Origin of the sequence: Nonomuraea sp. CA-143628 (genome assembly GCF_050942315.1) — a bacterium.
Taxonomy (GTDB): domain Bacteria; phylum Actinomycetota; class Actinomycetes; order Streptosporangiales; family Streptosporangiaceae; genus Nonomuraea.
Map to the genome: position 1 here is coordinate 2,369,541 of NZ_CP192072.1, position 54,119 is coordinate 2,423,659.

General features: G+C 69.1%; 55 protein-coding genes and 3 tRNA genes (2 of these 58 cut by a window edge). 28 read left to right on the plus strand and 30 right to left on the minus strand.

What is annotated here, in order from left to right:
- A protein-coding gene (locus ACQP2T_RS11065; protein WP_433516059.1) for an FHA domain-containing protein crosses the window boundary here: on the minus strand, nt 1-62 show its beginning. The gene continues 487 nt to the left of window position 1, outside the view; only the first 62 of its 549 coding nucleotides appear in the window; it begins with the start codon at nt 60-62; its stop codon lies off the left edge, out of view.
- An 88-nt stretch (nt 63-150) separates the two neighbouring features.
- Here ACQP2T_RS11065 and ACQP2T_RS11070 point away from each other — a divergent pair, with 88 nt between their 5' ends.
- From ACQP2T_RS11070 to ACQP2T_RS11080, 3 genes are read left to right on the plus strand one after another with little or no spacing between them, the layout of a single operon-like run.
- On the plus strand, nt 151-663 hold the full coding sequence (locus ACQP2T_RS11070) for a PadR family transcriptional regulator (protein WP_433516060.1): 513 nt from the start codon (nt 151-153) through the stop codon (nt 661-663).
- Complete coding sequence (locus ACQP2T_RS11075) at nt 660-1,340, plus strand: ABC transporter ATP-binding protein (RefSeq protein WP_433516061.1); 681 nt, start codon at nt 660-662, stop codon at nt 1,338-1,340. Before ACQP2T_RS11070 ends, ACQP2T_RS11075 begins: the two co-directional genes overlap by 4 nt.
- Nucleotides 1,337-3,895: an ABC transporter permease gene (locus ACQP2T_RS11080; RefSeq protein WP_433516062.1), complete on the plus strand. Its 2,559-nt coding sequence runs from the start codon at nt 1,337-1,339 to the stop codon at nt 3,893-3,895. The genes ACQP2T_RS11075 and ACQP2T_RS11080 overlap by 4 nt, the downstream gene beginning before the upstream one ends.
- 195 nt (nt 3,896-4,090) lie before the next feature.
- Here the strand turns inward: ACQP2T_RS11080 and ACQP2T_RS11085 are convergent, their stop codons facing one another.
- On the minus strand, nt 4,091-4,945 hold the full coding sequence (locus ACQP2T_RS11085) for a hypothetical protein (RefSeq protein WP_433516063.1): 855 nt from the start codon (nt 4,943-4,945) through the stop codon (nt 4,091-4,093).
- Nucleotides 4,946-5,183: 238 nt separating this feature from the next.
- Here ACQP2T_RS11085 and serA point away from each other — a divergent pair, with 238 nt between their 5' ends.
- Complete coding sequence (serA, locus tag ACQP2T_RS11090) at nt 5,184-6,773, plus strand: phosphoglycerate dehydrogenase (RefSeq protein ID WP_433516064.1); 1,590 nt, start codon at nt 5,184-5,186, stop codon at nt 6,771-6,773.
- 501 nt (nt 6,774-7,274) lie between these two features.
- Here serA and ACQP2T_RS11095 read toward each other — a convergent pair.
- From ACQP2T_RS11095 to ACQP2T_RS11115, 5 genes are read right to left on the minus strand one after another with little or no spacing between them, the layout of a single operon-like run.
- A complete protein-coding gene (locus ACQP2T_RS11095) occupies nt 7,275-8,084 on the minus strand; it encodes a class I SAM-dependent methyltransferase (protein ID WP_433516065.1) in 810 nt (269 codons plus the stop codon).
- A 29-nt stretch (nt 8,085-8,113) separates the two neighbouring features.
- Nucleotides 8,114-8,989 (minus strand): ROK family protein, encoded by an 876-nt coding sequence (locus ACQP2T_RS11100; protein WP_433516066.1) that lies wholly within the window; start codon nt 8,987-8,989, stop codon nt 8,114-8,116.
- Entirely contained in the window at nt 8,986-10,170 is a 1,185-nt protein-coding gene (locus tag ACQP2T_RS11105; RefSeq protein ID WP_363995534.1) for a sugar ABC transporter permease, read from the minus strand. Before ACQP2T_RS11105 ends, ACQP2T_RS11100 begins: the two co-directional genes overlap by 4 nt.
- The gene (locus ACQP2T_RS11110; RefSeq protein WP_433516067.1) at nt 10,167-10,886 is read right to left on the minus strand and encodes an ATP-binding cassette domain-containing protein; all 720 of its coding nucleotides are present in this window, start codon (nt 10,884-10,886) and stop codon (nt 10,167-10,169) included. The genes ACQP2T_RS11105 and ACQP2T_RS11110 overlap by 4 nt, the downstream gene beginning before the upstream one ends.
- The gene (locus ACQP2T_RS11115) at nt 10,886-11,980 is read right to left on the minus strand and encodes a sugar ABC transporter substrate-binding protein (RefSeq protein WP_433516068.1); all 1,095 of its coding nucleotides are present in this window, start codon (nt 11,978-11,980) and stop codon (nt 10,886-10,888) included. The genes ACQP2T_RS11110 and ACQP2T_RS11115 overlap by 1 nt, the downstream gene beginning before the upstream one ends.
- A gap of 107 nt (nt 11,981-12,087) precedes the next feature.
- Between ACQP2T_RS11115 and ACQP2T_RS11120 the strand changes: the two genes are divergently transcribed.
- From ACQP2T_RS11120 to ACQP2T_RS11135, 4 genes are all read left to right on the plus strand, one after another.
- Complete coding sequence (locus ACQP2T_RS11120) at nt 12,088-13,248, plus strand: ROK family transcriptional regulator (RefSeq protein WP_433516069.1); 1,161 nt, start codon at nt 12,088-12,090, stop codon at nt 13,246-13,248.
- A gap of 64 nt (nt 13,249-13,312) precedes the next feature.
- A complete protein-coding gene (locus tag ACQP2T_RS11125) occupies nt 13,313-14,359 on the plus strand; it encodes a 3-isopropylmalate dehydrogenase (protein WP_433516070.1) in 1,047 nt (348 codons plus the stop codon).
- Between the two features lie 242 nt (nt 14,360-14,601).
- Nucleotides 14,602-15,699 (plus strand): branched-chain amino acid aminotransferase, encoded by a 1,098-nt coding sequence (locus ACQP2T_RS11130; RefSeq protein WP_433516071.1) that lies wholly within the window; start codon nt 14,602-14,604, stop codon nt 15,697-15,699.
- Between the two features lie 521 nt (nt 15,700-16,220).
- Nucleotides 16,221-16,553, plus strand: a complete 333-nt coding sequence (locus tag ACQP2T_RS11135) for a hypothetical protein (protein ID WP_433516072.1) — start codon at nt 16,221-16,223, stop codon at nt 16,551-16,553.
- A 76-nt stretch (nt 16,554-16,629) separates the two neighbouring features.
- Here the strand turns inward: ACQP2T_RS11135 and ACQP2T_RS11140 are convergent, their stop codons facing one another.
- Nucleotides 16,630-16,749 carry a helix-turn-helix domain-containing protein gene (locus ACQP2T_RS11140; RefSeq protein WP_433516073.1) on the minus strand — a complete coding sequence of 40 codons (120 nt, stop codon included), beginning with the start codon at nt 16,747-16,749 and terminating at the stop codon, nt 16,630-16,632.
- Between the two features lie 282 nt (nt 16,750-17,031).
- On the opposite strand from ACQP2T_RS11140, the gene ACQP2T_RS11145 reads away from it, so the two are divergent.
- Nucleotides 17,032-17,934, plus strand: coding sequence for a GNAT family N-acetyltransferase (locus ACQP2T_RS11145; protein WP_433516074.1), 903 nt, complete (start codon nt 17,032-17,034; stop codon nt 17,932-17,934).
- A gap of 61 nt (nt 17,935-17,995) precedes the next feature.
- On the opposite strand, the gene ACQP2T_RS11150 is transcribed toward ACQP2T_RS11145, so the two are convergent.
- Complete coding sequence (locus tag ACQP2T_RS11150; protein WP_433516075.1) at nt 17,996-18,406, minus strand: hypothetical protein; 411 nt, start codon at nt 18,404-18,406, stop codon at nt 17,996-17,998.
- A 335-nt stretch (nt 18,407-18,741) separates the two neighbouring features.
- Between ACQP2T_RS11150 and ACQP2T_RS11155 the strand changes: the two genes are divergently transcribed.
- Nucleotides 18,742-19,377, plus strand: a complete 636-nt coding sequence (locus ACQP2T_RS11155) for a LysE family translocator (RefSeq protein ID WP_433516076.1) — start codon at nt 18,742-18,744, stop codon at nt 19,375-19,377.
- A gap of 28 nt (nt 19,378-19,405) precedes the next feature.
- Here the strand turns inward: ACQP2T_RS11155 and ACQP2T_RS11160 are convergent, their stop codons facing one another.
- Nucleotides 19,406-20,404 (minus strand): hypothetical protein, encoded by a 999-nt coding sequence (locus tag ACQP2T_RS11160; protein WP_433516077.1) that lies wholly within the window; start codon nt 20,402-20,404, stop codon nt 19,406-19,408.
- 54 nt (nt 20,405-20,458) lie between these two features.
- Between ACQP2T_RS11160 and ACQP2T_RS11165 the strand changes: the two genes are divergently transcribed.
- The 3 genes from ACQP2T_RS11165 to ACQP2T_RS11175 all read left to right on the plus strand — a co-directional run bounded on the left by ACQP2T_RS11165 (nt 20,459) and on the right by ACQP2T_RS11175 (nt 23,023).
- Nucleotides 20,459-21,106 (plus strand): TetR/AcrR family transcriptional regulator, encoded by a 648-nt coding sequence (locus tag ACQP2T_RS11165; RefSeq protein ID WP_433516078.1) that lies wholly within the window; start codon nt 20,459-20,461, stop codon nt 21,104-21,106.
- Between the two features lie 52 nt (nt 21,107-21,158).
- The gene (locus ACQP2T_RS11170; RefSeq protein ID WP_433516079.1) at nt 21,159-21,392 is read left to right on the plus strand and encodes a nucleotidyl transferase AbiEii/AbiGii toxin family protein; all 234 of its coding nucleotides are present in this window, start codon (nt 21,159-21,161) and stop codon (nt 21,390-21,392) included.
- 377 nt (nt 21,393-21,769) lie between these two features.
- Nucleotides 21,770-23,023: an ATP-binding protein gene (locus ACQP2T_RS11175; protein WP_433516080.1), complete on the plus strand. Its 1,254-nt coding sequence runs from the start codon at nt 21,770-21,772 to the stop codon at nt 23,021-23,023.
- Between the two features lie 84 nt (nt 23,024-23,107).
- Here the strand turns inward: ACQP2T_RS11175 and ACQP2T_RS11180 are convergent, their stop codons facing one another.
- Complete coding sequence (locus ACQP2T_RS11180) at nt 23,108-23,575, minus strand: cupin domain-containing protein (protein ID WP_433516081.1); 468 nt, start codon at nt 23,573-23,575, stop codon at nt 23,108-23,110.
- 106 nt (nt 23,576-23,681) lie between these two features.
- Between ACQP2T_RS11180 and ACQP2T_RS11185 the strand changes: the two genes are divergently transcribed.
- The gene (locus ACQP2T_RS11185; protein ID WP_433516082.1) at nt 23,682-24,047 is read left to right on the plus strand and encodes a VOC family protein; all 366 of its coding nucleotides are present in this window, start codon (nt 23,682-23,684) and stop codon (nt 24,045-24,047) included.
- Here the strand turns inward: ACQP2T_RS11185 and ACQP2T_RS11190 are convergent.
- A complete protein-coding gene (locus ACQP2T_RS11190; protein WP_433516083.1) occupies nt 24,028-25,242 on the minus strand; it encodes an FAD-dependent monooxygenase in 1,215 nt (404 codons plus the stop codon). The genes ACQP2T_RS11185 and ACQP2T_RS11190 overlap by 20 nt on opposite strands.
- A gap of 198 nt (nt 25,243-25,440) precedes the next feature.
- Here ACQP2T_RS11190 and ACQP2T_RS11195 point away from each other — a divergent pair, with 198 nt between their 5' ends.
- Complete coding sequence (locus ACQP2T_RS11195; RefSeq protein WP_433516084.1) at nt 25,441-26,664, plus strand: helix-turn-helix domain-containing protein; 1,224 nt, start codon at nt 25,441-25,443, stop codon at nt 26,662-26,664.
- A 377-nt stretch (nt 26,665-27,041) separates the two neighbouring features.
- Here ACQP2T_RS11195 and ACQP2T_RS11200 read toward each other — a convergent pair whose 3' ends face one another.
- Both ACQP2T_RS11200 and soxR read right to left on the minus strand, forming a co-directional pair.
- A complete protein-coding gene (locus tag ACQP2T_RS11200; RefSeq protein WP_433516085.1) occupies nt 27,042-27,362 on the minus strand; it encodes a hypothetical protein in 321 nt (106 codons plus the stop codon).
- 284 nt (nt 27,363-27,646) lie between these two features.
- The gene (gene soxR, locus ACQP2T_RS11205) at nt 27,647-28,096 is read right to left on the minus strand and encodes a redox-sensitive transcriptional activator SoxR (protein ID WP_433516086.1); all 450 of its coding nucleotides are present in this window, start codon (nt 28,094-28,096) and stop codon (nt 27,647-27,649) included.
- A gap of 75 nt (nt 28,097-28,171) precedes the next feature.
- On the opposite strand from soxR, the gene ACQP2T_RS11210 reads away from it, so the two are divergent.
- Nucleotides 28,172-29,041 (plus strand): erythromycin esterase family protein, encoded by an 870-nt coding sequence (locus ACQP2T_RS11210; RefSeq protein WP_433516087.1) that lies wholly within the window; start codon nt 28,172-28,174, stop codon nt 29,039-29,041.
- A 98-nt stretch (nt 29,042-29,139) separates the two neighbouring features.
- Here the strand turns inward: ACQP2T_RS11210 and ACQP2T_RS11215 are convergent, their stop codons facing one another.
- Complete coding sequence (locus ACQP2T_RS11215) at nt 29,140-29,784, minus strand: O-methyltransferase (RefSeq protein WP_433516088.1); 645 nt, start codon at nt 29,782-29,784, stop codon at nt 29,140-29,142.
- 211 nt (nt 29,785-29,995) lie between these two features.
- Between ACQP2T_RS11215 and ACQP2T_RS11220 the strand changes: the two genes are divergently transcribed.
- The 3 genes from ACQP2T_RS11220 (at nt 29,996) to cimA (ending at nt 33,122) form a co-directional block, all read left to right on the plus strand.
- Nucleotides 29,996-30,649: a TetR/AcrR family transcriptional regulator gene (locus ACQP2T_RS11220; protein ID WP_433516089.1), complete on the plus strand. Its 654-nt coding sequence runs from the start codon at nt 29,996-29,998 to the stop codon at nt 30,647-30,649.
- 62 nt (nt 30,650-30,711) lie between these two features.
- Nucleotides 30,712-31,362 (plus strand): DsbA family protein, encoded by a 651-nt coding sequence (locus ACQP2T_RS11225; RefSeq protein WP_433516090.1) that lies wholly within the window; start codon nt 30,712-30,714, stop codon nt 31,360-31,362.
- A gap of 179 nt (nt 31,363-31,541) precedes the next feature.
- Entirely contained in the window at nt 31,542-33,122 is a 1,581-nt protein-coding gene (gene cimA / locus ACQP2T_RS11230) for a citramalate synthase (RefSeq protein ID WP_433516091.1), read from the plus strand.
- Between the two features lie 4 nt (nt 33,123-33,126).
- Here the strand turns inward: cimA and ACQP2T_RS11235 are convergent, their stop codons facing one another.
- From ACQP2T_RS11235 to ACQP2T_RS11250, 4 genes are read right to left on the minus strand one after another with little or no spacing between them, the layout of a single operon-like run.
- Nucleotides 33,127-34,149: an ABC transporter permease gene (locus ACQP2T_RS11235; protein WP_433516092.1), complete on the minus strand. Its 1,023-nt coding sequence runs from the start codon at nt 34,147-34,149 to the stop codon at nt 33,127-33,129.
- A complete protein-coding gene (locus ACQP2T_RS11240) occupies nt 34,142-35,647 on the minus strand; it encodes a sugar ABC transporter ATP-binding protein (protein WP_433516093.1) in 1,506 nt (501 codons plus the stop codon). The genes ACQP2T_RS11235 and ACQP2T_RS11240 overlap by 8 nt, the downstream gene beginning before the upstream one ends.
- A complete protein-coding gene (locus ACQP2T_RS11245) occupies nt 35,637-36,704 on the minus strand; it encodes a sugar ABC transporter substrate-binding protein (protein ID WP_433516094.1) in 1,068 nt (355 codons plus the stop codon). Before ACQP2T_RS11245 ends, ACQP2T_RS11240 begins: the two co-directional genes overlap by 11 nt.
- A gap of 42 nt (nt 36,705-36,746) precedes the next feature.
- Nucleotides 36,747-38,054: an enolase C-terminal domain-like protein gene (locus tag ACQP2T_RS11250; protein ID WP_433516095.1), complete on the minus strand. Its 1,308-nt coding sequence runs from the start codon at nt 38,052-38,054 to the stop codon at nt 36,747-36,749.
- A gap of 235 nt (nt 38,055-38,289) precedes the next feature.
- Here ACQP2T_RS11250 and ACQP2T_RS11255 point away from each other — a divergent pair, with 235 nt between their 5' ends.
- Nucleotides 38,290-39,033, plus strand: coding sequence for a FadR/GntR family transcriptional regulator (locus ACQP2T_RS11255; protein ID WP_433516096.1), 744 nt, complete (start codon nt 38,290-38,292; stop codon nt 39,031-39,033).
- Nucleotides 39,034-39,050: 17 nt separating this feature from the next.
- On the opposite strand, the gene ACQP2T_RS11260 is transcribed toward ACQP2T_RS11255, so the two are convergent.
- Nucleotides 39,051-40,682, minus strand: a complete 1,632-nt coding sequence (locus tag ACQP2T_RS11260) for a heparinase II/III family protein (RefSeq protein WP_433516097.1) — start codon at nt 40,680-40,682, stop codon at nt 39,051-39,053.
- 139 nt (nt 40,683-40,821) lie between these two features.
- On the opposite strand from ACQP2T_RS11260, the gene ACQP2T_RS11265 reads away from it, so the two are divergent.
- Nucleotides 40,822-41,421, plus strand: coding sequence for an HD domain-containing protein (locus ACQP2T_RS11265; protein ID WP_433516098.1), 600 nt, complete (start codon nt 40,822-40,824; stop codon nt 41,419-41,421).
- Between the two features lie 31 nt (nt 41,422-41,452).
- Here ACQP2T_RS11265 and ACQP2T_RS11270 read toward each other — a convergent pair whose 3' ends face one another.
- From ACQP2T_RS11270 to ACQP2T_RS11295, 6 genes are read right to left on the minus strand one after another with little or no spacing between them, the layout of a single operon-like run.
- Nucleotides 41,453-42,034 (minus strand): alkaline shock response membrane anchor protein AmaP, encoded by a 582-nt coding sequence (locus ACQP2T_RS11270; RefSeq protein WP_433516099.1) that lies wholly within the window; start codon nt 42,032-42,034, stop codon nt 41,453-41,455.
- Nucleotides 42,031-42,708, minus strand: coding sequence for a DUF6286 domain-containing protein (locus tag ACQP2T_RS11275; RefSeq protein WP_433516100.1), 678 nt, complete (start codon nt 42,706-42,708; stop codon nt 42,031-42,033). Before ACQP2T_RS11275 ends, ACQP2T_RS11270 begins: the two co-directional genes overlap by 4 nt.
- Nucleotides 42,705-43,280 (minus strand): Asp23/Gls24 family envelope stress response protein, encoded by a 576-nt coding sequence (locus tag ACQP2T_RS11280; RefSeq protein ID WP_433516101.1) that lies wholly within the window; start codon nt 43,278-43,280, stop codon nt 42,705-42,707. The genes ACQP2T_RS11275 and ACQP2T_RS11280 overlap by 4 nt, the downstream gene beginning before the upstream one ends.
- Nucleotides 43,277-43,462 carry a hypothetical protein gene (locus ACQP2T_RS11285; protein WP_363996973.1) on the minus strand — a complete coding sequence of 62 codons (186 nt, stop codon included), beginning with the start codon at nt 43,460-43,462 and terminating at the stop codon, nt 43,277-43,279. The genes ACQP2T_RS11280 and ACQP2T_RS11285 overlap by 4 nt, the downstream gene beginning before the upstream one ends.
- Nucleotides 43,459-43,917, minus strand: coding sequence for an Asp23/Gls24 family envelope stress response protein (locus ACQP2T_RS11290; RefSeq protein ID WP_433516102.1), 459 nt, complete (start codon nt 43,915-43,917; stop codon nt 43,459-43,461). Before ACQP2T_RS11290 ends, ACQP2T_RS11285 begins: the two co-directional genes overlap by 4 nt.
- On the minus strand, nt 43,914-44,381 hold the full coding sequence (locus tag ACQP2T_RS11295) for an Asp23/Gls24 family envelope stress response protein (protein ID WP_433519754.1): 468 nt from the start codon (nt 44,379-44,381) through the stop codon (nt 43,914-43,916). The genes ACQP2T_RS11290 and ACQP2T_RS11295 overlap by 4 nt, the downstream gene beginning before the upstream one ends.
- 198 nt (nt 44,382-44,579) lie before the next feature.
- Here ACQP2T_RS11295 and ACQP2T_RS11300 point away from each other — a divergent pair, with 198 nt between their 5' ends.
- Nucleotides 44,580-45,356, plus strand: a complete 777-nt coding sequence (locus ACQP2T_RS11300; protein WP_225291995.1) for a fumarylacetoacetate hydrolase family protein — start codon at nt 44,580-44,582, stop codon at nt 45,354-45,356.
- A 34-nt stretch (nt 45,357-45,390) separates the two neighbouring features.
- A complete protein-coding gene (gene gltX, locus ACQP2T_RS11305) occupies nt 45,391-46,722 on the plus strand; it encodes a glutamate--tRNA ligase (protein ID WP_433519755.1) in 1,332 nt (443 codons plus the stop codon).
- Here the strand turns inward: gltX and ACQP2T_RS11310 are convergent.
- Nucleotides 46,616-48,106, minus strand: coding sequence for an MATE family efflux transporter (locus ACQP2T_RS11310; RefSeq protein WP_433516103.1), 1,491 nt, complete (start codon nt 48,104-48,106; stop codon nt 46,616-46,618). The genes gltX and ACQP2T_RS11310 overlap by 107 nt on opposite strands.
- Nucleotides 48,107-48,162: 56 nt before the next feature.
- Here ACQP2T_RS11310 and ACQP2T_RS11315 point away from each other — a divergent pair, with 56 nt between their 5' ends.
- Complete coding sequence (locus tag ACQP2T_RS11315) at nt 48,163-48,717, plus strand: PadR family transcriptional regulator (RefSeq protein WP_433516104.1); 555 nt, start codon at nt 48,163-48,165, stop codon at nt 48,715-48,717.
- A 146-nt stretch (nt 48,718-48,863) separates the two neighbouring features.
- Here ACQP2T_RS11315 and ACQP2T_RS11320 read toward each other — a convergent pair whose 3' ends face one another.
- Nucleotides 48,864-50,831, minus strand: a complete 1,968-nt coding sequence (locus ACQP2T_RS11320) for a M3 family metallopeptidase (RefSeq protein WP_433516105.1) — start codon at nt 50,829-50,831, stop codon at nt 48,864-48,866.
- Nucleotides 50,832-50,995: 164 nt separating this feature from the next.
- Between ACQP2T_RS11320 and ACQP2T_RS11325 the strand changes: the two genes are divergently transcribed.
- The 4 genes from ACQP2T_RS11325 (at nt 50,996) to ACQP2T_RS11340 (ending at nt 51,932) form a co-directional block, all read left to right on the plus strand.
- Nucleotides 50,996-51,067: transfer RNA gene (locus ACQP2T_RS11325), tRNA-Gln, on the plus strand.
- A 40-nt stretch (nt 51,068-51,107) separates the two neighbouring features.
- Nucleotides 51,108-51,686 carry a hypothetical protein gene (locus ACQP2T_RS11330; RefSeq protein ID WP_433516106.1) on the plus strand — a complete coding sequence of 193 codons (579 nt, stop codon included), beginning with the start codon at nt 51,108-51,110 and terminating at the stop codon, nt 51,684-51,686.
- 79 nt (nt 51,687-51,765) lie between these two features.
- Nucleotides 51,766-51,841, plus strand: a tRNA-Glu gene (locus ACQP2T_RS11335).
- A gap of 18 nt (nt 51,842-51,859) precedes the next feature.
- Nucleotides 51,860-51,932: transfer RNA gene (locus ACQP2T_RS11340), tRNA-Glu, on the plus strand.
- A 176-nt stretch (nt 51,933-52,108) separates the two neighbouring features.
- Here ACQP2T_RS11340 and ACQP2T_RS11345 read toward each other — a convergent pair.
- Entirely contained in the window at nt 52,109-53,827 is a 1,719-nt protein-coding gene (locus tag ACQP2T_RS11345; RefSeq protein WP_433516107.1) for a hypothetical protein, read from the minus strand.
- 58 nt (nt 53,828-53,885) lie between these two features.
- Nucleotides 53,886-54,119 carry the 3' portion of an IclR family transcriptional regulator gene (locus ACQP2T_RS11350; RefSeq protein ID WP_225291990.1) on the minus strand. Its footprint extends 483 nt past the window's final position, so only the last 234 of its 717 coding nucleotides appear in the window; its start codon lies beyond the right edge, outside the window; its stop codon occupies nt 53,886-53,888.

Consider the following 54,119-nt stretch of genomic DNA (forward strand, 5'->3'; position numbering starts at 1 on the left):
TCGTCGATCGCGCGATCGCGTTCCCCGTCGGACGCGCGGAACGGTGGATGCGTCGAGCTCATGCCCTGAGTATCGGCCTGAACGGCGTTCCCTGTCCAGAATATGCGAATCTGTTGCGTTGAGCATACTCAGTATGCATACTCAGTATCCATGTCGATCAGACACGGACTGCTCGCGTTGCTGAGCAGGGGGCCGCGTTACGGCTACCAGCTCCGGGTGGAATTCGAGGCGTCGACAGGGGCGACCTGGCCGCTCAACATCGGCCAGGTCTACACGACGCTCGCCCGGATGGAGCGTGACGGCCTCGTCGAGCCCGGAGGGGCCGACGAACAGGGGAGGGCCGTCTACACGGTCACCGAGGCCGGTCGGGCCGAACTGGAGCGATGGTTCAGCACCCCCGTCGACCAGACCGACCGGCCTCGGGACGAACTGGTCATCAAACTCGCCATGGCCGTCGCCGCCGGGGACGTCGACGTGCCACGGGTGATCCTGGCCCAGCGCACCGCCACCATGCGGGCGGTGCAGGAGCTGACCAAGGCGAAACGGGCGAACACCGAGGGGCTCGGGCAGCGGCTCGTCCTCGATTCATTGATCTTTCAGGCCGAGGCGGAACAGCGCTGGCTGGACCACTGCGAGGCCGTACTCAAGGAGAAGAACGCATGACTGTGCTGAGACTGGACGAGGTGACGCGCGTGCACGGACAGGTGCACGCGCTCAAAGGGGTGAGCCTCGAGGTCTCCAGCGGCGAGCTGGTCGCCGTCATGGGCCCGTCGGGCTCCGGCAAGTCGACCCTGCTCAACTTAGCGGGCGGCCTCGACCGGCCGACCTCGGGCAGCGTGACGATCGAGGGCACGGACCTGTCCGGCGTGACGGACCTGGCGGCGCTGCGGCGCGGCAGCGTCGGGTACGTCTTCCAAGACCTGAACCTGATCCCGTCACTCACGGCCGCCGAGAACGTGATGCTGCCGAGGGAGCTCGACGGCGTCCGCTCCCGGCAGGCCCGCGAGGAGGCGCTGGCCGTACTGTCCTCGGTGGGGGTGGACCATGTGGCCGACCGCTTTCCCGGGGAACTGTCCGGCGGGCAGCGGCAGCGCGTGGCGATAGCCAGGGCGCTGGTCGGCGAGCGCCGCCTGGTGCTGGCCGACGAGCCCACGGGGGCGCTCGACACGGCGAGCGGCGACGAGATCCTGCGGCTGCTGCGCGAGCGCTGCGACGAGGGCGCGGCGGTGCTGCTGGTCACCCACGAGCCCCGATACGCCGGGTGGGCCGACCGCGTGGTGTTCCTGCGGGACGGGGAGATCGCCGACTCGACGGCCGTGCCTCTGGAGAGCGCCCGATGAGCGCCTTCACCGCCGCGCTGCGGATCTCCCGCAGGGACGCGCTGCGGTTCAAGGGACGTACGGCGCTGATCATGGTGATGATCGGCCTGCCGGTGCTGCTCATCACCGGCGTGCTCACGGGGTACGCCACCCTCAACGTGAACGAGCGGGAGGGGCTGACCGCCCTGCTGGGCGGGGCGGACGCGCGAGTCGTCACGACGCGCTTCCGCGCGCCGATCGACCAGGACGTCTTCGGCTGGGGCATGATCAACGGGCCGGAAAAGGAATCCACAGCCGCGCCGTGGAAGCAGGCCGAGGTGGCCGCGCTGGTCGGCGGCCGGATCATCCCGTACGACAAGGGCAGCGTGCTGTTCGCGGGCAAGGACGGCTACGAGATGGTGTCCGCCAGTGAGGTGGACCTGCGGGAGCCGATGACGAGGGGGATGCGGCGTCTGACGGAGGGCAGGTTCCCGGCCGCTCCCGACGAGGTCGTGGTGACACCCGCGGTCTTGAAGCTGGGGGTCAAGACCGGCGACACGGTGGCCGTGACCCGGGCGAACAAGCGGGTGCGCGTGGTCGGTGTGATCGAGTACCCGAACAGGCCGGGCATGACGGAGTTCGTCGGATTGCCGGGCATGCTTCTGCTGGACAAGAGCGACGGCAGCGGCACCGGCTGGCTCGCCGACACCGCCGCGCCGTTCGACTGGTCGCGGGTGCGGGCGCTGAACGCCCACGGGCTGATGGTCGAGTCGAGGACCGTCATCGAGAATCCGCCCGCCGGGGTTCGCCGCCTGAGCGCCCCGGACAGTGACCTGCCGCTCAAGATCGCACTCGCTGTCTTCTTCATCGTCATGGAGACGGCGCTGCTGGCCGGACCCGCGTTCGCCGTGGGACTGCGGCGGCGGCGCCGGGAGCTGGCCGTGATCGCGGCGCAGGGCGGTTCGGGCGCGCACCTACGGGCCATCGTGCTCGCCGACGGGCTGGTGCTCGGCGGCGCGGCGGCGCTGGCCGGGACGGTCCTCGGCGTCGGAGGCGCTTTGGCGGCGATGCCGAGGGCCGGGCAGCTGTTCGGATCGATCGGCCCGTTCGAGGTGCCGTGGGCGAGTGTCGCGGGCGTTGCCGTGCTGGGCGTGGTCAGCGGCCTGATCGCCGCCCTGGTGCCCGCCGTGCAGGCCGCGCGGCAGAGCCCGGCCCAGGTGCTGGCGGGCCGTGAGGGCGAGCTCCGCGACCGCGCGGGTCGTCCGGTGCTCGGTCTGCTGCTGGTGGTGGCCGGACTGGTCCTCGTCTGGCTGGCCCTGGTCAGGCTGGGCACGCGCGGCCAGGAGTTGCCGCTCGTCGCGGCCTTTGGGCTGGTCGTGCTGGGGCTGGTCGCGTTGATGCCGTGGCTGGTGCGCCGGACGAGCCGGTTCGCCGCCCGGCTGCCGCTCCCGCTGCGCCTGTCGGTCCGCGACGCCTCGCGTCACCGGTCCCGTACGGCCTCCGCGACGGCCGCCGTCATGGCGGCCACGACGGCGGCGGTCGCGTTCGGCATCGGGCTCGCCAGTTCCGACGCGGCCTTCAACGCCGGCTACCATCCCTTCGCCCCGACGGGCAGCATCAAGATCGAAGCCAGCGATCTGGACGACAGCGGCTGGGCCAGGCTGCAGGCGGTGGCCGAGCGCGAGTTGCCGAAGAGGGAGCTGATTCCAGGCCCGGTTCCCGTGGACTCCAAGGGCAAACGGGCCTGGATCGACATCGAGCGCCGCTGCGAGGGGCGGTGCGGGGACTCCTTTTACGGAGGTGAGCTGCCGGTCGGCGACGCGCGGCTGCTGGCGTTCATCCAGGGACGTCAGGATCCGCAGGCTGTCGCGGCCCTGGCCGCGGGCAAGATCGTGGTGTTCGATCCGGCGCTGATCAAGGACGGCCTGGCCACCCTGAAGTTCTACGCGTTGGACGGCGAGATCCGCAAGCAGGTTCCCGCTGTGCTGGCGAGTGCCGCCGATCCGCGGGTCAGCGGCGGGGTCGTTCCACCGGCCGTGCTGCGGCCCGTCGGGCTCCAGATGAAGGAGCGGCGGCTGTACACGATGGATCCGTTGGCGGATCAGGAGCGCCTGAGGAAGCGTCTGTCCGTGGTCGGAGACCAGATCGACCTCTACTTCGAACGCCCCAGGGACGGCGAGCTCGCGAGGGTGCTCTGGATCCTGCTGGGCGCCGCCATGGTGCTGGTGCTCGGCGGCACGTTCGCGGCCACCGGGCTCGCCGCGGCCGACATGCGCCACGACCTGAACACCATGTCGGCGGTCGGCGCGCCGCCGCGCGTCCGGCGGCTGGTGGTGGCCGGTCAGGCGGGTTACATCGCTGGGCTGGGCGGGTTGGTCGGCGTCGTCACCGGGATAGTGGGCGGAATCGCGCTGTCGTGGCCGATGAGCCGCCACAACGGGGTCCAGGGGGCGAGTTGGTTCACTCCCGGGCCCACGACGATCTCCATCCCCTGGCTGTTCCTCGTCGCGTTCGCGGTAGGACTGCCGCTGCTGGCGGCGCTGGTGGCCTGGGCGTGCGCCAGGACGCGGCTGGAGCTGGCCCGCCGCCTGGCGTAAGGCGTAAGGGCGTCCGCGTGGACGTACCCCCGCGTGCTCATGACCGCGGTCCGCTCGATGCGGGCCGCGGTCATGCGCGTCCGTGGCCCGGTGTCAGCCGGGCCACGGCTTGGGCCGGTTTCGGCCGGAGCCCGGCTTGGGCCGGTTTCGGCCGCGCCAAAGGCCGAGCCGGTTTCGGGCCGCCGGGGGTCGTAGCTAGTCGATCACGTCGGCGCAGACCACGTGCGCGCCGATCTCGATCATCCGGCGTTCGCTGCGCGAGTCCGCCACCCTGGCCATCAGGATGGGCGCCCCGCTCGCCGCGAACTGCGGCAGCCGGGCGCGGGCCCCTCGGTGCAGGTCGCGGACCACGTCCTCGGCGGCCGACATGTGCACCTTCACGTGCAGCATGATCCCCGGCGCCCCCGAGGCGGTGCGCGCCTCGGAGATCCAGACGTGGTGCACGAGCGGGTAGTCCATGAGCAGGTTCCCGATGGCCCGCCGCAGGGCGGGCAGGATCGGGTGGGCGCACCGCCGGTAGCCGGGGTCGACCTGCTGCATGGGCCCCGACAGGTGCGGTCGCGGCGCCGGTATCCACGGCAGCGCGGGCGCGTCCGGCGAGGGCGGCGCCACCTGGGCGAGCGCGGCTCCCCGTGACACCGTGGCCATCGCGCCCGTCGCGTACGCGGCGGGGACGGCTCCCGACAGCACTGGATGGGGCCCCGATCGCGTCGAGGCGAGGAAGCGCTGGAGGTCGTCGATGGGCACGGCCGCCGCTGCGGGCCCCGCCGCGTCGATCACGATCTCCCGCACACCCGTGACTCGCTGGATGTCGAGGATCGTGTCCGGATCGCAGGCGGAGAGGGAGTGACTGCCGCGGTGCCGGGCGTACGTCGCCGCGCCCGTGTATCCGAGCAGCACTCTGTCGCCGGCCTGGGTCGTACCCAGGACGACTGATCGGTCTGGTCGCACTGCCACCAGAACCCCACCATCAGCGAGTGCCGCCAGCAGGCGATGTGGATTGCCATGCTGGGCGAGCACGTCGGCAAGCGCAGGATTCCCGATGCTCATATGACGAACCATAGGTAGTCGGTCACGGCTTATCAGGCTAATAGCCAAGAAATCCCCCCAGCAAGACAAAGATGGGAGCAGTGTGGATGAGTTTGCGGGAGCCGGGGTACGGAGGCGCTGTCTCAGATCCTGGGTCACTCGTGAACACGTTCACAAGCGCGGATAGACTCGGGGGGTCCGAGGAGCCCTCTGAGGTGTCCCTCAACGCCCGCCCGCATGCCCCTAAGGATTCACTTCCATGAGCAAGCCCGTCGTACTGGTCGCAGAGGAGCTGTCCGAGGCAGGCCTCGCCGTACTCGCCAACGATTTCGAGGTCCGCCACACCGACGGCGCCGACCGCTCGCAGCTGCTGCCCGCGCTCGCCGACGTGGACGCGCTCATCGTCCGCTCCGCCACGCAGGTCGACGCCGAGGCCATCGCCGCGGCGCCGAAGCTGCGCGTGGTCGCACGGGCCGGCGTCGGGCTCGACAACGTCGACGTCGAGGCGGCCACCAAGGCCGGTGTGATGGTGGTCAACGCGCCGACCTCCAACATCACCAGCGCCGCCGAGCAGACCGTCGCGCTCATCCTGGCCAGCGCCCGCAACACGGCCCAGGCGCACGCCGCGCTGAAGAACGGCGAGTGGAAGCGGTCCAAGTACACCGGTGTCGAGCTCGACGAGAAGGTCGTCGGCATCCTCGGCCTGGGCAAGATCGGTCAGCTCGTGGCGCAGCGCCTGCAGCCGTTCGGCGTCGAGCTGATCGCCTATGACCCCTACCTGCCGCCGGCCCGCGCCGACCAGATGGGCGTCAAGCTGGTCAGCCTCGAAGAGGTCATCAAGCAGGCCGACTTCATCACCGTGCACCTGCCCAAGTCCAAGGAGACGCTCGGGCTGATCGGTGACAAGGAACTGCACGAGGTCAAGCCGTCGGTGCGGATCGTCAACGTGGCCCGTGGCGGCATCGTCGACGAGGCCGCGCTCTACTCGGCGATCAAGGAGGGCCGCGTCGCCGGGGCGGGCATCGACGTGTTCTCCAAGGAGCCCTGCACCGACAGCCCGCTGTTCGAGCTCGACCAGGTCGTCGTCACGCCGCACCTGGGCGCCTCCACACACGAGGCCCAGGAGAAGGCCGGCACCCAGGTCGCGCGGAGCGTCAAGCTCGCCCTCGCCGGTGAGTTCGTGCCCGACGCGGTCAACGTCCAGGGCGGAGCGGTCGCCGAGGACGTCAAGCCGGGCCTGCCGCTGGCCGAGAAGCTGGGCCGCGTCTTCACCGCGCTGGCGGGCGAGGTCGCCACGAAGCTCGACGTCGAGGTGCGCGGCGAGATCGCCTCGCAGGACGTCCGGGTGATCGAGCTGGCCGCGCTCAAGGGCATCTTCACCGACGTGGTCGAGGACTCGGTCACGTACGTGAACGCGCCGCTCCTCGCCAAGGACCGCGGGATCTCCGTCAACCTGGTGACCAGCTCCGACAGCCCCGACTGGCGCAACGTGGTCACCGTGCGCGGCGTCCTCGCCGACGGCCGCCGTGTCTCGGTCTCGGGCACGCTGTCCGGCCCGCGCCAGATCACGAAGATCGTCGAGGTCAACGGCTACGAGATGGAGATCGAGCCGACCGCGCACCTGTCGTTCTTCACCTACACCGACCGGCCCGGCATCGTCGGCGTCGTCGGCCGCCTGCTCGGCGAGCACGGCGTCAACATCGCCTCCATGCAGGTGGCCCGTGACGCCAAGGGCGGCAAGGCGCTGATCGCGCTGACGGTCGACTCCGCCATCCCGGCCGAGGTGGTCGAGCAGATCGGCACCGAGATCGGCGCCGAGAGCGGCCGCTCGGTCGACCTGGAGGACTGACCCCTTCTTCAGAGCGTTCCAGGATCAACGGCTGTCGCGTCCGCGGCAGCCGTTTTTCTGTCTCAGGATGCGAGATAGTAGGACGTCCAACGAGACAGCCAAACTACCGCCAGGTATTCTTTCGGAAGATGCGCCAGGTTCTCGTACTTATTACCTGCCGCGGCGGGGCCTGTTAGGGCAGGTCGACGACCCGCCGTGGTGTGCGGCGTTGCGTCGACCGGTAAGCCCCATCGTCCGGTCCGCGATCCGGACCCCACGAGCTCAGGCCCGGTCGGATTCGTGACCGGAGTCCGACTGCACAGCACACGACGCCCCGCGAAATGAGATGAGACACACATGTACGAGATGTATGCCTGGAACTCCATCGACGAGACCGCCGACGAGGCGGCCGAGGCCTTGCAGACCGCCCTGGACCGCAGGGACAACGGCGGCGCCCCGCAGAACCCCAGCCGGTAGCCTCCAACCCCGGCCGGAAGCCCTCAGCGCTCCGGCCGGTTGCTCTCAGAACTCCAGCCGGTAGAAGGCCGCCATCCTCCTGAATCCGGGCACGACCTTGGCGAGCCCGACCGAGATCCGGTGCGACGCTGACAGGCGGCCGTAGCCGGGCAGGTCGAAGGCGCTCATCGCGGTGACGAGGCGTAGCTTCGGACTGATCGACAGCAGGTCGGCCGGGCCGTCCATGCCCCAGTGCATCGTGGCCTCGGCCTTCCTGACCGGTTTGTTGAGCTTCTGCAGGCGCAGCCCGAAAGGGCTGAGCGCGTCGAAGACGAACTGGCCGCTGGGAAACCGGTCGACGATCGCCCTGACCAGCGCGCGGCCCTCCGATGGGTCGAGGTAGTAGAACAGGCCCTCGGCGATGACCAGCACCGGCCTGCCCGCGGGCACCTGGTCCAGCCAGCCGAGGTCGGTGACCGAGGTGCCGATCGTCCGGTGCTCGTCCGGATACAGCCGCCGCCGTAGGTCGATGACGTCTGGATAGTCCACGTCGTACCAGTCGACGCTCTGCGGCGGGTCCAGGCGGTGGGCCCGCGTGTCGAGACCGCAGCCCAGGTGCAGCACGGTCGCCTCGGCGTGCCGGGCAAGGAACTCCCTGACCCAGCCGTCCAGGAAGCGGGCCCGGATCGCGACCGAGCCGGCCATGCGCTGGTCCATGCCGGTGTCGCTGAAGTCGTGGTCGATGCGCTCGACGGTCGCGGCCGCCAGGCGGTCGTCGAGTATGGGGTGTGGTGAGCGGGCGTCCAGTGCCCTGCCGTACAGGGTGGCGAGGAGCGTGGCTTTCTCGGCGGCCAGCCGCACCTTTTCGGGAGCCATGCCGTCGAAGCTACACCCGTTTCACGAACTTATGAAGTCTGTGAAGCGGCATGGGCGAGAGCCAGCGCGCCGAGCAGCGGGGCGTCGTCGGCGAACCGCGCCGGGCGTACCTCGGGCGGGAAGGGTACGGCCCGGCGCAGCTCGGTTGTCAGGCGAGGCATGATCAGGTCGGCCGCGCCCATCATGCCGCCGCCGACCACCAGGCACTCGGGGTCGAAGGTCGCGCACAGGTTCGCCGCGTTCATGGACAGCAGCCCGAGCGCCTCGTCCACCAGCTCCGCGACCGCCGAGCCGGGGGCCGAGGCGGACAGGGCGAACAGGTCGGCCGCCGTGGTCTCGCGGCCCAGCAGGGCCGTGCCCCGGGCCGCGAGCGCGCCGCCCGAGACCCGCTCCTCCAGAGGAACGTGCCCGTCGGCGAAGGCGGGCTCTCCCGGAACGGCCTGCAGGTAGCCGATCTCACCGGCCGCGCCGTGCGCCCCGGACACCACCTGGCCGTTCACCACCAGCGCCGCGGCCAGCCCGGTGCCCAGGTTCAGGTAGACGCCCGCCGACACACCGCGCAGCGCTCCCCAGCGCAGCTCGGCCGCCGCGGCCGCCTTCACGTCGTTGTCGATCGCCACCGGGATCGCGCCGAACTCCTCCCGCAGCAGCCGGGGCAGCTCCAGCCCCTCCCAGCCGGGCACGTTGGGGGCCAGCCAGATCCGGCCGTCGCGGATGACGCCGCAGGTCGAGAAGCCCACGGCGGCCGGCGCGCCGTCCAGGTCCCGGGCCGCCGCCAGAGCCCGTTCCAGCGTGCCGGCGCCGGTGTCGAGCCGGATCCGCTCGACGATCTCCGGTCCGTCGGAGCTGGACACGCCGACGGCGACCTTCGTGCCGCCCACATCGATGCCCAGCACGCGGCTCACTGGGCGGCTCCCCGGCGGGCCAGCGAGTCGATCGCCACGGCCAGGGCCAGCACCGCGGCCGTCACCATGAAGCGTACGGAGGAGTCGACGCTGAGCAGGTACATGCCGCTGGTGATCGACTGGATCACCAGCACCCCGAGCAGCGCGTCATAGGCCCGCCCCCGGCCGCCGAACAGCGAGGTGCCCCCGATGACCGCCGCGGCGATGGCCATCAGCAGGATGTCGCTGCCGCCCGACTGCTGGTTGACCGCCGACAGCCGGCTGGCTGCCAGGATGCCCCCGGCCGCCGCCAGCGTGGAGGCCAGCATGAACGCCAGGATCCTGATGCGCGTCACGTTGATCCCGGCTCGCCTGGCCGCCTCCGCGTTGCCCCCGACGGCGTACACATGCCTGCCGAACGCGGTATGCCTGAGCACGAGATCGAACACCACCACCAGCGCGCCGAAGATGATCAGCAGCAGCGGCACGCCCCGGTCGGCCGACATGATGACCACGCCCGCCGCCAGCAGCACGGCCAGGCCGCCCGTTCTGACCAGCAACCACCACAGCGGAGTGACGGGCAGCCCGGCGGCCAGCCTGAGACGCCGGGTGAGCAGCGCGGCGCCGCCCGAGACGAGCACCAGGGCCGCCACCAGCAGCCACGACAGCCAGGATGGCAGCCAGGTGTCGCTCAGCTTCGAGATGAACCCGGTGAACGGCAGGTTGATCGTGCCGCCCTGCCGCAGCAGGAAGAGCAACAGCCCGAGCCAGCCCATCAGCCCGGCCAGCGTGACCACGAACGACGGCATCCGGAGCTTGGTGAACATCAGCCCGTGGATCAGCCCGATCCCCGCCCCCGCGGCGAGGGCGATCAAGATGGCCGCCAGCGGGTTCCAGCCCTGCTTGACGTGCATGATGGTCATGATCGTCGCGCATAGGCCGCTGACCGAGCCGGCCGACAGGTCGATCTCGCCGAGCAGCAGCACCATGATGATGCCCAGCGAGATCGTGCCGGTCGCGGCCATCTGGAGGGCCAGGTTCGTGAGGTTCTCCGGCGCGAGGAAGCGGTCGTTGAGCGCGCTGAAGACGATCGCGATCGCCACCAGCCCGCCGACGACCGGCCACGCGCCGACGTCGCCCTGTCTCAGCCGCTCGACGGCGACCTTCGGCGTGTAAGGCTTGCGGGCCAGCGTGTCGGTCATCGCCCTGCCCCCGTGATCGCGGCCACGATCTCCTCCTGCGTGGTGTCTGCCGTACCGAAGTCGCCGGCATTGCGTCCCAGACGCAGCACCACCACGCGGTCGCTCACCTCCCGGACGTCGGCCAGGTTGTGTGAGATGACCAGGACCGCGAGCCCGCGGTCGCGCAGCCGTCCGATCAGCGCGAGCACCTGGGCGGTCTGCTCCACGCCCAGCGCGGCGGTGGGCTCGTCCAGGATGACCAGGCGCGGCTCGCCGATCAGCGCCCTGGCGATCGCCACGGACTGGCGCTGGCCGCCCGACAGCATGGCGACGGGCACCCTGATGTCCCTGATGCGTACGTCGAGCTGCTGGAGCAGGTCGCGGGTGGCGCGTTCCATCGCGATGTGGCGCAGCAGCGACCAGCGGCGGCGTTCCGTACCGAGGAACAGGTTGGCCACCACGTCCAGGTTCTCGCAGAGCGCGAGGTCCTGGTAGACGGTCGAGACGCCGAGCGCCTGCGCGTCGTGCGGGTTGGCGATCTTGACGGGCGTGCCGTCGAGCGTGATCGTGCCCGCGTCGGGGACGACCACCCCCGAGATGGCCTTGACCAGCGTGGACTTGCCCGCGCCGTTGTCGCCCATGAGGGCGGTGACCTCGCCGGGGCGCAGGTTGAGGCTGGCGCGGTCGAGCGCCTGGACCGCGCCGTAGCGCTTGGAGATGCCTGTCGCGGAGAGCACTACTGGATGCCCGCCTTCGCGCAGGCCGCCTTGACCTCGGCGGTGCAGATCTGGTCGGCCGTGTAGAACTTGTCCTTCACGATCGTGTCCTTGACCTTGTCCGCGGTGACGGCGATGGGGTCGAGGAGGAAGGCGGGGATGTCCACGGTGCCGTTGTTGACCTTGCTGGTCGCGGTGGGCTGCTCGCCCTTGGCTACGGCCACGGCCAGCTCGGCGGACTTCTCCGCCTCAGCCCTGATGTCCAGATATATGGTCATGTACTGCTCGCCGGTGAGGATGCGCTGCACGGCGGCCAGCTCGGCGTCCTGCCCGGTGATCGGCGGCAGTTGCTTGTAGCCCGCGCGCTTCATGGCCGCGATGGCGCCGCCCGCCATGCCGTCGTTGGCCGACAGCACGCCCACGATGTTGTCCCGGCCGATGGCGGTGATCGCCTGCTCCATCTGCTGCTGGGCCTTGTCGGGACTCCAGTCGGGCGTGTCGAACTCCCTGCCGACCTTGACCTTGCCGTCCAGGACGCTCTTGGCGCCCTTCTTGTAGTCGGCCGAGCTGGGGTCGGTCGGGGCGCCGTGGATCTCCACGATCTGGCCCTTGGCCGTCGTGCCCTTGGCGTTCATCGCGTCGAGCAGGGCCTGACCCTGCATCTCGCCGACCCGGACGTTGTTGAACGAGACGTAGTAGGCGTAGTCGATGCCGGAGATCAGCCGGTCGTAGGCGATCACCGGGATCTTCTTCTGCTTGGCCTGGTTGACCAGCGGCGCCACCGCGTTGGCGTCGACGGCGTCCAGCACCAGGACGTTCGCGCCCTGGGTGAGGGCCGCCTCGACCTGTTGCTGCTGCTTGGCCGCGTCCTGCTCGGCGTTGCTGTAGAGGATCTTGCAGTCGGCGCAGAGCGACTTCACCTTCGCCTCGAACAGCGGGCGGTCGAACGCCTCATAACGCGTGGTCTTGGACTCGGGCAGGAAGAGAGCGATCGTCTTGGATGCCGCCCCGGCGCTCGCGCTCGCCGTGCTGCCGCCGGTGCCGGTGGAGTTTCCGCAGGCGGCGGCGGTCAGCAAGAGCGCCGCGGCCGGAATCAGTCGCCATGCTCGGTCCATCGCACATCGTCCTCTCGAGTGGGCCCGCCCGGCTGTTCGTTGTTTGGTAAGAAAGCTAGTTTACTACCAGGGTCGTTGGCTAGAGTTTGGCGCGAGGAGGGCTGAAGATGCGAGGTGGGCTGGGAAATCCGCGGCTGCTGCGGGTGCTGAACGAGCGTCGGCTGCTCGACCAGCTCCACGCGAACGGCCCGGCGTCACGGGCCGATCTGGCCAAGATCACCGGGCTGTCGAAGCCGACGGTCTCGGCGGCGCTCGCCGGGCTGGAGGAAGACGGGCTGGTGCACCTGGTCGGCGAGGTGTCGGGCCGGCCGGGCCCGGTGACCTCGCTCTACGACATGAACGCGGCCTCCACCCACGTGGCGGGCATCGACATCGGCCGCGACTGGATCCGCGTCGCCGTGGCCGACCTGCGCGGCACGTTCGCGGGCCGGACCGACGGGCGCAACACCGCCCGCGACTCGGCCGAGCTCGCGGACCTCGTGGGCGACCTCTGCCGGGCCGCGGCCAGGGAGGCCGAGCTCGACTGGTCGGTGATCGCCTGCGCGGTGGTCGGCTCGCCCGGCGTCTACGACCCGGCCCAGGGCCGCCTGGACTTCGCGCCCAACCTGCCGGGCCCGCCCGACCTGGCGGGCCGCCTCCGGGCCGCGCTCGACGTGGAGCTGACCATCGAGAACGACATCAACCTGGCGGCGGTCGGCGAGCACACGTATGGGGAGGGGCGCGGCAAGGCCAACTTCGCCCTGGTCTCCATCGGTACGGGCGTCGGGATGGGCATCGTCATCAACGGCGAGCTGTATGTCGGAGCCAGGGGAGCGGCGGGAGAGGTCTCCTACGTCCCCACGGACTCACCCCCTACCGACGACGCCTTGGCCCACGGTGCCACGGAGACGGTGACCTCGGCCCCCGGTGTGGTCCGCGCGGCCAGGGCCGCCGGGCTGGACCTCGAGACGGCCAAGGAGGTCTTCGCGGTGGCGGCGGCCGGTGACCCGGCGGCCCGCTCGGTGGTGGAGGCAGAAGGGCGCCGCATCGGCGGTCTCCTGGTGGCGGTGGCGGCGGTCCTGGATCCGGAGGTCATCGTCCTGAGCGGTGGGGTGGGCCGCAACCTGGACCTGCTGGGCGCGGCGATAGAGGATCGGATAGCGGAGCTGGGCCCCCTGCGGCCGACGGTGGTCGCCAGCGCTTTGGGGGACAGCGGAGTATTGCTGGGCGCGGTCGCCCATGCCCGAGCCAGGGCGTGGGACCTGATCTTCGACGCCAGACAGGGCTGAAAGGTCTTGTCCAAGACGTGAGATGTCGTGCTCGTCAGTCGAGACAAGCGGGTAAGGTACGCACATGGAGTCGCGGAATATTCGCCTGGCCGTCATCCCCGGAGACGGCATCGGCGCCGAGGTCGTCGCCGAGGGGCTGAAGGTCCTGGAGGCCGTCGGGACCAAGATCGAGGCCACCCACTACGACCTGGGTGCCGCCCGCTATCACCGTACCGGTGAGACGCTGCCCGACGCCGTGCTCGAAGAGCTGCGCGGCTATGACGCGATCCTGCTCGGCGCCGTGGGCGATCCCAGCGTGCCGCCCGGCATCCTGGAGCGCGACCTGCTGCTCCGCATTCGCTTCGTCTTCGACCACTACGTCAACCTGCGCCCGGTCAAGCTGTTCCCCGGCGTCGAGACCCGGCTGGCCGACACCCCCACCGAGAACATCGACATGGTCGTCGTCCGCGAGGGCACCGAGGGCCTCTACGCGGGCACCGGTGGCGTGATGCGCCGTGGCACGCCGTACGAGATCGCCACCCAGGAGTCGCTCAACACCGCCTTCGGCGTGGAGCGGGTCGTCCGCTACGCGTTCGAGAAGGCCAAGTCCCGCCCGCGCAAGAAGCTGACGCTCGTCCACAAGACCAACGTCCTGACCTACGCCGGCGACCTCTGGCAGCGCACGGTCAACCGCGTGGGGGAGGAATACCCCGAGGTCACCACCGACTACTGCCACATCGACGCGGCCTCGATGTTCTTCGTGAGCCAGCCCGAGCGCTTCGACGTGATCGTCACCGACAACCTCTTCGGCGACATCATCACCGACCTCGGCGCGGCGATCGCGGGCGGCATCGGCCTGGCGGCCAGCGGCAACATCAACCCGGAGCGCACCGCGCCGAGCATGTTCGAGCCGGTGCACGGCAGCGCCCCCGACATCGCCGGGCAGGGCAAGGCCGACCCGACCGCCACGATCCTGTCGGTCGCCATGCTCCTGGAGCACCTCGGACTGACCGCCGAGGCGGCCAGAGTTGAGCAGGCCGTCGCCGACGACATCGTCGAGCGCCTGGCCGGCTGGGCCGGCCGCACCACGAACGAGATCGGTGACGACATCACCGCGCGAGTATCGAGCTAGGGCCGCCCAGCTCCCGAAGCGCCTGGCGGTCCACACAAGGACCGCCAGGCGCTTTTTCACGTCTAAACGGGCAAAGCACCCCATTGGCCACCGGAAATCCCAAATAGCGAGACACTAGGAAGTACAGACTGCTCATAGCAGTGACTGCCCAGAACCGTAGAGTTTGTCCAGAACCGCAGAGATCGTTCGTCCGGGACCGTAGAGATCGTTCGCCCAGGACCGTAGAGAGAAGGACCTCCGTCATGACCATCGCTCAGAAGCTCAGCTTCGACGTGCAGCTATCCGACCACGCTCGCACTGCGGCCGAGCGGGAGCAGGTACTGGCGAACCCCGGGTTCGGGCAGACCTTCACCGACCACATGGTCTCGATCGACTACACCGAGGGCGAGGGCTGGCACGACGCCCGGCTTGAGCCGTACGGGCCGCTGTCGCTCGACCCGGCCACCTCGGTGTTCCACTACGCGCAGGAGCTGTTCGAGGGGCTCAAGGCGTACCGCCAGGCCAACGGCTCGATCGCGACCTTCCGCCCGTACGCCAACGCGGCCCGCTTCAACACCTCGGCCGAGCGCATGGCGATGCCGACCCTTCCGGAAGAGGTGTTCGTCGAGTCGCTCGAACTCCTCGTCCAGACCGACAAGGACTGGGTCCCCACGACCGAGGGCCACAGCCTCTACCTGCGCCCGTTCATCATCGCGACCCAGGTCGGCCTCGGCGTCAACTACCCGTCCCGCACCTACCGGTACATGGTCATCGCCTCCCCGGCGGCCTCCTACTTCACCGGCGGCATCAAGCCCGTCTCCGTCTGGCTCTCCACCGAGTACACCCGCGCCGCCCCCGGCGGCACCGGCTTCGCCAAGTGCGGCGGCAACTACGCGGCCGCCTTCGTCGCCCAGCGGCAGGCCGTCGAGCAGGGCTGCGACCAGGTGGTGTGGCTGGACGCGCACGAGCACCGGTACGTGGAGGAGATGGGCGGGATGAACCTGTTCTTCGTCTTCGGTGACAAACTGGTCACCCCCGCGCTGACCGGCACCCTGCTGCCCGGCATCACCCGCGACTCCATCCTGTCCCTGGCCGCCGACCTGGGCCTGGAGGCGTCGGAGCGCCTCATCTCGACGGAGGAGTGGCAGGCAGGCTGCGAGTCGGGCGAGCTCACAGAGGTGTTCGCCTGCGGGACGGCGGCGGTGGTGACGCCGGTGGGCTCGGTCAAGGGTACGGACCGCGCGTGGACCGTGGGCGACGGCACCCCTGGGGAAGTGACGATGCGCATCCGGGAGGAACTGGTGGGCATCCAGTACGGTTCCCGCCCCGACACCCACAGCTGGGTCCACAAGATCAGCTAACGCGCCTTCACCGGGCGTCTTCCGCCATCCCACCCGTTACCCGTTTGGGTGGTTGGCCGTTTGACGCCCACCCCTCCACAAAGGGCGCACAATCGGCGCTTCGCGCCCTGGAAGTTCGGCGTTCTTCTTTGGCGCTTACGCGCACTGCAAGGGCCTCCGCTTCGCTCCGGACGTTCTCCCAGGCGGGCTACCGCCCGCCCCCTGGAGGACCTCGCTCCGCTCGGACTGCCTTCCCGGCGCTTCGCCGGGTTGGCCGGTTGGAACGCGCGAGATGCGTGGCCGGAGGCCCATGGCGCGGTGTCCAGCACCAACCACTGTGTCGGCTGGCGCGGGGCGCAGCATCACTGTGTCAGCACGATCGTTGGCGGCAATGAGGTTGCGCGAGAGAAATCGCCGTGCGCAAGCACTCGTGGCGATCAAGCAGGCGTGTCGTCGCGGGCCACTTTCGCGACGCACGCAGCCAGATCCCTCCCTGGCGGAGAGCCGATGGAGGTGTGGTCGCGTGGGGCACGCTAGTGAGTATGAATGCTCAGCGTGGTGCTCCCTTCAGCTATGCGGATATCTGGCCGTATGTGGTTGCCGAATCGCTAGATGAGCTGCGTGGCCCGGTGCACGGGGTGGTGACTCTCCCACACGAACTGGCGTGGAGCGGTCGTCGCAGATTCGACCTGGATGATCCCTATGACCTCGGTGCCTTCTACAAGATTGTGCTGGAGGAAGGGCGTCAGGAGCATTTGCGCACGCTACTCAATGGTGAGGTGCTACGGCGTCACTGGAGCGAGTTCGTCCCCGCTCGGCGGGTCCGGGCGCTGTGGGAGAAGGCGTATCCCGAGCTGCGTCGGGCCGCCGCCTGATGGATCAGTTGCAGGAGCGGCCCGCGCGTATCGGGCTGGAGGTGGCCGCCCCACAGGGATTCGTCCTCGGCGGCGGTCACGCGGGTTCCAGCTTGCGGATGAGGGAGGTGGAAACGCCGGCGAGGTTGGCCAGGCCGTGCTGAGTGAAGCCCCGGCGCTTACGGACGCTGCGAATGCGTTCGCCTATCGTGGCCATGAATCCATGCTAGAGACGGCCCGCCGAGTGGTGGCGTGATCGCGAGACCCACGGAAGCCGTCCCTGGCGATGGCGTTGGCGACGGGTTCGGGGCGGCGGCAGGCGGCTGACCCGAGTGCGGCTACGTTCGGCCGCATGACCGAAGTGGAGTTCATCGTCGGCACGACGAAGGCATGCAGCCGTGGCAGGGGAAGTTCGAGACGGTCCATACGTCTACAGATATCAACTCATTGACCGGCGCGTATTGGACGTATCACCCCTGGTCCTCCTAGCGTTCGTCGAGTGACGGAGCGACGCGCGATCCTCAGCGGATCGACCTTCGGGGAACAGATCGGGTACGCCGGGGCCGGGGGCGACGGCGGTCGCGTACACGTGTCGGGGATCACCGGGTTCGACTACTCGACAAGGACGACCTCGGCCGTGATCAGGGAACTCCATGCGAACGAGGAGTTCGAGCAGGTCGAGGAGTTGTTCGAGCGGATCTGGAGGTTCGAGCCGGACAGTCGGCCACCGCTCACCGCCGGGCTGATGCGGGCGCTGACCCACGCGGGCAACTACGTCTCCGGCGCCTTCGACGGCGACCGGATGGTCGGGGCGGCGGTGGGCTTCTTCGGGCAGGACTCGACCCTGCACTCGAATACCACGGGCGTGGCAGCGGGACAGGGCATCGGCTTCGAGCTGAAGCTGCACCAGCGGCTGTGGGCGCTGGACCGCGGGATCTCCCGGATCACCTGGACCTACGACCCGCTGGTCCGCCGCAACGCGCACTTCAACCTGGCCAAGCTGGGCGCGCGGCCGGCGGAGTACCTGCCGAACTTCTACGGCGTGATGGCCGACGCCATCAACCAGGACGACGAGTCCGACCGGATCCTGGCCGTGTGGCCGCTGACCGATCCGCTGGTCGAGGCAGCGGTCCGGCGGGTGCCGTACCTGCCGGCGGTGCCGGAGGACGCCGTGGTCGGGCTGGACGACGACGGCGACCGCCCGGTCGAGGGCCGTGCCGACGGGCGCGTGGTGCTCGTCGCCGTCCCCGAAGACATCGAGCGGCTGCGCGCGGTGGACGCCGGCGCCGCCAAGGCGTGGCGGCACGCCGTGCGCGACGTGCTGGGCGGTCTTATGGAGGAGGGCGCCACGGTGACCGGCTTCCATCGCAAGACCTACTACGTGGTAGAGAGGAACATCTGAAGATCACTGGGGCGGAGCCGCGGCGGATCGCGTAGTGCTGAGAGGCCCACCTGGGATCAGCTCACAACATCACCCAGCAATACAGATGATGCCCACGCCCAACCGCGTCCCGCGCAAGGGTGCACAAGCTTTCCAAGACGGCTGACACCTCGTCGGCCGGCCAAGCAGCCAACTCCTCGATGGTGCTCCATCTCTCGGCGGTGGGGCGGTAATCATCGGGCTGCACGGTCGCCAGTGCATCGCGCATCCGGTCATCTAACTCCTCGATGTACACCGACCAGCCGTGCCGACCCCGCCACGTCTTGACCGCCTCACCAATCTCCAAGAAGGAGACGCCTGTGAGTTGCTCCCCCAACTGGCCGAGTATTACGGATGGTTCGGGACCACCAATGGCATGTGGGGAGCTTCGCTCGACGAGCTCGGGGGTTATCTGTTCCCTGACGCCGGAGAAGTACGCGAATCTGATGCCCATGATCAAGAGGGAATCACACAGCACTTCGTTGGATGGCTACTACGGCCGAACTCGGCCGTATCCCAGGCATGCGGCTGGCGGTTGGTTGGATCGTGCGAGTCGTTGTTCCATAAGGATGATCACCGCCCACGCGTGATCTCAGAGCCTGGGCCTACGGTGGGCGGCATCGGCGCGAACCGGCCGCTCATGACCCTCCCCGATCCTCGTGAGGTGCCTGTCCTTTAGAGACCAGCTGGCGGTTCTCTGGCCCCCTTGTACCGCTGTTACGGGTGAACTGCGTTACTGAGCCGATCCAGCTCGTGGGGTGCGGCGTGGACATTTGGGATAATTCACTCATGCCGATCGACTCGCACCTCCTGGTCCTCTTCACCCTGACCACGATCGTCGCCATGATCACTCCTGGGCCCGACATGCTGTTCATCCTCGGCTGCGGAATGCGAGGCGGTCCGCGTGCCGGTCTGCTGGCCACGGCGGGGGTGGCCACGAGCGAGGCCGTCCACGTCGCCGTGGCGGCCGCGGGGCTGGCGGCGCTCTTCGAGGCGGTGCCGGTGGCCTTCACCGTGGTACGGATAGTCGGAGCCGCGTACTTGATCTACCTCGGGGTGCAGATGCTCCGAAACCGCAAGGGACTCGACAGCGAGATGCCCGTGGCGGCCGGGGGAGGGATGTCAGGCCGCCGCGCGTTCGCCAGCGGCCTGCTGACCAATCTGCTGAACCCGAAGATGGTCACCTTCACCATCGCCTTCCTCCCCCAGTTCATCAACCCGCAGCTGGGCCAGGTGTGGCTGCAGTTCGCCATCCTCGGGGCCATCCTTATCGCGCTGGAGTTCGTGGTGGACGGCGCGGTCGGAGTGCTCGCCGGGCGGATCGGCGGCTGGCTGCGCCGCAGGGCCGCCGCCCGCCGCCGCGTGGACATCGCCACGGGAGGCATCTTCATCGGTCTGGGAGTGCGGCTGGCCGTCGAGCGGTGAGACCACGCCCGCGGAGCGGCCCCGTTGCTCAGCCCTCATAGCGGCGGGCGAGGGCGTAGAAGGCTTCCTTCGGCTCCCATGGCATGCCGGGGTAGGTGGTGCCTTGGGTGCCGTTGAGCATTTTGACGATGCCGTAGGAGCCGACGTCGAGGTCGTCCCTGGGGTTGGCGCGGTGCGGCAGTTCGAACCCGGCGAAGCTGAACCAGAAGACCGTATCCATGCCCACCTCGTCGAAGATGGCCATCAACTCGTCCATGTAGCGGACCTGCTCGCCCTCGTCGCGTACCGTGCCGGGCTTGACGCGGTCGTTCTCGACCACGGTCCAGCCGCCTGCGCCCCAGTCGCTCGCGCCACGGAAGGTGCAGCAACCGGCCTCGGTGACAGCGACGGGCTTGCCGTGGGTGAAGTGCTCCCGCAGGTCCTGGCGGAAGGTGGCGGCGTTGTGCCGGTTGCGGTAGGCGTCCACGCCGATGATGTCGAAGGGCGTCCAGTCGATGTGCTCGATGGGGATGGAGGCGTAGCTGATCGGCCCGCCGAAGCGGGGGCGTACGGAGGCGGCGACACGGGAGAGGAAGGCGTTGACGGGGCCGGGAAGCGAGGCCAGCGCCGCGGCGCGCTCCTCGGGTGTGGCGCGCAGGACCTGCATGCGTTCGGTGAAGGTGTCGCCGGGCAGGTAGCCGCGGGCGAACAGGCTCAGCTCGCACCCGGTGACGAGCACGACGTCGGCGCCCTGACGGCGGAGCGCTTCGGCGCGGTCGGCGCAGTCGTCGAAATAGGGCAACATCTGCCCTTCGATCAGTTCACATGGGAACGGTGAGAACCAGACCCGCAGTCCGGCCTCAGCCGCATGCTCGGCGGCGATGGTGAGCCGTTCGGGATCGCCGCCGGTGATCCGGACGGTGTCGCAGTGCAGGTCATCGGCGATGATGCGCATCTCGCGCGCCACCGTCGCGGGGTCGAAGAGGCTGCGGCTGCTGTCTCCGTTGGGGAAGGTGCCGGTGTCGTACTGCACGCCTTTGCCACGCATGAACGCTCCGTAAGGGTCAGTGTGTACCTTAAATCAGAGGATAAGATACATGACGTGCCTAACACCGAGGCGGACAGCACCCCGGGCAGACGCCGGCGGGGCGCGGAACTCCAGGCGGTTCTCCTGGAGGCGGCCTGGCAGGAATTGCGCGCTGTCGGCTACCACGAACTCACCTACGATGCCGTGGCCGAGCGCGCCCGGACGAGCAGAACGGTGCTCTACCGCCGCTGGCCGCACCGACGTGACCTGGTGCTGGCCGCCATGCGTCACCAGGCGCCGCCTATGCCTGCGCCCACTCCCGACACCGGCTCTTTGCGCACCGACCTGCTGACCCTGCTCCGTACGGTCACCTCACGCATGATCGAGCTCGTTCCCGTTCTTCAGGCGATCGGCGACGGCCGGGCGGACGACAGTGATCTCACCGACTATCTGCGCGAGCGTGTCAGCCAGGGCGGCACGCGTGAGATGGACGTGCTGCTCGAGCGAGCCGTGCTACGCGGCGAGGTCGACCACGTCCGCATTCCGCCCCGGGTCGCCGCCGCGCCCTTCACGCTCGTCGCCGCGGAGACACTTCTCAACCACCGCCCGCTGTCTGAGGCCGCACTCGCCGAGATCGTCGACCAGATCGTCCTGCCCTTGATCTGGAGCCACGATAGAGAGATCCACGATAGAGAGATCCACGATAGAGAGATCAAGGCGTAACGAGCATGCTGTGGGAGAAGGCGCTTCCCGAGCTGCGTCGGGCCGCCGCCTGATGGATCAGTTGCAGGAGCGGCTCGCGCGTATCGGGCTGGAGGTGGCCGCCCAACAAGGATTCGTCCTCGGCGGCGGTCACGCGGTACAACTGCACGGCATGGGTGCGCGCCCCTCCGAGGACATCGACCTGTTCGCGCCGCAGCGCGGAACACCGGAACAGATCGAACAAGTGGTCGTGGACGCCTACCGCAGAGAGGGCTTCCAGGTCGAGGTATGGCTGCGTACGGCGTGACATCAGAACGCGTCGAGGCGATGCGCAAGCACCTGCACGAGTGGCGACGCTAACTCTCCGCAGCGTCGGAATGATCGCCTGCGACCTCAGCGCTGTCCACTTGTAACAAGAACTCCGCAGTTGGCTGCGGGTGATCCACGAAACAAGTGGCCTTCGCCGTCGATCACGTACGCTCAGCCGTTCGCACCTCGACCAGGCCCTCAGGCGCTCTGCCGGGCGTCGGATCCGTCGCCTCAAACGTCGGTAGGTGGCCCGTGGTCTGCTGGTTTTTCGCCCTGTCAAATGTCGGTAGGCCGCCCGCAGTCTGTCGGTTTTTTGCACCGTCAAATGTCGGTTGGGCCTTATGCTGGTGTCGATCGTCGCAGGGAGGAGCTGCCATGCCCGAGTTGGTCTCACGCCGGGTGACCGGCCATGCCGAGGAGTTCCTCGACGCCTTCAGAGTCGTGATCGTCAACGGGCCGAGGCAGTCAGGCAAGACCACCCTGCTGCACCAACTCAACAAGGGAGGAGGGGGAACCTACCTCACTCTGGATGACGGTCCGTTGAGATCGGCCGCGCAGGCCGATCCGGCTGTCTTCATCGCGGACGGATCGCGTCCGATGATGATCGACGAGATTCAGCGGGGCGGAGACGACCTGATCCTGGCGATCAAGGCGGAGGTTGATCGGAATGCTGAGCGGGGGCAGTTCGTGCTGGCGGGTTCCACGAGGTTTCTGTCCACGCCGTCGTTGAGCGAATCGCTTGCCGGCCGCGCGGGGATCCTTGAGGTCTGGCCCTTTGCCCAGGAGGAGCTGGCCGGAACGGGCGAGTCCTTTCTTGTGACGGCCTTCAACGACCCTGGAGCGTTGCGCTCTTCGTCACTCAGCGACTACAGCCGGAGGGACTACTTCGAACTGATCTGCCGAGGTTTCTATCCGGAGGCGGTCGCGATGAGATCGGAGTTCACCCGAGACAGGTGGTACCGGACCTACGTTCAGTCGGTCATCGACACGGACATCAGGGAGATGGCGAGAGTCGATGAGCCGAGCAGCCTCCGGCAACTGCTCAACCTCGCCGCGGCGAGTACGGCGCAAGAGCCGAACGTGGTCAAGGTCGGCAATGATCTCCAACTCCATCGGAGTACGGTCACCCGTTACATCGGCTTGCTGGAGACCGTCTTCCTGATCCGTCAGGTTCCGGCGTGGTCGCGGAATCTTGTGGCCCGGTCCATTCGTCGTCCCAAGCTCCACATCACCGATACCGGCCTCGCCGCTCATCTGATCGGTGTCGACGCGGACGGCCTGGCTGCCAGGGTCTCGCCCGCGCGGGGCCCCCTTGTTGAGTCGTTCATCGTCAACGAGATCGCGAAGCAGGCCACCTGGGCGCCATTTCGCGTCGGACTCCATCACTGGAGGGTCACCCAGGGCGCTGAGGTGGACCTCGTACTCGAACGAAACAATGGACGGGTCGTCGGTGTGGAGGCCAAGGCCACCGACTCCGTGAACCAGGATGATTTCAAGGGCCTTGTCGCTCTACGCGAGAGTCTCGGCGACGATTTCGTGCACGGGTTCGTCTTCTACACAGGCGTGAGGTCGCTCTCCTTCGGAGACCGGCTGACGGCGTTGCCCCTCAGCGCCCTCTGGGACAGATAGCACTTTTCGGACTGCGATCACTCGCCGTGACCCGCGGGGGCGCTCAACGTCTCGCGCGGGTTTGGACGATCGTCACGGCAACGGCTAGAACGAAGTCGTATGGTGGCGGGCCCGGAACTCCGCCAAGAGCTCGTCGGTCACCTCTGCGCCACCCGCCACGGCCGCATGCACCTCGCGGAAGTAGCCCTCGTACCCGGCCGGCGTGTAAAGACACAGGGCCTGGACCGGCTCGGTGCCGGCGTTGCGGAAGCCGTGCGGGGTTCCGCGCGGCGCGGCCAGCAGGTGTCCGGGGCCGACCGTCACCTCCCCGTCGCCGTGGTGCAGTGTCAGGTCGCCCCGCAGGACGTAGAAATACTCGTCGTGCTCTTGATGTACGTGCGGGCGGGCCCCCATCGCGCCTCCCGCCAGGGTGAACTCCTCGAACGCGAACCGGCCGCCCGTGTGCTCACCCGTCAGCCGGAAGAAGTGCGCCACTCCGGCCACGTCGATCAGTTCGCCGTCCTCGGGGCGGCGCAGTATGGGACGCGGCGCCGACATCTGCTTATCGATCATTACAGCATTATCGGCTGACGGCATCAGAGCGGCCCGTAGGCGCCGATGAGTTTCGGCTGGGGGAGTGGTCTCACTCTCGAAGCGACGATGGGAAGGAGCGGCTTCGGTGGACTTGTACAGCGTTGTGTGCGTACGTGACCTGGCGACATCGCAGAAGTGGTTCGAGGTGTTCTTCGGGCGGCCAGCGGACGAGATCATCGGCGAGGAACTCCTCTGGCAGGTTGGTGAGAACGCGTGGGTCGTCATCGACGACCGGCACATGCGGGCCGCACGGGTGGGCGGCACCATGATCACGTTCGGCGTGACCGACCTCGACGACATCCTGGCCCGGCTGGCCGCGTACGGCGTCACGCACGATCCCGTGGAGACCTACGGCAACGGCGTGCGCCACGTGGACATCCTCGACCCCGACGGCAACAGCCTGTCGCTCGCGCAGGCACCCGCCCAGACCCTCAGTACGCCGCGAGCGTGAGCGCGTTGGCGGCCTCGTTCAGCGGCTTCATGATCGGCCGCATCGCCAGATCCTTCCACGGCAGGCGGTTGACCAGCCGCATCATCGTGGTCTGCATCCTGATCTGCATCGGGCTGCCCGCGACCATCTGCGCGGCGTTGCTCGCGCCGAGCGTCACGTTCACATCCACGTACTCGCGCATGGCTTCCCGATATCCGGCATAAGCCGCACGGTGCTCGCCCGCCGCCGCGCTCAGTTCGCCAGCCAGCACGTACGCGCCCACCAGCGCGAGGCTGGTGCCCTGTCCGGACAGCGGGGAGGGGCTGTAGGCGGCGTCGCCGACCAGGGCGACCCGGCCGGTGGACCAGTCGTCCATGCGGACCTGGCTGACCGGCGTGAAGTAGAAGTCCGGCGAGTGCGGCATGGCTCGGAGCAGCGTGTCGCTCTCCCATCCCACGCCGGCGAACGCCTCGGTCAGTACGCGCTGCTGGGCGGCCCTGTCGGAGCGGCCGGGCAGGACGGCGGGGCTCGGGAAGACGAACTGCGCCTTCGCGGTGTCGGGCCGGGTGGCGTAGACGTTCACCACCTTGCCGGGCGTCGGATAGAGCAGTTCCCAGTGGTCGAGTCCGAGGTGGTTGGGGACGGTGAAGACGGCCGCGTGCATCCCGAGGGGGTGTACGTAGCGCTCCTCCGGACCGAAGGCCAGGCGGCGCACGGTCGAGTGCAGCCCGTCGGCGCCGATGACGAGGTCGAAGCGGCGGGGCGCGGCATGGCGGAAGGTGACGTCGACGCCGTCGGGGCCTTCGCGGAGCGAGGTGATGGTGTCGCCGAAGAGGTATTCGCAGCTGTCACGTGTCGCGTCGTAGAGGAGCCGGGCGAGGTCGCCGCGCATCACCTCGTCGTCGCCCGGAGCGCGCATGCCGATGAGGTCGGGGCCCAGGTTGGCCAGTGGCTTGCCGCTCTTGGCAACCCATGAGCCGCCGCGGATGGCGGTACTTGCCCGTCGTACGGCCTCCAGCATGCCCATTCGCTCGACGACCTGCATGGCCACGCCGCGCAGGTCGACCTTGTAGCCGCCCTCGCGCACCTCGGGGGCCAGTTCGACCACGGTGGGGGTAAATCCGTAGCGGCGCAGCCAGTAGGCCAGAGCGGGGCCGGCCACGCTGGAGCCGGAGATCAGGACGGTGCGGTTGGCGAGTCGCCGTGAGTTCGTCATGCCAAAAACCGTAACAGCATTGCCAGATGATTGGCAATAACTTTCCTAGCTTCTTGTCAATTCACGGCTGATCGGCCCGCGCGGGCCTGTCATAAGTGTTGGCAAGGGTTTGCCAGACGTATGTCACGTGGCTAACATGAACTGCGGCAGAGGGCCGGTCGGCCCGGCGCTCCGACCTGGCAAGGAGACGACAGGCAGATGTTGACGCAGCCAGCCTTCGGCCGACGGCTCAAGCAGCTGAGGACCGAACGCGGCCTGACGCAGGCCGAGCTCGCGGGCGAGGGCATGTCCACCGGATACCTCTCCCGCCTGGAGTCCGGGGCCCGGCCCCCCACCGAGGAGGCCGTGACCCACCTGGCCCGCCAGCTAGGCGTCGCTCCGGAAGACCTGGCCGAACCGCCGGACTGGTCGCTGGCCCGCAGCCTGGCCACCACTGTCGGACTCGACATGGACGAGGCGGGCGAGCTGCTGGCCCGAGCTCTGCGTACGGCGGGTGGCGAGGACCCCCTGCTGCGTTGGCAAGCGCTCTGGCAAGTCGCCGAATGGCGACGCCTCAACAATGAGCCCACCGAGGAGCGCACCTGCCTGGACGAGCTGGTGGCGCTCGCCAACGAGCTCGACGTGCCTGAGTTGCGGGCCCGAGCCGGGGCGCGGCTGGCGCGCGCGCAACGCGGGGCGGGCCAGGTGCCGGCCGCGGTCGAGGCCGCGATCGGTGCCTACCGCCTGGCGGTCGACGAGGGCCTGCCGCCACACATCGTGGCCGACACCCTCCTGGCACTGGTGTCCTCGCTGGCCGAGGCGGGCCGGATGGCCGAGGCCCGGCAGCACGCCGACGAACTGCTCACCCTGGTCGCGGGCCTGCCCGCCGGCAGGCTCCTGGCGGAGGCGGCGTGGACCCTGGCCGGCGTCCGGCTCCGGCAGGGCGAGCCCCAGGTCGCGCTGAAGCTGGTCAACGACGCCTTGGAGCAGCTCCATGGCTGCCTCGACCCGGCCATGTGGGTACGGCTGCGCATCGTCGCCGCCCGCCTCCACCTCAACTTCACCCCGCCCGAGACCGAACCCGCGCGGCGCCGGATCGAGGAGGTCGAGGCGTGCCTGCCGTTCGCCGGCACGCCCACGGTCGAGCAGGAGCTACTCGCGCTACGCGCCCGCCTGGCCTTCCACACTGAGCACACCGACGAAGCCCGCGCCCTGCTCGACCGGCTCGCCGACGCGCACGACCACCTGGCCTACCAGGAGCAGATCCGCTTGGACGTGCTGCGCAACCAGCTCCTGCTGCTGGACGGCAAGCAGGACGAAGGCATGCGGGGCCTTCGAGCGCTGGCCGAGCAGGCGCAGGAGCGCGCCAACTTCGACCTGGCCGCGGAGATCTGGCGCCACGCCGCCGAGTCGCTGGCTCGTACCGGCGGCGAGAACCAGTAACGGGAACCCGCCACATGGGTCGTCACGTGCGCTGACTACGGTCGGCCCTCCACAGGCCAACTCTCACGATCGGCGACGAAGCTTCCCCGCTGAGGCAAGGTCATCACCCATCCCTCGTCCCGCTGCGGAGCCACGGCCTGGCGGGCCGTGTCGTGTGCGACGCCGTGATCTCGCAGCATCTCCGACTCGGATGGGATCCGACCCCGTGGCCCCAGCGCACCAGCCATCGTCCACGAAACGGGATGGTGGCCCAGCGAACGTGCAGAAGAAGTCTGGTCCCTCCTGCTATCGGGACGAGCGCGTTGAGCTTTCATGCGGGGGAGTCAGGGTGGACGACCTGGCGGGGGTGACGGGCCTGCTGTACGAGATCGGGCTGTTCAAGCGACTCCCCGGGCCAAGGTGGGACGGCGGGTGAAGCGTCGCCTGACAAGGATGTAGAGGACCAGCGCCGGGTAGAAGAGCAGCCGGGCCGGATCTTCGAGCACCTGCTCGAAACGGAGCCCCTGCAGCAGGCCCTCCATCGTGCTGAGCCAACCCCCCGCTATGCGGACGGCGAGGGTGACCAGCAGGGTCACAGCCAGATAGTCGATCAGGAGCGTCAGGCCCCTGTGCCACGACGGCCTGGACGGCGCGGCGATGGCCGGCTCCCCGGCAGGGCCGAGCGCGTGCGTCGCGAGGAGCACCAGCAGGGCAGCCATCAGGAGAGACAGCTCCCACGGCCCCCACGCGCCGGCCACGGTCTCGAATGAACTCCCCGTACTCGCTTCCCGATCGAGGACGCCACGTGTCCCAGGTGGGATAGGCCGCGGTGGCCAGAGCGGCTACCCAGATCAGCAAGGCTAATCGCGACAAAATTGGGCCCCCTTCGTTTGCGCGAAACCCTACCGATGATCTTCAGAACGCCACCCCGCCCGCAAGAGCGCGACACGTGAACTGCTGGCCCATCTGGGTGCGCGAACAACGGGTACGGCTACCCGCCTGCTCAGGGCTCCAGCAGGCGGCGCGGGCCCGGGCCCTGCTGGGCGAGCGTGTCGCCCGGATTGACCAGTACGCACTGCTCGAACGACAGGCACCCGCACCCGATGCACTCCGTGAACCGGTCCCGCATCCGTTCCATCCGCTCGATCCGGGCGTTGATCTCCTCGCTCCAGCACTCCGACGCCCTGACCCAGAACTCCCGCGTCGGCGGGACGCCCTCCGGCAGGAACGCCAGCACGCCCCCGATCACCGACAGCGGTATGCCGACACTCTGGGACGCGCGGATGAACGCCACCCGCCGCAGCGTGGTGCGGTGATAGCGACGCTGGTTGCCGGTGGTCCGGCGGCTGTCGATGAGCCCCTGCCGCTCGTAGAAGCGCAGCGCGGACGCGGGTACGCCGCTGCGCTCGGACAGCTCACCGATGGTCAGTTCCTTGGCGATCGCTTCGGACATGCCTCAAGCCTAGCTTGACTTAAACATTGGTTTAAGTACGAGCCTGTCATCGAACGCCACGACAGGGGAGCCCTCATGACCGATACGACAGCGGCCTGGATCAACCGTCACGCCCACCCGCTCGACCCGCTCTCTGATCTACGGCCATTGCGGGACATCGTGCGCGATGCCACGGTCGTCGCCCTCGGCGCCTCGACCCGTCAGGCCCATGAGCTGTCGGTCTCCGCGCATCGGATGGTGCGGTTCCTGGTCGAGAAGCTGGGGTTCCGCTCGCTGGCGCTGGAGGGTGACGACCCGGCCCGCGTCGGGCTCGACGATTACGTCCGTACGGGGAAAGGCGACCCGCGCGCGTCGCTGGCCGGCGCGCGGGCCTTCTGGCGGACCGGCGAGATCCTCGACCTGGTCCACTGGATGCGGGCCTACAACGAGGACCATCCGGATGATCCGGTACGGTTCGCCGGGGTGCGGCCTCAGGCCGAGCCGGCCGTCGGCATGAAGGCCATCGAGCGGCGGATGGCCGAGGACACGATCTGGTGGCATGAGCGCACCGGAGACAAGATCGTCTATTGGGGGGGCCTCGCGCACACCAGCATGAGCACCGGCAACGCGGGCGGGCAGCTGCGCGAGCACTTCGGAACCGCCTACCTGTCGATCGGGCTGACCTTCGGACACGGCACGCTGCCGTTCGAGGTGCCCGCCCCGCCAACCGACTTCGCCGAGACGGCCCTGAGCGCCGCCGATCTCGACGACTTCCTGCTGGACCTGCGCGTCGAGGGCCCGGCCGCCGTACGGGCCTGGCTCGACGCGCCGGCCAGGACGCGGCTCATCGGGCCCCGCTACGACCCGGCGGACGACGCCGCCTACCACCTGTCCGGAGGCTCGTTCGGCGGCTGGTTCGACGCGGTCGTCCACCATGAGCGGGTGACGCCCGTCCGCGAGCTGTAGACGGCTGGTCCGCGAGCCGCGAGCCGCGAGCCGTGAGCCGCGGGCGGCCTGGCGGCAGGCGGCAGGCGGCAGGCGGCTGAAGCGTGTCCGACGGGGGTCTAGTGGCGGCGCACCATGGTGAGCCCGTCGGCGATCGGCAGGACGACCACGGTGACCCGGGGATCCTCCCGCACCAGGTCGTTGAACTCACGCATCTCCAAGGTCCGCTCATCCGTGACGGCCGGGTCGGCCACCCGGCCGCTCCACAGCGTGTTGTCCACCATGAGCAGGCCGCCCGGACGCAGCCGGTCTATCAGCAGCTCGTAGTACGCCGGGTAATTGGGCTTGTCGGCATCGAGGAAGGCCAGGTCGACGGGCTCCTGGAAGGCGGCGAGCGTCTCCCGCGCCGGGCCCAGGGTCAGGGTGACGCGGTCGGTCACGCCGGCCTTCTCCCAGTAGCGGCGGGCGATGGACGTCCACTCGTCGCTGACGTCGAAGCAGTGCAGCTTGCCGCCGGACAGGCCCCTGGCGATGCACAGCGACGAGTAGCCGGTGAACGTGCCCACCTCGACCGCCACCTCCGGTCGGATGAGCTGGGTGATCATCGTGAGGAACGTGCCCTGGTCGGGCGTGATCTGCATGCCCGCGCTGTCGCCTGTCGCCGTGATCGTCTCAGCGGCGAGCTCCTCCAGCAGGGGGTCGGGCGGGGTGGAACGGTCGAGGATGTATTGGGCCACGGCGGGGTCGAGAAATTCAGCTTTCATGATTCCCATTCTTAATGGGCATGGGAGCAGCTCCGGCCAGTCGCCGGGCGCAATGTGGAAAGTCATAATCCCCGATATTCAAAGACATAAAACGTCCGATATGTCAAACGGGTACTCTTACGGGGTGGGTGAAACGGCGACCTCGGCGAGGGGCCTAGGGGCGACCGGGAAGGCTGCTCCGCGCGGGCGTATCGCCAAACGAGAAGCGATCATGACCGCTGCAATGAGGGTGTTCGTGCGCGACGGTTACTCGGGTGCGAGCATCGAAACCATCGCCGCTGAAGCGGCGGTATCCAAACAGACCATCTACAACCATCTGGGCGACAAGCAGCGCTTGTTCGAGTCCCTGATCGACGAGAACTTCGATCGGGTCAATGCCCAGCAATTCGCCATGATCGAGACTTTTCCCGATCGACCGGCGAACCTCATGGCGGAGCTGACGGCGTTCGCCGGTGCTCTCATGCGTGAATGTCTCATGGACGAGCGGGCGCGCGCCTTGCGCACACTCGTCCAGGCAGAGGGATCTCGGCGTCCCGACATCGCCAGGCAGTGGCGGCAGCGTGGTCAGGGCCAGCTCGCGGGGTCCCTGGCCGCCAGGTTCGCCAGGCTGGCGCTGGCCGGGAAGCTCTCCCTGGCCGACCCCGATCAGGCGGCGCGCGACTTCCTGGCGTTGATCACGTACGACGCCCAGGTCGGCTGGACCATCGGTGACGCGTCGATGCGAGACGACGAACTCGACGCCTCCATCGCCGCCGGGGTCCGGACGTTCATGCGCGCGTACGGGAACGGCAGCGCCAACGGCAACGGACACCACAACGGCAACGGCAACGGCAACGGACACCACAACGGCTCGGCTGGAGGCTGACAGACGCCCGCCCTTGCTCTTCGGGTAAGGTCTCGGCGATCAATGAGCTAAGGGCGGGCAAAATGAACAAAAGGTTGGCGGCCGTCGTGGCCGCGGGCGTGGCGCTCGTCGTGCTGCTGACTGTCGTGGCGTTCTCCGAGCCCGGCACGTCGGCGGCACAGGGAGTGCGGCTCACGCGGCAACCCGACGGTTCCATGGTGCTCGCGGACAGGGGCGGCGACGCCCCTGTGCTCGACCTCTACGAGGACTTCGACTGTCCCGTCTGCAAGGAGCTGCACACCAGGGTCAACGCGACGATCGAGCGGCTGGCCAAGGAGGGCAAGGTCAAGGTCGTCTTCCATCCGGTGACGGTCTTCGAGGACGAGCCCATGCGCTCCAACTCCGTCCGCGCCGCCGCCGCTGCCCGCTGCGTGCCCGAGGAGAACTGGCTGGCTTTCAGGGAGGAGCTGTACGCCATGCAGCCCTCGCCGCACGGACTGGCCTCGGGCTTCGACGTACAAGAGCTGGCCAAGGCGGCCAGGAAGGCCGGCGCGGACGTCGACCAGTGCGTGATCTCGCAGTCGTACGCCGACGCGCACCTGCAGGAGAGCGCGAAGGCGGGGATCGACGGGACCCCGACCCTGCTCCTCGACGGTCAGGTGCTGGGCAACGAGGCGTTCGACCCGGTCACCCTGGAGCGGGCCATCACCGGCGGAACAGGCATAACCGTCTGACACGTCCCAAGGATTGAGATCGATGTGCCGACCAGTGGATAGGTGTGGCAGACTCACAAGCACCATGTTCTACGGTCTGCTCATTATCAGCAGGCGCGCTGGCTGACAAAGGGACACCGCCAGCGCGCAGACCTCTCACGTCCGTGAGGGGTCTTTTTGTTTTCCAGGGAGACGACACCATGGCCGACGACCGCTTTCACGTCTATGACACGACGCTGCGTGATGGCGCCCAGCAGGAGGGCCTGACCCTCACCGTCGCCGACAAACTCGCCGTCGCGCGGCAGCTGGACGGCCTGGGTGTCGGCTTCATCGAAGGGGGCTGGCCCGGCGCCAACCCCAAGGACACAGAGTTCTTCAGGCGCGCTCAAACAGAGCTCGACCTGAAGCACGCGCAGCTCGCCGCGTTCGGTGCGACCCGCCGAGCAGGTGTGAAGGCAGCCGACGACCCGTTGGTGGCCGCTTTGCGCGAATCCGGCGCGCCGGTCGTGACCCTTGTCGCCAAGAGCCACGACCGGCACGTGGAGCTGGCCCTCCGCACGACTCTCCAGGAGAACCTCGCGATGATCCGCGACACGGTCTCCCACCTTCGTGCGGGGGGACAGCGAGTCTTCCTCGACGCCGAGCACTTCTTCGACGGCTACAAGTCCAACCCAGCCTACGCGCTCGAGGTCCTGCGCACGGCGGCCGAGGCGGGAGCCGACGTCATCGCCCTGTGCGACACCAACGGCGGCATGCTCCCCGACGAGCTGGCCGACATCGTCCACGCCGCCGTCCAGACCAGCGCCCGTGTCGGCATCCACTGCCACGACGACACCGGCTGCGCGGTCGCCAACACCCTCGCCGCCGTCAAGGCCGGCGCCACGCACGTGCAGGGCTGCGCCAATGGTTACGGCGAGCGGTCCGGCAACGCCAACCTGTTCACCGTGGTCGCAAACCTTCAGCTCAAGCGGGGTTTCGACCTGGTGCCGCAGGAGTCGCTCGCCGACATGACGCGCATCGCCCACGCGATCACCGAGGTCACCAACGTCACGCCCAACTCCCACGCGCCCTACGTCGGCATGTCGGCGTTCGCGCACAAGGCCGGGCTGCACGCCAGCGCCATCAAGGTCGACCCGAACCTCTACCAGCACATCGACCCCGCCCAGGTCGGCAACGACATGCGCATGCTGGTCTCCGACATGGCCGGCCGCGCCTCGGTCGAGCTCAAGGGCCGCGAGCTGGGCTACGAACTCACCCCCGAGGCCACCAAGACGCTGGTCGAGCGGGTGAAGGACATGGAGTCCAAGGGCTTCACGTTCGAGGCCGCCGACGCCTCCTTCGAGCTGCTGCTGCGCGACACCGTCCACGGACAGCGCAAGCGCCACTTCGAGGTCGAGTCGTGGCGGGTGATCGTCGAGCGCACCAAGGGCGGCGAGCTGGTCAGCGAGGCCACGGTCAAGCTGCACGCCAAGGGCGAGCGCATCGTCGCCACCGGCGAGGGCAACGGCCCGGTCAACGCGCTCGACCGGGCGGTGCGCCTGGGACTGGAGAAGCTCTACCCCGAGCTGGCCAGGCTGGAGCTCATCGACTTCAAGGTGCGCATACTCGAGGGCACCCACGGCTCCGACGCCATAACCCGCGTGCTCATCACCTCCAGCGACGACACGGCCGAGTGGTCCACGGTCGGCGTCGCCGAGAACATCATCGACGCCTCCTGGCAGGCGCTGGAGCAGGCGGTCACGTACGGCCTGCTCCGCGCGGGCCGCGAAGCCGGCTCGTAAGCGTCTACTCCTGGACCTTGCCTCCCGTGAGCCGGGACAAGACCAGGGCGACGATGATGATGACGCCGTTGAGGGCCTGGATCCACTGGGCGGGCACGCCGGCCAGGGTGAGGACGTTCTGGATCATGTAGAGGAGGAGGATGCCGGTGAACGCCCCGAACATCGTGCCTTTGCCGCCGTTGAGGCCGACGCCGCCGATCACGGCCGCGGCGAACACGGTGAAGATGGCGCCATCGCCCTGAGCGGCGGCCACAGAGGCGAGATGGCCCGACATCAGCAGGCCGCCGAGCGCGGCAAGCAGGCTGGCGCCCACCAAGGCGGTCCACAGCACCCGGTCGGTACGGATGCCGGCCGCCTTGGCCGCGTCCACGTTGCCGCCGATGGCGTACAGGGCACGGCCGTACTTGGTGAAGCCGAGCAGCACGATGCCGGCGGCGAACAGCAGCAGGCACAGCCAGATCGAGGCGGGCACGCCCAGCCACATGGCCGAACCGAGGTAGAGCATCGACGACGGCAGGTTGAAGAAGGTCTGGCCGCCGGAGATGCCCGTGAGCAGGCCGCGCAGCACGATCAGCATGCCGAGGGTGACGATGAAGCCGTGGAGCCCGAACCGTACGATCAACAGGGCATTGACCATACCGATCAGCACCCCGACGGCCAGGGTGATCGGAATCGACCAGGCGCCAGGCACCAGGCCGAGCCCGGCGCCCGAGCCGGCGGCGACGGTCAGCCAGGCGGCCACGCCCGGCGCAAGGCCGAACGTCGACTCCAGCGACAGGTCCATCTTGCCGGCGACCAGCACGATGGTCTGGGCCAGCACCAGGAGAGAGATCTCCGACATGGTCTGCAGGATGTTGATCAGGTTGTCGCCCTGCAGGAAGATCGGGTTGACGATCTGACCGACGACGGCGATCACGATGATCGCCGGGATCAGCGCGAAGTCGCGCAGCCGGCCGAGCCGCACCTGTGGCCGTGCCCGCTCCTGGGCGGCGCTCCCGGTGACGGGCGTGAGGGTTTTCTCAGGCATCGAGCCGGACTCCTTCCATGGCCGCCACCACGTCGTGGTCGTGCCACCCGGCGGCCATCTCCGCGACGACGCGACCCTGGAACATCACCAGCAGCCGGTCGCAGAGCCGCAGGTCGTCGAGTTCGTCGGAGGCGATCAGCACGCCGGTCCCCTCGGCGGCCGTCTCCTCGACCTTGCCCAGCAGGAACTCCTTGGACTTCACGTCCACCCCGGCGGTGGGGGTGATCAGTACGAGCAACCGGGGATCGGAGGCCAGCGCCCTGGCCATGACGACCTTCTGCTGGTTGCCGCCGGACAGGCCCATCACGGGCAGGCCGGGACCGGGCGTCTTGATCGCCAGGTTGGCGATCAGGGTGCCGGCCAGCCGGTCGCGCCGCCTGCCGCTGATCAGGCCGGCCTCGCCGAGCCGTTCGGGGACCGTCATGGTGGCGTTGTTGGCGATCGACATCATCGGGACGAATCCCTGATGGTGCCGGTCGCGGGGGACGAAGCCGACGCCCGCGGCGAGCGCGTCAGGCACGCTGCCGGGACGGGGGACACGCCCGGCGACCTCGATCGTGCCCGCATCGGCCGCGCGCAACCCGGCGATGGTCTCGGCCAGCTCGGTCCGGCCGCTGCCGGCCGCGCCCGCCAGGCCGACGATCTCGCCGGCCTGGAGCTGGAAGCCGACCTCTCTGTACGCGTCACCGTACGACAGGCCGCGCACGCCGAGCACCACACCGGCGTCGGCGGGCACGGCCGTCCGGGAGGATGTGCCGGCCAGGCCGGCTGCCTCTCCCGCCAGCGCCGCCACCAGCTCGGCGTGCGGCAGGCCGGCCACCGTGGTGGTCAGGATGTGCCGGGCGTCGCGGAAGACCGTGACCGTGTCGCAGATCTCGTAGATCTCCTGCAGGTGGTGGCTGATGAACAGGAAGGTCACCCCCTGCTCCTGCAGGGTGCGGATACGGGCGAACAGGCGGGCGATGGCGGCGGCGTCGAGCTGGGCGGTCGGCTCGTCGAGGATGATGAACCGGGCACCGAAGGACAGCGCACGGGCGATCTCCACGAACTGCCGCTGTTCGACGTCCAGTTCGCCGGCGGGCAGCCGTACGTCCACGTCCACCGACCACGTCTCCAGCAGGGCGGCGGCCTTGCGGCGCAGGTCCGGCCAGTTGACGAAGGCGGAGTGGCGGTTGAGGTAGAGGTTCTCGGCCACGGTGAGCTGGGGGATGATCGTGGACTTCTGGTAGACGCAGGCCACCCGCTGCCGCCAGGCGTCACGGTCGGCGAGGCGCGGGGCGGGTTGGCCGTCGAAGCGCACCTCGCCCTCGTCGGGTGCCTGGAGCCCGGTGAGTATCGAGACCAGGGTGGACTTGCCCGCCCCGTTGCGGCCGACCAGAGCGTGGGTCTGGCCGGGCATGATCCGGATTCCGGCGCGGTCCAGCGCGACGGTCTCGCCGTATCTCTTGGTGACGTCCACCGCCTCGGCCAGAGGCGTGGGCGCCTGGTCAGCCGCCAAGATTGTTGCCCCAGAGCGAGGAGTCGCCCGGCTTGACGCTCGTGACGCCCCCGTAGGTGCCGCCGTCGGCTGTGACCAGCGGCGCGGAGAGCTGGTCCTCCAGCAGGCCGGGGCGCACCTGGATGATGGTGCTGTCGTGATCGGTCGCGCCGGGCTTGAACGTCTTGCCGTCGATGGCGGCCTTGGTGTACTGCAGCGCGTACTTGGCGTACTGGTCGGCCGGCTGGGAGACGGTGGCGTCGATGTTGCCGGCGGCGATCTCCTTCAGCTCCTGGGGGATGCCGTCATTGGAGACGACGAAGACGTGCTTGGGGTTGTCCGGGGGGACCAGCAGGCCACGCTGCTGGAGCACTTGGAGGGTGCCGGACAGGGCGAAGCTCGATTGCATGTAGACCCCCTTGATGTCCGGATTGGCGGTGAGCCGCGTCTGGAGCTTCTGCGAGGCGATCGCGCCGTCCCAGTTGGCGGCCTCGCCGAACACCGTGATGCCGGGGTAACTCGCCTTCATGCAGTCGTTGAACGCCTCGGTGCGGTCACGGCCGTTGATGGAGGCCAGGTCGCCCTGGAGCATCACGACCTTGCCCTTGCCGCCCAGCTTCTCGCCGAGGAACTTGCACGCCTTCTCGCCGTACGCCCGGTTGTCGGCACGCACCACCATGAAGGCCTGACCCTGCTCGGGACGGGTGTCGACCATGACGACGGGGATCTTCTTGGCGTTGAGCTGCTGGAGGGTGGGGGCCACGGCAGCGGTGTCCTGCGGCGCCAGCACGATGCCCTTGACGCCCTGGCTGATGAGACTCTGCACGTTGGCGGTGAGCTTGGAGATGTCGTTCTGCGAGTTGGAGGTCTTCAGCTCCAGGCCGTTGTCGGCGCCGAACTTGGGGACGTACTTGATGAAGGAGTTCCAGAAGTCGGTGTCGGAGCGGGGGTAGTCCACCCCGACGACCGGCTTGCCGCCTCCTGAGGCGGTCGTGCCGCTGCCTGCGCCACCCCCGCAGGCCGCGGCCAGTCCGGCCGACAGGGCGATGGCCGCCCCCAGGGCGAGTCCTCGTTTCATGGCTGTTCCTTTCCTGCGCTGTTTCCGGGTCGCTGTTCTGGGTCACAGCCGGAGGTCGGCGATCCACTGGGGACCGTGCGGGTAGGCGTACTCGGCACGGGATTCCGGACGCATCTCGGCGCCCCCGCCCGGCCGTTCAGGGGCGACATATCGGCCTTCCCGGATCACGACCGGGTCGGTGAAGTGTTCGTGCAGATGGTCGATGTACTCGATGACGCGGTCCTCGGCGGTGCCGCTGACGGCCACGTAGTCGAACATCGACAGGTGCTGGACCATCTCGCACAGCCCTACGCCGCCCGCGTGCGGGCACACCGGGATCCCGAACTTGGCGGCCAGCAGCAGGATGGCGATGTTCTCGTTGACCCCGGCGACCCTGGCCGCGTCGAGCTGCAGGATGTCGATCGCGTCCGCCTGCAGGAACTGCTTGAACATCACCCGGTTGTGCGTGTGTTCGCCGGTGGCGACCTTGATGGGCGCCACCCGCTTGCGGATGGCGGCGTGGCCGAGCACGTCGTCGGGCGAGGTGGGCTCCTCGATCCAGTACAGGTCGTACCGGGCCAGCGGGGCCAGCCACTCGATCGCCTGGCCGACGTTCCACGCCTGGTTGGCGTCCACGGCGATGCGCACATCGGGTCCGACCGCCTCTCGGGCCAGCCGTACGCGCCGGACGTCCTCGGCTTGGTCGGCGCCGACCTTCAGCTTGATCTGGCGAAACCCGTCAGCGACCGCTTCCTTGGCCAGCCGGACCAGCTTGTCGTCGGTGTAGCCGAGCCAGCCGGGGGTGGTGGTGTAGGCGGGGTAGCCCTCGGCGAGCAGCCTGGCGTGGCGCTCGGCGCGGCCCGGCTCGGCGCGGCGCAGGATTGCCAGCGCCTCCTCCCGGGTGAGGGCGTCCTCCAGGTAGCGGAAGTCGACGACGTCGACGATCTCCTCCGGCGACAGCTCCGACAGCAGCCGCCACAACGGCTTGCCCGCCCGGCGCGCACGAAGGTCCCACAGCGCGTTGAGCACGGCTCCCGCCGCCATGTGGGTGACGCCCTTCTCCGGGCCGAGCCAGCGCAGCTGGCTGTCGCCGGTGAGCAGGCGGGACATCCCGCCGAGGTCGCCCAGCACCTCGGCCACCGGCCGTCCGGTGACCAGCGGTGCCAGCGACTCCACCGCGGCGACGGCGATCTCGTTGCCGCGCCCGACGGTGAAGGCGAGCCCATGCCCTTCCTGTCCGCCGCCGGTCCGCACGATCACGTAGGCGGCCGAGTAATCGGGCTCGGGGTTCATGGCGTCGGACCCATCGAGGTGCCGTGAGGTCGGGAACCGGATGTCGTGGGCCTCGACCGCAGTGATCAGCTCGGGCACGATGAGGTACCTCCATGGGATGTTTCCCGGCAAGTCAAAATTTTGACATGGGATGTCTTTGTAATCCCGGCCCTTGCTTCCTGTCTAGAGGGAGTCGAAAGGGACTTATTGAGTCTTAGACAACCTATGTCTGCTCATCGCCAGATCTGATTCTGGCTTAGACATGGGATGTCTGTTATGTTTCCAGTGTGGCCCGCGTGCCGATCGAGCCGCTCCACCCCGGGAGGCCGTACCCATGTCCCTGACCGACGAGGCGATCTCCCGCATCCGGGCGCTCATCCAGTCGGGCGAGCTGTCTCCGGGGACGCGGCTGCCACCGGAGCACCAGCTCGCCGCCCAGCTCGGCGTCTCCCGTAACCCGTTGCGCGAGGCGGTCAAGGCGCTGGTCGTGGCCCGGGTGCTCGACATACGGCGGGGCGACGGCACCTTCGTGACCAGCCTGGAGCCACGGCTGCTGCTGGAAGGGCTGGGGCTGGCTGTCGAGCTGCTGCGCGACGACACCCTGCTGGAGATCGTCCAGGTACGGCGGATGCTGGAGCCCGCGGCGACCGGTCTGGCCGCGTCCCTGATCTCCACCGAGCAACTCGAGGAGATCGGCGAGCATCTGAACGCCATGCGGGCCGCCAGTGACGACGTGGAGAAGCTGAATCACCACGACGCCGCCTTCCACCGCGCGGTGGTGCGGGCGACCGGCAACGAGACGCTGTCCACCCTGCTCGACGGCATCTCCGGCCGTACGCTGCGGATGCGGGTGTGGCGCGGCACCGTCGAGGCGGGCAGCTCGCACAAGACCGTCGCCGAGCACGAGGCGATCTACAACGCCCTGGCCGCCGGCGACGCGACTCTCGCCCAGGCCGCGGCGCTGATGCACATCAGCACGACCGAGAGCTGGCTCCGCTCGGTGCTGGGAGACGTCGAGGGCTCCCGTGATCAGGAGGAGTACGCAGAGCCCTCGATCGAATCGGTTCCGGGGCGCTAGCGCTCCAGCCGGACCGGCTAGAGCAGCTTGGCGGGGAAGGTCAGGCCCTGGACCTTGACCTTCCCGCCCGAGCAGGACACCTTCGGCGAATCGGTGTCGGGCACGATGACCGTCAGCAGCGACTTGGCGGCGGGGGAGACGACCACGTTCGTCGGCACCTTCGACAGGTACGTCGGCGACACCCACCCCAGCTTCCCGCCCCGCTGCACCTGCTGCCCGCCCACCGGCTTGCACCCCGCCAGCTGGACCATCGTGACCCGGTACTTCCCGTCGCCCAGCACGACCCGGCCGCCGCCGTTGGAGATCACCTTGAGCGACGGGGCGAACCGCCACAGGTTCTTGACCTTCTTGCCGCCGGACGCGGTGTCGAGCACCGCCATCACGTCCTGGCCGTGGTTCACCAGCACCGATCGGGTACGGGAGGTGCCATAGGCCTTGTCGGTCAGCCGGAAGGACTGCCGGTCCTTGCCGTACGAGGACTTGATGAGCTTGCTGGCCGTGCGCGGACGGAAGCGCCCGCCCACCACGGACGGCACGTTGTGGGCCTCGGGGGAGAGCGTCCAGTAGCGGTAGGAGCTCTTCTCGTAGGAGTTGAAGCCGCCGTCGACCAGGATGTCGCGGCCCTGGGCGTAGTAGGTCACGCTCAGGTGGTCCTCGTGGCCGTGGAACTTCAGGCCGGGGCCGAACCTGATCGAGTAGAAGGCGGATTCGGGCTTGCCCCAGTCGGTCCGGCCGTACACGTAACCGGCCTTGTAGACCTTGACCTTCTCCTTGGGCGTGCCGGTCTCGATCTTGGGCTCGACCTCGGCGCTGCCGTCGCCGATCGGCACCATGAAGCCGTTGGGCTGGGTGGAGTGGGCCACGAACGTCTTGAGCGCGTCGGCCCGCCTGGTGATCTCGCCGGGCACCTTGCGGCCGCAGTCCTTCATGTTGGTCATCGCGACCATGAGCCTGCTGTGCACGTAGACGGCGTAGCGCGGCGCCTGCTCCATGAGCGCGCCCTGGGAGTCGACGTCGAGCTTGACCGTGCCGGTCAGCCGCTTGACGGCCAGGCTCAGCCAGTCCTTGCGGCCGTAGCGGCAGGCGATGCCCATGAGCGCGATGTCCTGGTCGATCCCGTGGTTGTGGCCCTTCTTGTAGAGCCGCGAGTCGGTCAGGAGCCTGCCGTGCTCGGCCAGCGTCTGCTTGAGCCAGGCGTCCTTGACGTGCATGCTCAGGCAGACCAGCGCCTGGGAGCGGAGCGAGACGGGGTGGTCCTTCCAGGCGTACGACGGGGTGCCGCGGGCGCCCCGCCTGTTGCTCGCGGCCCAGTCCTTGGTGATCTCCACGGCCCGGTCGAGGTAACGCTCCTCGCCGCTGTTCTCGTACGCCACGACGAGCGTGCCCATCCAGCGCAGCGACTGGAAGACGAACTCCCACGAACGGTTGTGGTACGGGCTCATGCTCCAGTTGATCTTCTTGCCGATCTTCACCGGAGGCTGCTCGACCAGGGGCAGCTCACCCCGCATGACCTCGTCCGCCGTGGGCGTACCGGGCAGCCAGTCGCCCTGGCACTGCGAGGTGCGCTTCACCGACGTGTCGGCGTGCGCGGTGCTCACCAGCCCGGTGGAAACGAGCATGAGAGCGAGGGGGATCGCAAGGCGGCGCACGCCGGTTCCTTCCGGGCAAAAAGATGGGGGCGGAACATGCTGACCGAATCACGATCAACTGGTCAAGTTGGGTGCCGGATCGTTAGCGGCTCGATGCGGCTCGGTTTCCGGGCCGGACATTTCACGACATGCTGAGGGCATGAGATACGACGACATCGTGATCCCGGACACCCCCGTCTGCCGGGGCGCCTTGGAGGTGGCGACCAGGTATCACTCGCCCTCGTTGCTCAACCACTCCGTCCGCGCCTACCTGTGGGCGGCGGCGTACGCGGGGCTGCACGAGATCGCCTTCGACCCCGAGCTCCTGTACGTGTCGTCGATGCTGCACGACATCGGGCTGACCGCGGAGTTCGACAGCCACACGGTGCCGTTCGAGGAGGCGGGCGGGCATGTGGCCTGGGCGTTCGCGGCGGGGGCCGGGTGGCCGGTCGAGCGCCGGGTGCGGGCGGCCGAGGTGATCATCCGCCACATGTGGGACGAGGTGCCGCTGGCGGAGGATCCCGAGGGACACCTGCTGGAGCTGTCGACCGGCATGGACATCTCGGGCCGGCGTACCGATGAGATTCCCGTGGAGCTGCGGCAGGAGGTGCTCGCCCGCCATCCGCGGCTGGAGATCGCCAAGGAGTTCGCGGCCTGCGTGACCGAGCAGGGCACCCGGAAGCCGTCCAGCCTCGCGGGCCGGTTCGTCCGGGCGGGCATCACCGACCGCATCGCCCGCAACCCGCTGGACAACGACTAGCGCCGACCAGTGCTTCAGCTGGAGCGACGTCTCAGTGGACGACGCGGTGCGCGGCCGGGGCGGGTTCCAGGGTCACTCGGGCCACCGCCGGTACGCGATCCTGATCCAGCGCGCTGCGCATGTGCGGGATCGCCACGCCCGACAGGTGATCCCTGAGTTCGCTCATCGGCGCCTGCTCGTCCGCCACGACGCGCAGCCGCACCAGCAGCCGGGGGCCGGAGCCCCCGAGGTCGGCCCCGGCGCTCAGCACGGCGGGGCTGGTCTCGACGTCCGCCGCGACCGCGGTCGTCATGCCCTTCGCGGTGAGGTCGGTGACGCCGCCGGGGCCGGTCTCCAGCCGCAGCGAGTCGCGGCTGTCGCGGCGCCCCTGGACGAACAGCCAGCGCAGGCCGAGCAGCGCCACGATCACGGCCACCAGCGCGATGGCCCACCAGATCCACGGGCTCCAGGCCGCGAAGAACGACCACACGGAGAAGTTCACGATCGGCGTCAGCGCGCGGGCCCGCCCGAACGCCCCCAGGCCGCGGGCCAGCGCGTAGACGCCGAACAGGAGCAGCACGATCCCGGTCAGGGCCAGACCCCAGCGGTTGCCGCGGCTCGTTCTCCGGTTCACTTGCGCTCCCTCACGTTGACCTTCACGTGGTAAGCCTCGATGGGGCTCAGCGCCACGAGCCTGGACAGCACCGCGGTGTGTACGGCCTCACCGAACCGCTCCCGATCCCACCCGGAGGTGGTCGCGGTGACGGCGGCCGTGTGGCCGCGGACCGAGGCGCGGGCCGCGTGCACGCCCGGAACCCCTTCCGCGGCATGCGCCAGTGCCCTGGCGAAGCTTCTGCGCCGCATGCCGATGATCAGGTCCGCGTCCCCGGTACGCACCGGCACCAACCGCGGCCTGCCGGGCACCAGCGCGGCCACTATCAGCGCCAGCCCGACCAGCGCGACGATCGCGGCGCCGAGCAGGAACAGCCCGTTGTTCCACGGAGTGGACGCCGCCCAGACCAACATCCGGTCCACGGCGACCCACCGCAGCGGCCGCCCGGCGAGCGCCGAGATCGTCTGCGCGGCCACCACCACACCCAGGATCGTGAGCAGCGCGGCCACCACCACGGCGGGTACGGTCCGGCGCGGCCTGAAGGCCCGCATCGCCGCTCGATCCGCCGCCCGCCCGGCGCCGCTCGGGGGCCGGTCCGTCACCCGGATGGTCGCCCCGCCCAGCGGCGCCTCCATCGCCTGGTCGCCCAGGGTCGTCGTCACCGGTTCATCCGCCCCGTGGGCTCCGGTACTCATGGCGAAACCTCCGGCGGTGTCCGCGGCGGCGGCTTCGGTGGTGCCTGTCGTGAGGTCTCCCACGAGGTCTCCTGCGGTGCCTCTGGCAAGGACTCCCGCGAGAAGGCCTCCCGCGAGGACCCCCGCGGTGCCTCCGGCAAGGACTCCCGTGAGAAGGCCTCCCGAGAGAACCCCCACGTCGGCGCGGGCGGGGCCGTGAGTTCGGCCATCGTGATGTCCACGTGGGACACCTCGAGTCCCGTCAGCGCGGCGATCCTGCTCGCCACGTGGCTTCTGATCGCGGCCGCCACCACGCGCAGCGGCATCGGGTAGGCCACGGACACGGTCAGCCCGATCTCCACGGTGTCACCCCGCACCGTGGCGCTCGCCGGGCGCGTCCCGCGTAGTCCGCCGCCGCGTTCGATCACCTCGCGCACCCCGGCCACCTCACCGGCGGCACAGCGGGCGATCTTGGCCGCCACGCGGTCCGTGACCTCCGTACGGCCACGCCCCTCCGGCGGTACCGCCGGCGTAGGACGCTGCCCCGGCACCAGCACGGGGGACGCCTGGGACGCGGGCGTGTCCGTGGTCATTTCCGCCTCACGGAGAGGTTCGACAGGTTCACCTCGCCGCCCTCCATGATGCGGCCCACCAGGAGACCGATCGCGCCCAGGACGAGCACGAGGAGGAAGGCGCCGAGCCCGCCGATGGCGCCGACGATGCCCAGCACCATGCCCACGGCCATGCCGATCACGGGCAACCATGAGATGTTCATCTTGAGGTCTCCTTCAGCGAGTCTTCGGACGTCTTGTCTGCGGGCACCGTGTCCTCGGGCGCCACGTCGTCGATCCGGATGTTCACCGGGCGGTCGCCGGCCAGGTCGGCCACCGCCCGCCGTACCTCTTCCGCCGTCTCAGGCAGCGGGCGGCCGAGGCGCGCCACGATGTCAATGGTCACCTCGCGGTCGTTGATGGAGACTCCTGTGAGGCGCTCGCCGGGCAGGTAGGTCGCCACCGTCCCGAAGAGGCCGCCCGACAGCCCGGCCACCCCGGCGCAGGCGCGAACCCGCTCGGCGACCAACTGGGCCTCGCTCGCCGGAGCATCGGTGGGCCGGTCCTCTGACGGCGGGGTCTCGGCCGTCCGGGCGTCACTTGCCGTGGCCTCAGTCGTCCGGGCACCACTCGCCGGGGCGTCGCTCGCCTGAGCGCCGCTCGTCTGGGCGTCGGTCATTGGACTCTGGGCCCCTGCTCCGCCTTGCCGCGGGACCGCTCTCCCTCGGCGGTGCCCATACCGCTCTCCTCCCCGGCGGGTGTGTCCCGCATGGGCAGGTGTACGTCGTCGACCCTGATGTTCACCTCGGTGACCTCGAGCCCGCACATGCGCTCGATCGCGTTGATGACGTTCCTGCGCACGGCTCCGGCCAGTTCCGGGATCGCGATGCCGTACTCGGCGACCAGGTCGAGGTCCACGGCCGCCTGCCGCTGGCCCACCTCCACCGAGACGCCCTGGGAGAGGCTCTTGTCGCCGCCGACGATGCCGCGCATGGTGCTGAGCGCTCTGGCGGTGCCGCCGCCCATGTCGTACACGCCGGACACCTCGCGCGCCGCGAGGCCGGCGATCTTCGCGACGACCACGTCCTCGATGGTCGTGGTGCCCTTGTCGGTTACCAGCGAGCCGGCCGGGCCGCCTTCCATCGTCCTGGCCCGCGGTACCGTGCCCTGCTGATTGACTACCGTGTCAGCCACGATCCGTCACCTCCTGACACTCGATGTGTCACAAAGCCCTCGTAACCTCCAGGCAACCGAAAATGCGCGACAAAACGGACTTTAGGTACGTTTGTGACCGATTAATGAGGCGGGCGGAGGGGGTGGCGGCGGCGATAGCCTTGTCAGGTGCGTATAGCGAGGTTCTCCACAGGCGAAGGCGTGTCGTTCGGCGTGGTCGAGGGTGGCCCCGGCGAGGAGTTCGTGTCCGCGATCTCCGGGCACCCGTTCGGGGACGTCCAGTTCACCGGCGAACGCCACCCGCTGTCCCAAGTGCGGCTGCTGGCCCCGATGCTGCCCAGCAAGGTGGTGGCCATCGGCAGAAACTACGCCGAGCACGCCCGTGAGCTGGGCAACGAGGTCCCGGACGAGCCGCTGATCTTCATCAAGCCGTCCACCTCCGTGATCGGCCACGGCGAGCCCATCGCCTACCCGACCTCGCTGTCCCACCGCGTCGACTACGAGGGCGAGCTGGCCCTGGTGATCGGCCGGCTCTGCCGCGAGGTGCCGGTCGAGCGCGCCAAGGACGTCATCTTCGGCTACACGTGCGCCAACGACGTCACCGCCCGCGACCTGCAGAAGAAGGACGTCCAGTTCACCAGGGCCAAGGGCTTCGACACCTTCTGCCCGCTCGGGCCGTGGATCCAGACGGACCTCGACCCCTCCGACCTGGCGCTCACGACGACGGTCAACGGCGAGGTGCGCCAGAGCGGCCGTACCAACCAGCTCATCCACGACATTCCCGCGCTGGTCGCCTACGTCAGCGCGGTCATGACGCTGATCCCCGGCGATGTGATCCTGACCGGCACGCCTGCGGGCGTCGGCCCGGTCGAGGTCGGTGACGAGGTCAGCGTCGGCATCGAAGGCATCGGCACTCTGACGAACAAGGTGGTCTCCCGTGACTGATCTACGGGTGCGTTTCGCCCCGTCGCCTACCGGTATGTTCCACGTCGGCGGCGCCCGTACGGCGCTGTTCAACTGGGCGCTGGCCGAGCAGTCCGGCGGCCGCTTCGTGCTGCGCGTCGAAGACACCGACGCGACGCGCAACCGGCCCGAGTGGACCGAGGGCATCATCTCGGCGCTCGACTGGATCGGCATCAACGGCACCAACCCGGTGTTCGAGGGCCCCTATTTCCAGTCGGCCTACGAGCCGCAGCACCGCGAGGCCGTGGCCAAGCTCCTCGCCGACGGCAAGGCGTACTTCTGCGACTGCACCCGCGAGACGCTCGTCGCCCGCACCGGCTCCGAGCACAAGGGCTATGACGGCTTCTGCCGCGACCGGGGCCTGACCGAGGGCGCCGTCCGCTTCCGCACCTCCGACGAGGGCGTCACGGTCGTCGAGGACGTCATCAGGGGCCGGGTGGAGTTCCCCAATGACGCCCAGGAGGACTTCGTCATCGCCCGCACCGACGGCTCGCCGCTCTACGTGCTGGCCAACGCGGTCGACGACATCACCCAGGGCATCACGCACGTGGTGCGCGGCGAGGAGCACCTGGGCAACGCGGCCAAGCAGCAACTCCTGTGGCCCGCGCTCGGCGCCAACCCGCCGGTCTGGGCGCACCTGCCGGTGATCGTCAACGAGCAGCGCAAGAAGCTGTCCAAGCGCCGCGACAAAGTGGCACTGGAGGACTACCGCGCCGAGGGCTACCTGGCCGAGGCCATGGTCAACTACCTCATGCTGCTCGGCTGGGGCCCCGGCGACGACCGCGAGATCATGCCGTGGGTGGAGATGATGCCGCTGTTCAAACTGGAGAGTGTCAACTCCGCCAGCGCGTTCTTCGACGAGAAGAAGCTGCGGGCCTTCAACGGCGAATACATCCGCGCCCTGCCCGTCGAGACGTTCGAGGAGCGCTGCTCGTCCTATCTCGAGGCCGACTGGGACCGGGAGATGTTCAGCAAGGTCGCCGCGCTGGCGCAGACCCGCATCACCGTGCTGTCCGAGATCAGGCAGAACGTCGACTTCCTCTTCCTCGACGAGCCCGTGTTCGACGAGGCCTCCTGGGACAAGGCGATGAAGAACTCCCCGGTGGAGATCCTCGGCGGCTACCTGGAGCGGCTCCAGGGCGTCAGCTGGGACCCCGAGTCGCTGAAGGAGGCGCTGGAGCAGGTCGGCGCCGCCCACGGCCTCAAGCTGGGCAAGGCCCAGGCGCCCGTACGCGTCGCCGTCACGGGCCGGACGGTGGGCCTGCCGCTGTTCGAGTCGATCGAGGTGCTCGGCCGCGAACGCACCGAGGAGCGGATCCGCGCCGCCCTGGCCCGCCTCCAGGGCTGACCGCCGGGGTTCCAGGGCTGACCGCCGGGGTTCCAGGGCTGACCGTCGGAGTTCCAGGGCCGACCGTCGGAGTTCCAGAGCTGACCGCCGGGGCTCCCGGCCTGGCTGTCGCTCCGGCGCCGGCCGCGATGCCGAGGCTGATGGCCGCTCCGGCGGCCATCGACAGCCACACGCCCGCGACACCGGCCCAGGCGCTCAGCGCGTAGGCCAGGGGTAGCTGTACGGCGAAGCCGGCCAGCGTCGCCGTCAGCAGGCGCCTGCCCCTGCCGTTCGCCTGGAGCACGCCACCGACGGCGATCAGCCCGCCGAAGGGCACCAGGTAGAGCGGCATCCACCGCAGGAAGCTCACAGCGGGGTCGGCCGCGGCGCCGAACAGCCCGACGACGGGCACGGCCACCGCATTGAGCACGACCGCCACCACGGCTCCCGCGCCCAGGCCGGTCCAGAGCGGCGAGCCGGTGGCCTCCAAGCGGGCCGTGCTGATCATCGCCGCCTGGCGGAGCGCGTAGAAGACCATCACCCCGGCGAGCATGACCTTCTGCCCGATGCCGTAGCCCGCCAGCTCCGCGGTGCCGAACCCGGCCACGATCCCCACCAGCGCCATGCCCACGAGGGCACGAGCCAGGAAATCTCCGGACATGGGAAGTCCGGTCCGCACGACCTCTCCGATGAGCGGTCCATCGCCTTGCCCCGCGAGCGGACCGTCGCCTTCCCTCACGAGCGGACCATCGCCTTGTCCCGCGAGCGGGCCATCGCCTTCCCTCGCGAGCAGGCCGTCGCCCGAGTCGCGCGGCGTCAGTCGTACCAAGGTGCGGAGAGAGATCGCCAGCGTGGCGGTCCGTGCGATCACGGTGGCCAGCGCGGCCCCCTGGACGCCCAGATCGAGGCCGTAGATGAACAGCGGGTCCAAGGTGACCACCAGCGCGCCGCACACGAGCGCGTTGCGCATGGGGATCCGCGTATTGCCCAGGCCCTTGACGATGCCGTCCGCGATCGTCTGGGCGAAGTACACCGGCAGGCCGCCGAGCGAGATCAGCAGAAAACCGGCCATGAGGTCGTGGTCTCCGGCGAAGAGCGCGGCCAGTGGCTCGCGGAGCAGCACTCCGGGCACGGCGATCACGATTGAGAACACGGCCCAGAGCAGCCAGCCGGTCCTGATCACGGGGGAGAGCGGCGCGCGGCCGTCGCGGCGGCCGATCAGCACGGTGACGCCCGTCGGGACGGCCAGGAACAGGCCGTAGGCCAGGTATTCGACGGTGGTGGACACGGTGACCGCCGCGATGGCCGGCTCGCCCAGGCCGGAGACCCAGAGCAGGTCGATCACCCCGACCGCGACCACGGCGGTGAGCAGCTCGACGTAGACGGGGAGGGCGCGTCTGATCATTGCCTATGCCTCGCTTCGTTATATATCGAATAGAGGTATAACGTTAAGATGCATCCATGGCAAGTGGCGGTGACCTGAGTCTCACCATCCTGGGGTTTCTGCACGAGCGGCCGATGCACGGCTACGAGCTCAAAGCGCGTCTCGCCGCGCTGAGCGGGCACCTGCGGCCGGTGAGCGACGGCGCCCTCTACCCGGCCATCGCCAGGCTGGAGGGCAAGGGGCTGGTCGAGCGGCACGAGGAGGCGGGGGCCGCGGCGGCACGCCGCCAGGTGCTGACGATCACCTCGGCGGGGCGCGAGGAGTTGCTGCGGCGGTTGCGTGAGCCGGCCGACCTGGAGATCAGCGACCAGGCGAGGTTCTTCGCGCTGCTGACGTTCCTGTCGGCGCTGCCCGACCCCGCCGACCAGGCCGCCGTGCTGCGTCGCCGGCTGGCTTTCCTGGAGGCGCCGGCGAGCTTCTTCTACGAGGGTGGGCGGCCGGTGAGGGCGCGCGACGAGCCCGACCCCTACCGGCGCGGCATGCTGGTGGTCGCCCGCGCCGCGAGCCACGCCGAGCAGGACTGGCTCAGGCAGCGGCTCGACGAACTGCCGGCCGCACCGCCACGCCCCTGAGCGGCGTCCCCGAGCGACACCCCTGAGTCGTGCGAGATGGAGAGTGCCGACCAGGGGCGCCGGACAGGGCGTCGGGTGTCAGAGGAGGCCGCGGCGCGCCCTACGGCGGCGCTGGGGCCTCAATCCGGTGTGAGGCGTCGGAGATGTCAGAGGAGGCCGCGGCGCTCCAGCAGCGGCTGGATGCTGGGCTCCCGGCCGCGGAAGTTGCGGAAGGCGGTCAGCGGGTCGATGCTGCCGCCCCTGGACAGCAGCTCGCGGCGGAAGTGGTCGCCGTTCGCCCGCTCCAGCCCGCCGTTCTCCTTGAACCACAGGACGCTCTCGGCGTCCAGCACCTCGCTCCAGATGTAGGAGTAGTAGCCGGCGCTGTAGCCCCCCGCGAAGATGTGCGCGAAGTAGTTGGTCCGGTAACGCGGCCGGACCGTCGGCAGGGCGATCCCGGCCGCCTCCAGCGCCGCGGACTCGAACGCCTCGGCGTCGGCCACCGCCTCGCCCGCGGCCAGCTTGTGCCAGGCCCAGTCGAGGAGTGTCGCGGCCAGATATTCGACCGTCATGAAGCCCTGGTTGAACTTCTCCGCGGCCTTCATCTTCTCCACCAGCTCGGCGGGCATCGGCTCGCCGGTCTCGTGGTGCTTGGCGTAGTTGGCCAGGATCTCCGGCCAGGTCGCCCACATCTCGTTGACCTGGGACGGGTACTCGACGAAGTCGCGCGGCACACTGGTGCCCGACACGCGGGGGAAGCGCACCTCGGAGAACAACCCGTGCAGCGCGTGTCCGAACTCATGGAAAGCCGTGTTGACCTCGTCGTAGGTCAGCAGCGTCGGCCCGGAGCCCGGCTTGGTGATGTTGAGGTTGTTCATCACGACCGGCAGCTCACCGAACAGGCCCGACTGGTCGACCAGGTTGTTCATCCACGCGCCGCCCCGCTTGTTGGGCCGGGCGTACGGGTCGAGCAGGAACAGGCCGAGCCGGCCGCCGTCCTCGTTGAACACCTCGTAGACGCGTACGTCCTCGTGGTAGCCCTTCAAGTCGGGCCGCTCGGTGAACGTGACGCCGTAGAGCCGCGTGGCCGCGTGGAACACGCCGTCGCGGTAGACGCGCCACAGCTCGAAGTAAGGCCGCATGGCTCCGGCGTCGAAGTCGTAGCGGGCCTGGCGCACCTTCTCCGAGTAGTAGGACCAGTCCCACGGCTCGACCGCGAACCCGGCCTGCTCGGTGAGCGCCTCCGCCTCTTTCTTCGCATTGCGTACGGCCGGCCCGACGAGCTGTCCCAGCATGGCCTCGACCGCCTCCACGGTCTTGGCCGTCTGGTCGGCGACCGTGTGGGCGGCGTGGTTGGGGAAGCCCAGCAGCGCGGCCCGCTCGGCCCGCAGCGTGGCCATCTTGATCGCCAGCTCGAAGTTGTGCGGCGCCCGCTCCACGCTCAGCGTGTAGAGCCTGCGGCGCACGTCGCGGTCGGTGAGCTGGGCCAGCGCCGGCTGGTTGGTGTAGTTGAGCAGCGGCAGGACGTAGCGCCCGTCCTTGGCCAGCGACTGGATCGTGGCCTCGTCGAAGCCGTCGAGATCCTTGGCGTCGTCGACGACCAGCGCGGACTCGCTCAGCGCCTTCAGCAGGTTCTGGGCGAACTCGGTGGACAGCCGGGACAGCTCCTCGTTGAGCCGTCGCAGCTCGCCCTGCTCGGCCTCCGTCAGGTCGGCGCCGGCCCTGACGAAGTCCTCGCGGTATTTCTCCAGCAGCCACGACTCCTCGGGGTCGTCCGTGGTCACCCGCTTGACGCGGGCCCAGAGCGCGCGGTTGAGCCGGATCGCGTCGCTGTGCTTGGCCAGCGCGGGCGAGATCTGCTTCTCCAGCTCCAGGACGCCCTCCGTGGAGTTGGAGGAGACGATGCTGAAGAAGGCCGCGGACACGCGCTCCAGGATGCGCCCGGAACGCTCCAGCGCGGCGATCGTGTTGTCGAAGGTGGGCGGCTCGCCGCTGTCCGCGATCGCCTCGACCTCGGCCAGCCCTTCCGCCATCCCGCGCTCGAACGCGGGGAGGTAGTGCTCCTCGCGGATCTCCTCGAAGGGCGGCAGCTGGTAGGGCAGGCTGCTGGGGGCGAAGAAGGGGTTCTCTGCCAACGCTTGGGCTCCTCCACGTGGTGCTTTGACTCCCTCAGCTTGGCACGCCCGGCCCCCTTCCGCGCCCCTGAGGAAGGGGGTTCGGCAATCGTTTTGGTCTTGGCGCCCAAGCTGGGCTATTCTTTCGGACGTCGCCTTAACGCACCCCACGGGGTTCGGGCCGGTGGGGTATGGTGTAATTGGCAGCACGACTGATTCTGGTTCAGTTAGTCTAGGTTCGAGTCCTGGTACCCCAGCGCTTAACGGATGTCTCATAGAGGCGTCCGTTTTTTGCTTATGGATGAATTTCGGATGCGGCCGGAGTCGTTCCTCGCCTTCCTGGCCCCCCTTCTGGCGCCCCTCGTTCTCTTCTTCCCCGTGTGCCTACTGCTCGGCGCCTTCGTGACGGGCAGCGCGGCCGCCGGAGTGCTGATCGGCGCCCTCGGCGTCGGCGCGCTCATCGGCGTGCTGGCGATCAAGCACCGCCGGATGGTGGCGGGCACCGTCGTGCGCTTCTCCCCGCAGGGCGTGGAGCTGGCCGACGCCCACGGCTTCCGCCTCCGGCTGGCGTGGGCCCGGATGGAGCGGATCGACGTCGTGGAGAGCCGGATGGCCAGCCCTCGTCCGATCGGCGGCCTTGGCGGCGTCCGGGTGCGGGCCGGCGCCCTGTGGTCCGTCGGGCTGATCGGCTGGGGCGAGCGTGACGTGCCGCCACGGATACCCCAGTGGATGCGGGCCCAGCTCGCCGCGGTGCCCGTCGATCCGGAGACCGGCCTCCAGTGGCTCGGCATCCCGCTCGGCGCCGTCGATCCACTCTGGGAACGCGGCCCGATGGGCGACTGGGTCCGCCGCCATAGGCCCGATCTGCTGGCCTGATAGTGGTTTGGAGGTGCTCCGAGGGTGCGGTAGAGTTACCTGCGTTGCCGGGGGAACCTGGCAAATCGCTTGTGGACAGGGTCCCGTCGTCTAGTGGCCCAGGACGCCGCCCTCTCAAGGCGGTAGCGCCGGTTCGAATCCGGTCGGGACTACCACTGCCACAAGCTCACGAAGGTCCCGTCGTCTAGTGGCCCAGGACGCCGCCCTCTCAAGGCGGTAGCGCCGGTTCGAATCCGGTCGGGACTACATTTCATCACCGCTCTCGGTCGCATTTCGCGCCGGGGGCTTTTTCATTTGCCCGCCCAAGGCGGTCGCCCATCCAAGCCCGTTGCCGGTCCAACCTGGTTGCCCGCCCAAGACGTCGCTGGAATGGCGATGGCGCCGCCCCAGCAGCTGGAGCGGCGCCATCCGTACGAAAATGCCTAGGAGTTGGAGCGGGCCTTGAACAGTGCCCGCCGCGCCGCCTTGGCGACCTGCTTGTCGGGGTGGACCTGAGAGATCAGGTCCAGCAGCTCCTCCACATGCGCGTGCGGGATCTTCCAGATCACCTCGAGCAGGTTGTTGAGCAGCTCGGGCCCGATGTCCCGCAGGCTCCCGATGAACTCCGACCGGCCGAGCCCGGCCGAGATCGTCCACATGTCGAGGATCAGCCAGTGGGTGTCGTCCTGCGTCGGCTCCGGCGCGCCCTCCACCTGGAGCTGGCTCAGGTGCGTGGCCGCGTAGGGGCGCAGCGAGGACTGCTTCAGCGCCTCCTGCCAGGCCGGGATCGCCGCCTCACCGAGTGTGCCGACCACGCTGGCCGCCTGCACCCGGATGAGCGCGTCGGACTCGTCCTGGGCGGCGGCCTCCAGCAGCTCCTCGGCCGCCTTGCCGGGCTCGCGCAGCCGCATCCAGTCGGCGAACTCGGCGTCGGCCTCCTCCTCCGGCAGCTCGGCGCTGAGCGCGAGCAGCTCGTGGGCGCTCATCGACTCGATGGCCGGCCGCGCGTCGACCTCGATGTCGGAGTCGTCCACCAAGTGGACGACTCCCTCGGTGCCGAGCGGCGTGAGGCTGACCGTCTGGCCGGTGACCTCGACCATGCCGTAGCCGGTCAGCCAGGCGAGCGCCCCGGCGAGCGGGTCGCCCGCCGCCTCCCAGGCGTCGGAGCCCAGCTCGTCGAGCTCCGCGGCCGCCTCGGACAGCTCCTGGCCGAGCTCCGCGAGGTCGCGGGAACCGCCGCCGAGGAGCAGCCTGACCAGCACGCCCCGCGTGAGGCCCGCCAGGGCCATGGTGAGGTCCTCGTCGGCCAGCTCGGGGTCGCCGTAGTCGACCGAGTGCAGGCCGAGCATCCAGGCGTCGAGCACGTCCTCGTCGTCGTCGAACGGCCACTCGGACGTGTCGTCCTGGACGCCCACGGTGTTGGCGTCACCCGGCTCCAGGAACTCCAGGTCGACGGCGAGGTTCCAGACGTTCCACAGCTGCGGGACGGCCTCGGCGAGCGAGCCCTCGGTCTCCGGCCTGGGCAGCCCGACGGCGGTCAGCGCCTCGGCCACCTCGTCCTCGGAGAGCAGGGTCTGTTCGCCCACCCGGCGCCCGGAGCCCACCCACACGGCCAGGTCGCGCGCCTGGGCGATCAGCGGCACCTCGCGGGCGGCCGTGGCCAGCTCGGAGTCGGGGCGCAGCCTGATCGTGTCGAGGTCGGCCAGCGCGTCGGCGAACGGCTCGAAGTCGCCCAGGTCGCCGATCTCCTCCTCCTCCTCGTCGTCGCCTTCGGCGTCGTCGTCGAGGAGGTCCTCCATCAGCTCGACGAAGTCGTCCTCGACGTCGTCGAGCTCGGCCTGCAGGTCGGAGAGGGAGTCAGAACCCTCGGTGAGCCGTCCGGTCTGCGAGAGGAACGTCAGGTACGCGTCGACGGCCGGGAGCATCCCGTCGGCCGCGGCGTCGGCGTCCTCCACGACCTTGGGCATGCGGTCGAGCAGCAGGTTGCGCAGGTCGGCACGCTTCCACGTGCCGAGATCCTGGGAGAAGGCGAGGCGGTGCCACAGCGCCGCTGGTCCCACGAGCTCGGGGTCGCTCTCGGGCGCGTTGTCGCGCGCCCAGATGATGAACTCTTCGAGCAGGGGTCGCAGCTCAGTGGCGGCTACCTCGATGCGATCTGTCACGCACTCAGGCTAGTGCGCCCGCGAGGCACTCGGCTCCCCAAATAGTCGCTTTTGCTGATCATGACGTGCGGCGCATCGCTTCCGTGATGCGTTCGGCGGCCGCCATGACGGGCACCGCGTGCAGTCGGCCGGGGGCTCTCGTCAGCCGTTCGATGGGACCGGAAACCGAGACCGCCGCGATGACCTTGCCGCCGCTGCCCCTTATCGGCGCGGAGACGCTGGCCACTCCCTGCTCGCGCTCGCCGACACTGTGCGCCCATCCTCTGCGGCGCACCGACGCCAGCGTGGCGGC

Coding starts and splice junctions, on each gene's coding strand:
- ACQP2T_RS11255 (WP_433516096.1), top strand. CDS start 38,290: ATGTCCCTGACCGACGAGGCGATCTCCCGCATCCGGGCGCTCATCCAG.
- ACQP2T_RS11135 (WP_433516072.1), top strand. CDS start 16,221: ATGAATGCTCAGCGTGGTGCTCCCTTCAGCTATGCGGATATCTGGCCG.
- ACQP2T_RS11070 (WP_433516060.1), top strand. CDS start 151: ATGTCGATCAGACACGGACTGCTCGCGTTGCTGAGCAGGGGGCCGCGT.
- ACQP2T_RS11330 (WP_433516106.1), top strand. CDS start 51,108: ATGGATGAATTTCGGATGCGGCCGGAGTCGTTCCTCGCCTTCCTGGCC.
- soxR (WP_433516086.1), bottom strand. CDS start 28,096: ATGTCCGAAGCGATCGCCAAGGAACTGACCATCGGTGAGCTGTCCGAG.
- ACQP2T_RS11075 (WP_433516061.1), top strand. CDS start 660: ATGACTGTGCTGAGACTGGACGAGGTGACGCGCGTGCACGGACAGGTG.
- ACQP2T_RS11225 (WP_433516090.1), top strand. CDS start 30,712: ATGAACAAAAGGTTGGCGGCCGTCGTGGCCGCGGGCGTGGCGCTCGTC.
- ACQP2T_RS11280 (WP_433516101.1), bottom strand. CDS start 43,280: ATGACCACGGACACGCCCGCGTCCCAGGCGTCCCCCGTGCTGGTGCCG.
- ACQP2T_RS11195 (WP_433516084.1), top strand. CDS start 25,441: ATGTTGACGCAGCCAGCCTTCGGCCGACGGCTCAAGCAGCTGAGGACC.
- ACQP2T_RS11275 (WP_433516100.1), bottom strand. CDS start 42,708: ATGAGTACCGGAGCCCACGGGGCGGATGAACCGGTGACGACGACCCTG.
- ACQP2T_RS11285 (WP_363996973.1), bottom strand. CDS start 43,462: ATGAACATCTCATGGTTGCCCGTGATCGGCATGGCCGTGGGCATGGTG.
- ACQP2T_RS11295 (WP_433519754.1), bottom strand. CDS start 44,381: ATGGAAGGCGGCCCGGCCGGCTCGCTGGTAACCGACAAGGGCACCACG.
- ACQP2T_RS11120 (WP_433516069.1), top strand. CDS start 12,088: ATGCGAGGTGGGCTGGGAAATCCGCGGCTGCTGCGGGTGCTGAACGAG.
- ACQP2T_RS11105 (WP_363995534.1), bottom strand. CDS start 10,170: ATGACCGACACGCTGGCCCGCAAGCCTTACACGCCGAAGGTCGCCGTC.
- ACQP2T_RS11210 (WP_433516087.1), top strand. CDS start 28,172: ATGACCGATACGACAGCGGCCTGGATCAACCGTCACGCCCACCCGCTC.
- ACQP2T_RS11175 (WP_433516080.1), top strand. CDS start 21,770: ATGCCCGAGTTGGTCTCACGCCGGGTGACCGGCCATGCCGAGGAGTTC.
- ACQP2T_RS11170 (WP_433516079.1), top strand. CDS start 21,159: ATGGATCAGTTGCAGGAGCGGCTCGCGCGTATCGGGCTGGAGGTGGCC.
- ACQP2T_RS11140 (WP_433516073.1), bottom strand. CDS start 16,749: ATGGCCACGATAGGCGAACGCATTCGCAGCGTCCGTAAGCGCCGGGGC.
- ACQP2T_RS11315 (WP_433516104.1), top strand. CDS start 48,163: ATGGCAAGTGGCGGTGACCTGAGTCTCACCATCCTGGGGTTTCTGCAC.
- ACQP2T_RS11085 (WP_433516063.1), bottom strand. CDS start 4,945: ATGAGCATCGGGAATCCTGCGCTTGCCGACGTGCTCGCCCAGCATGGC.
- ACQP2T_RS11220 (WP_433516089.1), top strand. CDS start 29,996: ATGACCGCTGCAATGAGGGTGTTCGTGCGCGACGGTTACTCGGGTGCG.
- cimA (WP_433516091.1), top strand. CDS start 31,542: ATGGCCGACGACCGCTTTCACGTCTATGACACGACGCTGCGTGATGGC.
- ACQP2T_RS11265 (WP_433516098.1), top strand. CDS start 40,822: ATGAGATACGACGACATCGTGATCCCGGACACCCCCGTCTGCCGGGGC.
- ACQP2T_RS11215 (WP_433516088.1), bottom strand. CDS start 29,784: ATGAAAGCTGAATTTCTCGACCCCGCCGTGGCCCAATACATCCTCGAC.
- ACQP2T_RS11150 (WP_433516075.1), bottom strand. CDS start 18,406: ATGGGCATCAGATTCGCGTACTTCTCCGGCGTCAGGGAACAGATAACC.
- gltX (WP_433519755.1), top strand. CDS start 45,391: ATGTTCCACGTCGGCGGCGCCCGTACGGCGCTGTTCAACTGGGCGCTG.
- ACQP2T_RS11180 (WP_433516081.1), bottom strand. CDS start 23,575: ATGATCGATAAGCAGATGTCGGCGCCGCGTCCCATACTGCGCCGCCCC.
- serA (WP_433516064.1), top strand. CDS start 5,184: ATGAGCAAGCCCGTCGTACTGGTCGCAGAGGAGCTGTCCGAGGCAGGC.
- ACQP2T_RS11245 (WP_433516094.1), bottom strand. CDS start 36,704: ATGAAACGAGGACTCGCCCTGGGGGCGGCCATCGCCCTGTCGGCCGGA.
- ACQP2T_RS11310 (WP_433516103.1), bottom strand. CDS start 48,106: ATGATCAGACGCGCCCTCCCCGTCTACGTCGAGCTGCTCACCGCCGTG.
- ACQP2T_RS11290 (WP_433516102.1), bottom strand. CDS start 43,917: ATGACCGACGCCCAGACGAGCGGCGCTCAGGCGAGCGACGCCCCGGCG.
- ACQP2T_RS11125 (WP_433516070.1), top strand. CDS start 13,313: ATGGAGTCGCGGAATATTCGCCTGGCCGTCATCCCCGGAGACGGCATC.
- ACQP2T_RS11115 (WP_433516068.1), bottom strand. CDS start 11,980: ATGGACCGAGCATGGCGACTGATTCCGGCCGCGGCGCTCTTGCTGACC.
- ACQP2T_RS11155 (WP_433516076.1), top strand. CDS start 18,742: ATGCCGATCGACTCGCACCTCCTGGTCCTCTTCACCCTGACCACGATC.
- ACQP2T_RS11190 (WP_433516083.1), bottom strand. CDS start 25,242: ATGACGAACTCACGGCGACTCGCCAACCGCACCGTCCTGATCTCCGGC.
- ACQP2T_RS11200 (WP_433516085.1), bottom strand. CDS start 27,362: ATGGCTGCCCTGCTGGTGCTCCTCGCGACGCACGCGCTCGGCCCTGCC.
- ACQP2T_RS11130 (WP_433516071.1), top strand. CDS start 14,602: ATGACCATCGCTCAGAAGCTCAGCTTCGACGTGCAGCTATCCGACCAC.
- ACQP2T_RS11160 (WP_433516077.1), bottom strand. CDS start 20,404: ATGCGTGGCAAAGGCGTGCAGTACGACACCGGCACCTTCCCCAACGGA.
- ACQP2T_RS11235 (WP_433516092.1), bottom strand. CDS start 34,149: ATGCCTGAGAAAACCCTCACGCCCGTCACCGGGAGCGCCGCCCAGGAG.
- ACQP2T_RS11080 (WP_433516062.1), top strand. CDS start 1,337: ATGAGCGCCTTCACCGCCGCGCTGCGGATCTCCCGCAGGGACGCGCTG.
- ACQP2T_RS11095 (WP_433516065.1), bottom strand. CDS start 8,084: ATGGCTCCCGAAAAGGTGCGGCTGGCCGCCGAGAAAGCCACGCTCCTC.